General features: G+C 44.5%; 48 protein-coding genes (1 of these 48 running past the window's edge). 12 read left to right on the top strand and 36 right to left on the bottom strand.

What is annotated here, in order from left to right; translation table 11 throughout:
• Positions 1 to 476: 476 nt before the first annotated feature.
• The 3 genes from FE810_RS07995 to FE810_RS08005 all read right to left on the bottom strand — a co-directional run bounded on the left by FE810_RS07995 (position 477) and on the right by FE810_RS08005 (position 3,117).
• The gene (locus FE810_RS07995; protein ID WP_138319532.1) at positions 477 to 1,298 is read right to left on the bottom strand and encodes a PepSY-associated TM helix domain-containing protein; all 822 of its coding nucleotides are present in this window, start codon (positions 1,296 to 1,298) and stop codon (positions 477 to 479) included.
• Positions 1,299 to 1,311: 13 nt separating this feature from the next.
• Positions 1,312 to 1,845: an FMN-binding protein gene (locus FE810_RS08000; protein WP_138319533.1), complete on the bottom strand. Its 534-nt coding sequence runs from the start codon at positions 1,843 to 1,845 to the stop codon at positions 1,312 to 1,314.
• 81 nt (positions 1,846 to 1,926) lie between these two features.
• On the bottom strand, positions 1,927 to 3,117 hold the full coding sequence (locus tag FE810_RS08005; protein WP_138319534.1) for a porin: 1,191 nt from the start codon (positions 3,115 to 3,117) through the stop codon (positions 1,927 to 1,929).
• 204 nt (positions 3,118 to 3,321) lie between these two features.
• Between FE810_RS08005 and FE810_RS08010 the strand changes: the two genes are divergently transcribed.
• The gene (locus tag FE810_RS08010) at positions 3,322 to 3,951 is read left to right on the top strand and encodes a peroxiredoxin-like family protein (RefSeq protein ID WP_246036985.1); all 630 of its coding nucleotides are present in this window, start codon (positions 3,322 to 3,324) and stop codon (positions 3,949 to 3,951) included.
• A gap of 115 nt (positions 3,952 to 4,066) precedes the next feature.
• Here FE810_RS08010 and FE810_RS08015 read toward each other — a convergent pair whose 3' ends face one another.
• The 6 genes from FE810_RS08015 to pulA all read right to left on the bottom strand — a co-directional run bounded on the left by FE810_RS08015 (position 4,067) and on the right by pulA (position 13,531).
• The gene (locus FE810_RS08015; RefSeq protein ID WP_138319535.1) at positions 4,067 to 4,963 is read right to left on the bottom strand and encodes a spermidine synthase; all 897 of its coding nucleotides are present in this window, start codon (positions 4,961 to 4,963) and stop codon (positions 4,067 to 4,069) included.
• The gene (locus tag FE810_RS08020; protein ID WP_138319702.1) at positions 4,956 to 5,528 is read right to left on the bottom strand and encodes a fused MFS/spermidine synthase; all 573 of its coding nucleotides are present in this window, start codon (positions 5,526 to 5,528) and stop codon (positions 4,956 to 4,958) included. Before FE810_RS08020 ends, FE810_RS08015 begins: the two co-directional genes overlap by 8 nt.
• Before the next feature lie 123 nt (positions 5,529 to 5,651).
• Complete coding sequence (locus FE810_RS08025) at positions 5,652 to 6,671, bottom strand: LacI family DNA-binding transcriptional regulator (RefSeq protein ID WP_138319536.1); 1,020 nt, start codon at positions 6,669 to 6,671, stop codon at positions 5,652 to 5,654.
• Positions 6,672 to 7,032: 361 nt separating this feature from the next.
• Positions 7,033 to 8,481, bottom strand: coding sequence for an MFS transporter (locus tag FE810_RS08030; RefSeq protein ID WP_138319537.1), 1,449 nt, complete (start codon positions 8,479 to 8,481; stop codon positions 7,033 to 7,035).
• Between the two features lie 63 nt (positions 8,482 to 8,544).
• Entirely contained in the window at positions 8,545 to 10,602 is a 2,058-nt protein-coding gene (locus FE810_RS08035; protein ID WP_138319538.1) for a glycoside hydrolase family 97 protein, read from the bottom strand.
• Between the two features lie 16 nt (positions 10,603 to 10,618).
• Entirely contained in the window at positions 10,619 to 13,531 is a 2,913-nt protein-coding gene (gene pulA, locus FE810_RS08040; protein ID WP_246036987.1) for a pullulanase-type alpha-1,6-glucosidase, read from the bottom strand.
• Positions 13,532 to 13,937: 406 nt separating this feature from the next.
• Between pulA and FE810_RS08045 the strand changes: the two genes are divergently transcribed.
• From FE810_RS08045 to FE810_RS08075, 7 genes are all read left to right on the top strand, one after another.
• On the top strand, positions 13,938 to 16,700 hold the full coding sequence (locus FE810_RS08045) for a TonB-dependent receptor (RefSeq protein WP_138319540.1): 2,763 nt from the start codon (positions 13,938 to 13,940) through the stop codon (positions 16,698 to 16,700).
• 103 nt (positions 16,701 to 16,803) lie between these two features.
• Positions 16,804 to 18,291, top strand: a complete 1,488-nt coding sequence (locus FE810_RS08050; protein ID WP_138319541.1) for a tryptophan halogenase family protein — start codon at positions 16,804 to 16,806, stop codon at positions 18,289 to 18,291.
• 4 nt (positions 18,292 to 18,295) lie between these two features.
• Entirely contained in the window at positions 18,296 to 19,801 is a 1,506-nt protein-coding gene (locus FE810_RS08055) for a tryptophan halogenase family protein (protein ID WP_138319542.1), read from the top strand.
• Positions 19,802 to 19,862: 61 nt separating this feature from the next.
• The gene (locus tag FE810_RS08060) at positions 19,863 to 20,780 is read left to right on the top strand and encodes an aldo/keto reductase (protein ID WP_138319543.1); all 918 of its coding nucleotides are present in this window, start codon (positions 19,863 to 19,865) and stop codon (positions 20,778 to 20,780) included.
• Between the two features lie 79 nt (positions 20,781 to 20,859).
• Positions 20,860 to 21,315, top strand: coding sequence for a hypothetical protein (locus FE810_RS08065; RefSeq protein WP_138319544.1), 456 nt, complete (start codon positions 20,860 to 20,862; stop codon positions 21,313 to 21,315).
• 31 nt (positions 21,316 to 21,346) lie between these two features.
• The gene (locus tag FE810_RS08070; protein ID WP_138319545.1) at positions 21,347 to 23,656 is read left to right on the top strand and encodes an amylo-alpha-1,6-glucosidase; all 2,310 of its coding nucleotides are present in this window, start codon (positions 21,347 to 21,349) and stop codon (positions 23,654 to 23,656) included.
• A 107-nt stretch (positions 23,657 to 23,763) separates the two neighbouring features.
• Positions 23,764 to 24,480, top strand: a complete 717-nt coding sequence (locus tag FE810_RS08075) for a 2OG-Fe(II) oxygenase (protein WP_171022306.1) — start codon at positions 23,764 to 23,766, stop codon at positions 24,478 to 24,480.
• 7 nt (positions 24,481 to 24,487) lie between these two features.
• Here FE810_RS08075 and FE810_RS08080 read toward each other — a convergent pair whose 3' ends face one another.
• From FE810_RS08080 to trxA, 6 genes are all read right to left on the bottom strand, one after another.
• Positions 24,488 to 28,330, bottom strand: a complete 3,843-nt coding sequence (locus tag FE810_RS08080; RefSeq protein WP_138319547.1) for a translocation/assembly module TamB domain-containing protein — start codon at positions 28,328 to 28,330, stop codon at positions 24,488 to 24,490.
• Complete coding sequence (locus FE810_RS08085) at positions 28,327 to 30,129, bottom strand: autotransporter assembly complex protein TamA (RefSeq protein ID WP_171022307.1); 1,803 nt, start codon at positions 30,127 to 30,129, stop codon at positions 28,327 to 28,329. Before FE810_RS08085 ends, FE810_RS08080 begins: the two co-directional genes overlap by 4 nt.
• A gap of 251 nt (positions 30,130 to 30,380) precedes the next feature.
• Positions 30,381 to 30,752 (bottom strand): VOC family protein, encoded by a 372-nt coding sequence (locus tag FE810_RS08090; protein ID WP_138319549.1) that lies wholly within the window; start codon positions 30,750 to 30,752, stop codon positions 30,381 to 30,383.
• 248 nt (positions 30,753 to 31,000) lie between these two features.
• Entirely contained in the window at positions 31,001 to 31,987 is a 987-nt protein-coding gene (gene rluF, locus FE810_RS08095; RefSeq protein WP_370738926.1) for a 23S rRNA pseudouridine(2604) synthase RluF, read from the bottom strand.
• 251 nt (positions 31,988 to 32,238) lie between these two features.
• Positions 32,239 to 33,495 carry a transcription termination factor Rho gene (rho, locus tag FE810_RS08100; protein ID WP_138319551.1) on the bottom strand — a complete coding sequence of 419 codons (1,257 nt, stop codon included), beginning with the start codon at positions 33,493 to 33,495 and terminating at the stop codon, positions 32,239 to 32,241.
• A 211-nt stretch (positions 33,496 to 33,706) separates the two neighbouring features.
• Positions 33,707 to 34,033 carry a thioredoxin TrxA gene (trxA, locus tag FE810_RS08105; RefSeq protein WP_138319552.1) on the bottom strand — a complete coding sequence of 109 codons (327 nt, stop codon included), beginning with the start codon at positions 34,031 to 34,033 and terminating at the stop codon, positions 33,707 to 33,709.
• A gap of 258 nt (positions 34,034 to 34,291) precedes the next feature.
• On the opposite strand from trxA, the gene rhlB reads away from it, so the two are divergent.
• Positions 34,292 to 35,566, top strand: a complete 1,275-nt coding sequence (rhlB, locus tag FE810_RS08110) for an ATP-dependent RNA helicase RhlB (RefSeq protein ID WP_138319553.1) — start codon at positions 34,292 to 34,294, stop codon at positions 35,564 to 35,566.
• 15 nt (positions 35,567 to 35,581) lie between these two features.
• Entirely contained in the window at positions 35,582 to 37,087 is a 1,506-nt protein-coding gene (locus FE810_RS08115; protein WP_246036989.1) for a Ppx/GppA phosphatase family protein, read from the top strand.
• A gap of 6 nt (positions 37,088 to 37,093) precedes the next feature.
• Here the strand turns inward: FE810_RS08115 and FE810_RS08120 are convergent, their stop codons facing one another.
• From FE810_RS08120 to tatA, 7 genes are all read right to left on the bottom strand, one after another.
• Complete coding sequence (locus tag FE810_RS08120) at positions 37,094 to 37,972, bottom strand: DMT family transporter (RefSeq protein WP_138319554.1); 879 nt, start codon at positions 37,970 to 37,972, stop codon at positions 37,094 to 37,096.
• Between the two features lie 158 nt (positions 37,973 to 38,130).
• Positions 38,131 to 39,144 (bottom strand): porphobilinogen synthase, encoded by a 1,014-nt coding sequence (gene hemB / locus FE810_RS08125; protein ID WP_138319555.1) that lies wholly within the window; start codon positions 39,142 to 39,144, stop codon positions 38,131 to 38,133.
• Positions 39,145 to 39,155: 11 nt separating this feature from the next.
• A complete protein-coding gene (locus FE810_RS08130; RefSeq protein ID WP_171022308.1) occupies positions 39,156 to 39,947 on the bottom strand; it encodes a TatD family hydrolase in 792 nt (263 codons plus the stop codon).
• 1 nt (position 39,948) lies between these two features.
• Positions 39,949 to 40,467 carry a hypothetical protein gene (locus tag FE810_RS08135; RefSeq protein ID WP_138319556.1) on the bottom strand — a complete coding sequence of 173 codons (519 nt, stop codon included), beginning with the start codon at positions 40,465 to 40,467 and terminating at the stop codon, positions 39,949 to 39,951.
• A complete protein-coding gene (gene tatC, locus FE810_RS08140; protein ID WP_138319557.1) occupies positions 40,467 to 41,216 on the bottom strand; it encodes a twin-arginine translocase subunit TatC in 750 nt (249 codons plus the stop codon). Before tatC ends, FE810_RS08135 begins: the two co-directional genes overlap by 1 nt.
• The gene (gene tatB, locus FE810_RS08145) at positions 41,206 to 41,538 is read right to left on the bottom strand and encodes a Sec-independent protein translocase protein TatB (RefSeq protein WP_138319558.1); all 333 of its coding nucleotides are present in this window, start codon (positions 41,536 to 41,538) and stop codon (positions 41,206 to 41,208) included. Before tatB ends, tatC begins: the two co-directional genes overlap by 11 nt.
• Positions 41,539 to 41,551: 13 nt before the next feature.
• Positions 41,552 to 41,785, bottom strand: a complete 234-nt coding sequence (gene tatA, locus FE810_RS08150; RefSeq protein WP_138319559.1) for a twin-arginine translocase TatA/TatE family subunit — start codon at positions 41,783 to 41,785, stop codon at positions 41,552 to 41,554.
• Positions 41,786 to 42,048: 263 nt separating this feature from the next.
• Between tatA and FE810_RS08155 the strand changes: the two genes are divergently transcribed.
• A complete protein-coding gene (locus FE810_RS08155; RefSeq protein WP_138319560.1) occupies positions 42,049 to 43,065 on the top strand; it encodes a hypothetical protein in 1,017 nt (338 codons plus the stop codon).
• A gap of 24 nt (positions 43,066 to 43,089) precedes the next feature.
• Here FE810_RS08155 and ubiB read toward each other — a convergent pair whose 3' ends face one another.
• From ubiB to FE810_RS08220, 13 genes are all read right to left on the bottom strand, one after another.
• Positions 43,090 to 44,718 (bottom strand): ubiquinone biosynthesis regulatory protein kinase UbiB, encoded by a 1,629-nt coding sequence (gene ubiB, locus FE810_RS08160; protein ID WP_138319561.1) that lies wholly within the window; start codon positions 44,716 to 44,718, stop codon positions 43,090 to 43,092.
• A gap of 1 nt (position 44,719) precedes the next feature.
• Positions 44,720 to 45,334, bottom strand: a complete 615-nt coding sequence (locus tag FE810_RS08165) for a ubiquinone biosynthesis accessory factor UbiJ (protein ID WP_171022309.1) — start codon at positions 45,332 to 45,334, stop codon at positions 44,720 to 44,722.
• Between the two features lie 16 nt (positions 45,335 to 45,350).
• Entirely contained in the window at positions 45,351 to 46,106 is a 756-nt protein-coding gene (gene ubiE, locus FE810_RS08170; RefSeq protein ID WP_138319563.1) for a bifunctional demethylmenaquinone methyltransferase/2-methoxy-6-polyprenyl-1,4-benzoquinol methylase UbiE, read from the bottom strand.
• 137 nt (positions 46,107 to 46,243) lie between these two features.
• Positions 46,244 to 48,355: an ATP-dependent DNA helicase RecG gene (recG, locus tag FE810_RS08175; RefSeq protein ID WP_138319564.1), complete on the bottom strand. Its 2,112-nt coding sequence runs from the start codon at positions 48,353 to 48,355 to the stop codon at positions 46,244 to 46,246.
• Positions 48,356 to 48,357: 2 nt separating this feature from the next.
• A complete protein-coding gene (gene trmH / locus FE810_RS08180) occupies positions 48,358 to 49,068 on the bottom strand; it encodes a tRNA (guanosine(18)-2'-O)-methyltransferase TrmH (protein WP_138319565.1) in 711 nt (236 codons plus the stop codon).
• Positions 49,069 to 49,108: 40 nt separating this feature from the next.
• Positions 49,109 to 49,498 carry a deaminase RidA gene (gene ridA, locus FE810_RS08185; RefSeq protein ID WP_138319566.1) on the bottom strand — a complete coding sequence of 130 codons (390 nt, stop codon included), beginning with the start codon at positions 49,496 to 49,498 and terminating at the stop codon, positions 49,109 to 49,111.
• 22 nt (positions 49,499 to 49,520) lie between these two features.
• Complete coding sequence (spoT, locus tag FE810_RS08190; RefSeq protein WP_138319567.1) at positions 49,521 to 51,638, bottom strand: bifunctional GTP diphosphokinase/guanosine-3',5'-bis pyrophosphate 3'-pyrophosphohydrolase; 2,118 nt, start codon at positions 51,636 to 51,638, stop codon at positions 49,521 to 49,523.
• Between the two features lie 113 nt (positions 51,639 to 51,751).
• Positions 51,752 to 52,027: a DNA-directed RNA polymerase subunit omega gene (rpoZ, locus tag FE810_RS08195; RefSeq protein WP_138319568.1), complete on the bottom strand. Its 276-nt coding sequence runs from the start codon at positions 52,025 to 52,027 to the stop codon at positions 51,752 to 51,754.
• Positions 52,028 to 52,162: 135 nt separating this feature from the next.
• The gene (gene gmk, locus FE810_RS08200) at positions 52,163 to 52,789 is read right to left on the bottom strand and encodes a guanylate kinase (RefSeq protein ID WP_138319569.1); all 627 of its coding nucleotides are present in this window, start codon (positions 52,787 to 52,789) and stop codon (positions 52,163 to 52,165) included.
• A gap of 127 nt (positions 52,790 to 52,916) precedes the next feature.
• The gene (locus FE810_RS08205; protein WP_138319570.1) at positions 52,917 to 53,639 is read right to left on the bottom strand and encodes a sulfotransferase-like domain-containing protein; all 723 of its coding nucleotides are present in this window, start codon (positions 53,637 to 53,639) and stop codon (positions 52,917 to 52,919) included.
• A 45-nt stretch (positions 53,640 to 53,684) separates the two neighbouring features.
• Positions 53,685 to 54,626: an aminotransferase class IV gene (locus FE810_RS08210; protein ID WP_138319571.1), complete on the bottom strand. Its 942-nt coding sequence runs from the start codon at positions 54,624 to 54,626 to the stop codon at positions 53,685 to 53,687.
• A 156-nt stretch (positions 54,627 to 54,782) separates the two neighbouring features.
• Positions 54,783 to 55,970: an amino acid aminotransferase gene (locus tag FE810_RS08215; RefSeq protein ID WP_138319572.1), complete on the bottom strand. Its 1,188-nt coding sequence runs from the start codon at positions 55,968 to 55,970 to the stop codon at positions 54,783 to 54,785.
• Between the two features lie 147 nt (positions 55,971 to 56,117).
• Positions 56,118 to 56,834 (bottom strand): DUF445 family protein, encoded by a 717-nt coding sequence (locus tag FE810_RS08220; protein ID WP_138319573.1) that lies wholly within the window; start codon positions 56,832 to 56,834, stop codon positions 56,118 to 56,120.
• 229 nt (positions 56,835 to 57,063) lie between these two features.
• Here FE810_RS08220 and FE810_RS08225 point away from each other — a divergent pair, with 229 nt between their 5' ends.
• Positions 57,064 to 57,258 (top strand): (2Fe-2S)-binding protein, encoded by a 195-nt coding sequence (locus FE810_RS08225; RefSeq protein WP_138319574.1) that lies wholly within the window; start codon positions 57,064 to 57,066, stop codon positions 57,256 to 57,258.
• A 101-nt stretch (positions 57,259 to 57,359) separates the two neighbouring features.
• Here FE810_RS08225 and bfr read toward each other — a convergent pair whose 3' ends face one another.
• Positions 57,360 to 57,671, bottom strand: partial view of a bacterioferritin gene (gene bfr / locus FE810_RS08230; protein WP_138319575.1) — the 3' portion only. 162 nt of this gene lie beyond the right edge of the window; the window shows 312 of its 474 coding nt (coding positions 163-474); its start codon lies off the right edge, out of view; its stop codon occupies positions 57,360 to 57,362.

Consider the following 57,671-nt stretch of genomic DNA (forward strand, 5'->3'; position numbering starts at 1 on the left):
AATGGTAAAATCAATCTTAACGTGAGTGCCCACACAAATTGCTTGATAACTAATTGTTAAAGACATTGTCTCTTTCGAGACGAAAACTAAATCACATTCGCTTAGTCTTCAATTCGCTGCAGGCCTTGCCCGAAGCAGGATGCGCATTCTACGCTATCCGATTTTGATGTCAACCGCTTTTTGATAATTAATTCGAAAAAGTTGTTTTCGATTATTTCTCAGTTTCGGTTGTGATAACCGGGTTAAACCCGTGTGGTTATCGTATCAAAACACTTCGTTGGTTTACTTAGCGGCTTAAGTTGTCGCTAAACCCCGTTGAAGTGGATGCGCATTTTAGGGATTTTCAGCGCTGCGTCAACACCTAATTCAATAAAAATCGCAAAACAATGTTTGTTTGATTGTTTAGTGAGCGATGTGGGTAATATGCGCACAAAACCAGGGACTGTTGTTACGAGAATAGGGCAGTGAGATACGAATTATCGATGTTTGCGTTTTTTATTATTATCTTTTTGCCACAGATAAAGGCCGGTAATCGATAATAATATAAAGAATAGGGCGACTAAATCCATAAACCAAACACCAAACTTAGAAAAAAGTCGACCACTGTGCATATCCAGGAGCACTCTTTCCCATTTCATTATTCGGTGTTTGAAGTTGGTAGTGAAGGTTTGTTTTTGAACCGACGTCAATTTAACCGAGTCAGCCCGCCATACCTTAACGCCAGAATCCATTGAAGCCGATGCGATATGTTCGTCATCAATTGGGGCGAATGACGAAAACCCCATAAATTGTTCATCCATGACATAGATGCCTTGATCCGTTTCAAGAATCAGTTGCGATGAATCGACGCGAATAAACCGAATTGTCCCAGGTAATCCATTCTGACGATTAAAGCTATCGAGTAACTCACCATCTAATGTATAGATAAATAGATCTTGGGAACCGGCAACAATTAAATAGCTTTGATACTGTCCGGCACTGACCAATGGTGATGGATATTGAAAAAGGAATTTGTCACCGAACCAAACTTGTTGATCCATCTGCACAATTGGAGAGTCGGGTATTTGACTATCAAATACAGTGAACTGTTGGGGAGAATTGATACCGTAGAGATCCAGAATCCAGTCAACCGCGACGAACTTCTGATCGAGCTTTAGTGTTTGCGAGTGATTAATCAGGATACCTGACACAGACAAGAAAATGACAAAGACTGCGAGCCAAATGCCCAATGTGCGATGTATCTTACGATAGAGTTTCGATAGTTTACGTTTCGCTGGTTTTCCGCGTTTTTTATTCATATCGGTTGAGACATTATTTTTCGAGTCTGGCCACTGAGCCTATTTGAGAATCGAGCCATAATGCCATACGCGACAATTTGGTTAAAGCCCTAACCGACAAGGTAGCACCGGTAATGCCATCGATATGACGATCGAGTTTGTTGTCGTTTAGTAATTGTGCGTCTATAAACTGCTGAGTAAAGAACTCCTGGGTCACTTCATCGCCGCGACTTTCACGGTAGATTAATACTTTCACTTGCTGCAATCGTTGGTCTTTTATGTGTAAGCCAACCGTAATTGGTGCTTCTTTACCTATTTCTTCCAGGATCCAAACGCTTTGTTGTTGCTGCTGCCAGTAACGAACACGTAATCGCGAGTAGCGGTGTTGCAATATATCTTCAACGGTTTGCTTTTGTGCTTTCGTTAACCATAACGTATTTGGCTTAGGGGTATCCCCTAAAAACGCTTGCGCGATAAAATCCTCAGGTTGCTGGTACACGGTCTCAGCCAGTACCTGATTTGGTAGCAGAATAAGACCAATCAAAAAAGTGAAGACGATTTTTACCATTATTTTCACCGTAGCGTTATACGACAAAAAGCGAGCAGAAAACCTGCTCACTTTCATTACCGTTAAATTTAGCGTTAATTATTAGAAATAATAACCAAATCCTAAATTAAATCCGTCAACATCATTTGCGCCGGACTGTGTTTCATAGTCAGCCTTTAACACGACATTCTCATGTAAGTAGTAGCTAACACCAACATTCGTTTGTTTAACTTCGGTATCATTGTTATCACCGGCGTTGTTATCCCAAACGTTATAACGGGCAAATACACCAAATGCATCATTGATGCGATACGAAGGCTCGATGTAAAAACCGTCTTGTTTATCACGACCTAGCGCTTGTGCTTCGGCACCATCGATATTCCACTGCGCATATAATGCTTTCAGAGTAAACTGGTTCAGTTGATAAACCGCGTGTGCCGATAACATATTTGCAGACGCTGTATCGACGACAGAACCGTCAGCCAGCATACCGCCTTGGGTAATATCTTGTTGGTACTGATATGTCGCAGCCAGTTCAAGGCCGTTAATACCGGTATATTTCACTCGACCAGTAAATGCCAAATCTTCAGCGGCCGCTTCAGAGACCTTTTGACGACCATCGCGAGGTTTATAAGAACCTTTACTTGAAATGTCCAGGCCACTGTGGATTGCTGTATCGATTGCCCAACCGCCAGCTGGTGCATATGACAGTCCTGCGCCTGCTTCCCACCAAGTTGTAGGTAAAATATTCTTTTCAACCGGATTACGCTCAACACCATAAAATGTTGGTGGCTCGTGGGTTTCATTTAACAAACCCACTGGGATCAAAAATAGACCCACTTTACCGCTAACTGTGTCACTAATATCGTGTTCAACATAAGCTTGTTCTAATTCAACCTCACCATTTTTACCGTCACCCGCTAACGAATGCTCTAATTCAAACTCAGAAAAGAAACGAGTTTTAGAGGTAAATTCTGTGCCAAAGAACAAAACAAAACGGTGAAAATCGATTTCTTTCTTCGAACTACCAGAGTCATTATCTTTCAGGTTGTTGTAATGTAACTCACCGTAACCGCCAATGGTTACCGCACTGTTATCTGCATCGCTTTCTTCTACCGCATCAGCTGTTGCTTCTAAACGTTGCTCCGTTTCATCCAAACGGCGCTCTAATTCTGTTAGGGTTTGCTGCTGCTCAGCAATGATGTTTCTAAGCTCTTCTGTTTGTTCGTTTGCGAATGACTGCTGGCTGAACAAGGCCGCTAACAACGCGCTAGCAACTACGGTGCGTTTCATTTTGTCCCCTGGAAAACTTGATTTCGTGTGGTTTAGTTTTATTGGGGCTAATTCTAATCGAAGACTAATGGTAATGCAAACCATTCTCATTAAGATTTTAAATAAAATTATTTGTAATCTTTCCTGTATACGCTCGGTCAATGGTTTTGCTATGTTCATGTACTCAAACGTACTCAAGCTTCATCACATAATAAGGAAACAACGTTGAAAAATTTTAAATTGCTAATTCTCACCAGCGCCTTTTTTGCATTTATGGTCTCAGCTAAACCAATTGCTGAATCGGCAGAATTGGTGGCTCCCCTGTTGGTAGGGCAAACAGTGCCAGCGGTTGATACCGTAACACTTGCAGGTGAAAAGGTTAGTTTACAGAAAGTGCTCAATAACAAACCGACCGTACTTTTCTTCTACCGTGGTGGATGGTGTCCATTCTGTAATGTGCAAATGGGGCAATTACAAGAGATTGAAAAAGACCTGGTGGATTTAGGCTATCAGTTAATCGGGGTATCTACCGATTCTCCTGCCGACTTACAGAAAAGTATGACTAAGGAAGAGCTAAGCTATCTGTTATTGTCAGATTTTGATTCACAAATGAGCCAAGCGTTTGGTCTTGCGTTTTTTACGTCGCAGAAAGTCACGGATCGCTACCTTGCCAAAATGGATCTACAAAACCCATTGCAAAAGAATGCCGCAGGCGATGAACGCTTGGTTCTGCCAGCACCTGCAGTATATGTCATTGATAACGAAGGCTTAGTGCACTTTCAGTATGTCAATCCAAATTATAAAGTGCGTTTAGACCCACAATTGTTATTAATGGCTGCAAAGTTAGCGAAATAGACATCCAAACGACCAACCCGCGCTTATGTTGGCTAGGTGTGAGTTAAGTTGACGTAAATAAAAAAGGGGCTGCTCGTTTATACACGACAGCCCCTTTTGTTAACCCGTCCGGCAATTACCTCAGTAAGTTTGCCGGAGAATATTGATCGGTCAGTACTCGATAGGAATCGTCTTGCTTTGTCTGGCGTTTAATCAAAGAGGCGGTGTATTTAATATCCACATCTAATCGCGCTAACGGTGCCTGCCAATCTTTGACTCGATTTAACAAGGTTCCTTCATCGGGAAGTTGCTTGCCAGCAAGAATGATACGGTTTCCGGCATTATTCGATTTTGATACAGTATAAAAATCACCGAATACATCATGATAGGTTGCTGTTTCATGATGAAACAATAGCGAACTCGAAAACGTATTGGCAACGACAACGCCATGATCACTTAGCAGGGATTTGGTTTCCTGTAAGAACTCTCTGGTTAGTAGATGTTCCGGGATATATTCACCATTAAACGCATCGAGAATAATCAAATCGTATTGCAACTTTTTCAATGCAGCACGTTTAATAAATATTCTCCCGTCCTGATTAAATGTCTGAATATTTTCAGACTCCTTGAAGTCAAAGTATTCTTTAGCAACGGTGACAACCGCAGGATCAATTTCAACATTGTCTATTTTGATATCTGGGAATAATAGCTGCAAACTATTCGACAAAGTGCCGCCACCTAAGCCAATGATCAATACTTTTTCCGGATTAGGGTTGGCCAGCAGCCCGGTAAACACAAACTTGGTGTAGTCGAACACCAATCGGTTAGGTTCGTCTTTATCAATGCAGGATTGACTCGAGACTTTGCGTTTTACCGAAAACTTTAAGCAACGGATGTTTTGTTTATCTTCGACAAAAATATTCCGGTACATAGAACGCTGTTCTTTGATCACTTCTGCTGAACTTATGGTTGGCGTTAGTACCACTATACCGGTTAGAGCAGTCAAACAAAGTCGTTTTATCCGATTAACCATGGGCCAGAACCTCCGCAGATTTTTCACTAAAGAAATGTTGATATGCCCAGGCGAGCGCGCCAAGAACCACCAACAGACCACACAAGGAAAACAGTATTTGATTAACTTCAAACCAAAGGACCAGATAAAAGGACGTCAATAGCGTGCCAAGGGCGCTACCCATAGTAGAGACAAAATACAACAAACCGGCGATTTGGCCGCTTTCATCCTGGTGAGTTACAAGCAGACGAATAGAATAGGGCGAAATCATCCCGAGTATTATCGTTGGGATTAAGAATAAAATGGTCGATGCCGCTAACGATCCATAGCGGCTGTCTTCAATATTAATGAATACCCAATCGAGGATGTCGGTCGTAAAATAGATTAATGGCAGTAATGTAACGCCCGCGAGGATAAAGATACTACCAAACCGTTTCAGGGATGGGTTATTTAACGACAACCGTCCTCCAGATAAATAACCTATCGAAAGGGCAAGCATAAATACGGTAATGATACTGCCCCAGACATGAACACTGGAACCAAAATAGGGGGCGAGAATACGACCACCGAGCAATTGAATGCCCATGATTGAAAAACCACCGGAGAAGGCAAGAAGGAAAATTAAAGGATTTTGCACGGTACAACCTGACGACAAGCAATTAATAATGGCTTAACTTACCAGTGAAAGGCTTCTTCAGGCAATATTTATTTAGAGACGATTCGAAGACTCTCGAGTGATCAACTGTGTTGGCATTAATACAGTTTTTGGTTTCGAACCTGCAATCATGCTTAATAAATTATCCACCAATAATTGCCCCGCCAATACCGTATCCTGTTTCGCTGTTGTCAACGCCGGTTTCGCAAAAGTAGCCATTGGAATGTCATCAAACCCAACAACCAGAACATCGTCAGGAATCGTTAAACCGGATTCTTGCAACGCCCGCATCGCCCCAATCGCGATCAAATCGCTGGCACCAAATAAACCATCAAAGGTCACGCCTTTGGCCAATAACGACTTGGTCGCCTGATAGCCGGCTTCTTCGGTAGAGATAGCATTGACCTGTAACTTGGGTTCAACGTTTAAACCCGCCTCTTCCAACGCCTGCTGGTGCCCTTTGTAACGTCCTGAAAATTCAGGTGCGGCTTCGGAAATAGTGCCGATAAACGCCATATTTCGACAACCTTGTGTCAGCAGGTGTTCCGTCAATTGTTTGCCACCACCGACATTATCACCGCCAATACTGGTTACCGGCATATCGGTAACTTCTGCCCCGAATCGCACAAAGTGGGTGCCTTGTTGGTGAAGGTGCACGAGCTTGTCCCGATAATCGGTATAATCCCCGTACCCTAACAAAATAATGCCATCGGCTTTATTGCTGTCTGCGTATTCTGCGTGCCAGTCATTTTCCATTTCCTGAAAAGAAACCAACAAGTCATAACCTGAATTAGAACAGGCTCGTGTGATTGAACCCAGCATGGATAAAAAGAAAGGATTGATTTGCGATTCATCGACACCAGGGTCTTCAAACAGAAGCAGGGCGAGAGTATTACTCTGCTGCGAGCGCAGATTACGAGCGTTCTTATCGACTTTGTAATTTAATTCTTTGGCAATCGCTTGAATCTTTTTTCGAGTCTCTTCATTGACTAAAGGACTATTACGTAAAGCCCGAGAAACCGTGGATTGAGACACACCGGCTCGGTAGGCAATATCAAATGAGGTCGCTTTCACATTAAACCGTCTGGCTACAAATCAATAACGAAAATGTTACCCCAACTTCATCAGCTTGTATAGAAGAGAAGTATTCAGTGCGCAGAACGTGAATATCTTAATCACTCGCAGATTGCAGAAACCCCTTCTGAAACCTGACGCCTGCGCACTAAACGCCAGTCTCGGTTATGTTATGGAATTTAACCGCAAGTTGTAATACCAATCACATTAAATTAAAACTCACCCGTAGGGCGTTTATCAGAGGCTCATTTACGGCCCTATATTTCATTAATATAGAATGACTGCACCAATGAAATCTATGTTGCAACTAAACCTCTGCCCTAACTCTGAGTTGTGCACAAACTTAGTGTGATTGGTATAACTATTCGTTGTCTTTGACAAAGCCAACGGACATTGCCGCAAAGAGCATAGAGACCCCGGCAAGGATAATGATGTAGATCGCCTGATTGTCGAATACGGCACTCAATATCCAGCCCGAAAATATGCCTGACACGATTTGTGGCGCTGCGATGGTGAAGTTAAATATTCCCATGTACACGCCGGTTTTACTCACCGGAAGTGAGCCTGCAAGTATTGCATAAGGCATGGCGAGAATTGCCGCCCAGGAAATACCGATGCCTAACATAGGTAGTAACAGATAAACCGCATCTTGTGGCACTTCGACTTGAGTAATCAGTAGGTTTACTTCTACCGGATTCGATGGCCCTAATAGGGTAAACGAAAAATACCCAAGCGCCCCCGCCAGTAGCGACAGAGAATATACTAATTTGCGACCAAACTTATCCGCAAATTTTGCTAAAAATACCGAAAATATTGCCGCAAATAATGAGTAAGCCGCGAAAATAATACCTACCCAATCACCCGCCGCACCTTTGGCATCAAGCACAGATTGCGGCACTGATCCGACGGAATCGATATACGCGGGATCAAACCAATGAGCTTCGACTCCCCATATATGCTGGGTAATCGCAGGCATGGAATATACCCACATAATAAATAAAGCAAACCATGAGAAAAACTGCACGATGGCAAGCTGGCGCATGGTATCTGGCATTGTTTTCATCAAGCCAAAGAAGTTACGAAGACTTTGCGCAATAGTCGTTTTCTTCTGATGTTCCGCAGTAATTGCTGCCGCATCTTCGCCACGGTGGGCGTAATATTCCTCAGGAGGATATTCTTTGGTGCGAATAAACGTCCACAGGACGGAACCAAGCAATACTGTCGCGCCAATATAAAATGCCCAGGTAACAGATGGCGCAACTTCGCCGGCAGCTGCGGTGTTTTCCAGGCCCACGACATTCGTTAGCACGAACGGTAAAATAGAGCCGACAACTGCGCCAATATTGATCAATAAAGATTGCACCGAATAACCAATGTTGCGTTGTGAGGCTGGCACCATATCTGAGACCAGCGAGCGAAACGGTTGAAAGCTGACATTAAACGATGCGTCCATAAATGCCAAAATCATCGCACCAAATAGCATAGGTGCCATAAATGCCACAAATAACGGGGCATTGGGCATTAAGATCATACCAAGTGCCGCCAGTATAGCGCCAGCCAGAATGTATGGCTTACGACGACCAAAGCGACCCCAGCTACGGTCAGAGGCAGAGCCCACGATAGGTTGGACAATTAAGCCCATAATTGGCGCAACCAACCAAAACAGCGAAAGAGAATGTAAATCGGCACCTAAGTCCGAAAGGATGCGACTTACATTGGCATTTTGTAGGGCAAAACCAAATTGCACCCCTAAAAATCCGAAACTTACGTTCCAGATTTGCCAAAACGATAATTGTGGCTTTTGTTTCATTGTCATACTTCTTTAATACGGCGCAAGCGCCATCCCCAAATTTTAAACCCTGACCAGCAGGCTCTATTGAGCCTGCAAACGAATCGCGAAACCGCCACTGTTTGCCATAGTAAGTTTTAATGTATCTTTAGCAGTAACCAATTTTTCTTCGATGGTGATCTCTGCCGGATTATCGACCCAGTTGGTATCTTCTGAATCGCGGTAAATCTGTGCTCGGTATTTTACGCCAGGCTGCAAGAAGGTCAAAGCGACACTAACATCACGGGCATCTTCATCGGTAAGTCCACCGATAAACCAGTCATTACTATCTCGCTGCTGACGGGCAAAAATAACAAAATCACCAACTTCGCCATCCAAGGCAATGCTTTTTTCCCAATCGGTTGGTACATCCTGAATAAATTGAAATGCCGGTAAATTAGCTTGGTAATTACGAGGTAAATCCGCGGCCATTTGAATGGGACTGTAAAGCACTACATATAACGCTAACTGCTTCGCTAATGTGGTTTGTGGTCGGTTGGTATCTGCACCCAGACCATTAAAGCTCATGTCAAAAATGCCCGGCGTAAAATCCATAGGCCCAGATAACATCCGCGTATAAGGTAAAATTGCCGCATGCTCAGGCGGATTCGGTGGATTACCCCAGGCATTAAATTCCTGGCCACGAGCACCTTCGCGGGAGATCCAATTCGGATAGGTGCGGCGTAATCCGGTATCTTTTACCGGTTCATGGGTATTAATAGAAATTTTATATTTCGCCGCCATTTTGATGTTGTAAAGGTACTCGTTAACCATAAACTGGCCATCATGCCATTCTTTTCTGGCAACACCATTTTCATCAATGCGCTTAATATTGCCACCGTCGGCAACATAACCAGTTTTCACCTGCGCCACATTATGTTTTTGGTATAACGCAAAAGCAGCTTCCATCTGATTACGATAGTTGGTGACATTACCGGAAGTTTCATGGTGGCCAATCAGACGCACACCTTTGTCTTTAGCATATTTGTAGATTGCATCCATATCAAAATCCGGATAGCTTTCGGTAAAACTAAACACATCGCCATTAAAAAACCAGTTACCGTCCCAGCCGATATTCCAACCTTCAACTAACACCCCATCGAATCCATATTGCGCTGCAAAATCCATGTAGCGTTTGACTTCATCGGTTGTGGCGCCATGTTTATCGCCACTGCCCCAGGTATTTTCATTGATATGCATGCCCCACCAAATACCGACGTATTTACCCGGTTCTACCCAGGCAACATCGCCAAGCTTATTCGGTTCATTCAAATTCAAAATAAGATGAGAATTTAACAAACCCGTCGCATCGTCACTGATTTGTACGGTGCGCCATGGCGTATTAAATGCGCCCTGCTTCTTTACCAACACACCATCAGACCAGGGCGCTAAATCCGCTTTTAGAAACCCATGACGACGTTGATCCAGGCTCATTGCGGCATAATCGACAAGTGCGGCTTCATGAATGCTGACATGAACACCATTGGTTAATTTCATCGTAAATGGTGTATGGGCTCTGTCAACTTCACGTAATGTCGTGGTGTTATAAACATATTCATAGCGATTCCAACCTCGGGTTGGGATCCACCATGCGGTCGCATCGGCATTTTTTTCCATCACAAATTCGGTTAACTCGTTAGTGATGTTTACTTGATTTAGACCTTTTTGCTCCGGCACTTCATAGCGAAAGCCGACACCATCGTTAAATACCCGAATCCGCAGACCATAGGTGTTTACCTTGTCGCGATCCGCCGAGAATGTAACGTTTAATTCATTATGGTGATCGACGATATTCTTACTTTCACCCCAAGGCTGCTCCCAGGTCGCATTGACCTGGTTGCGTGTGGTTGATTGAATCTCAAAGCCAGCTTCGAAATAGTCGCTATCGCGAAATACCAACCCTAACGCGGATGGTTCGATAACTTCCTGGTCGTTAAAATCAATGCGGTATTTAGGGGTTTTATCATCGTCGCTGACCGTAAACGTAATGCGCCCATCCGGGGAGGTCACCTTAACTTCTTTAGCAACAACTGCAGCGCTAAGTGCACTTAAAATGGTCAGTAGATAACAAAAAGTCTTATTTAAACGAGTTAGCTTATTCATTCGCTATCCTTATTTGTTAACGCACGAAAACCGCAACGGTTAACTTGCCAATCTCAAAGCCAGAATCTGTTACCCGGCTTGCGTTAATGATTTGATCATCACTTTGTTGTTGAATTGGATGAAGTTGCCAGCCTTGCACATCCCCATACGTAAAGTGCGTCGCTGCGGCATTATTGTTAAATACCACGAATATTTCATTGAACTGAGCATCAAGTTCAGGCGCATCCACAATTGTATCGCTTAGCTTCATGGCAATGATACCACCTTGCTGCTGCGGTCCGGTATTTTCAAAAGACACCCGCGCATTAATGTCTTTAGCGCTGGTTAGTCGAAACAGCGGTGACGACATGCGAATGCTTAAGTATTCGATAAACCTTTGTTTCGTCCAGCGAATATGCTCAACAGAAACCGAGTCACGGCCTTCATTGTTATTTAACAATTTGCCGATCAGCTGCCAGTTCTGCTGATCTTTTTCAGCCGGTGGTAAGCCAACATTGTAGTTGTTACTTTGCATGGCAAAATCTACCTGATTGAACCAATCACCATAATCATAACTGTCGCGTAAAAAGGCTTTTGAACGCAATAATTCCGACCCCATATGAATAAATGGGATCCCCTGGGCCAGCAATGGATAGGTAAGTGACAACATCTGAACTCTTGCCCTGTCTTCAGTAGCCATATCATAGGGGAGGCGGTATTGATTATTGTCCCACAATGTTTGGTTATCGTGCTTGGATACATAATTAATGGTATCTGCCGGATCTAAAGCATACCCGGTTGGCTGATCGCCATACGGGATGTCTCTACCCCGCACCTTTTCCCCGGCGCTATTGATGAGCTCAAATGTCGCCAGGTTACCAGCAAGACCTACGCGTATTTGGTCCATGGCAATTCGGTATTGCTGTAACTTTTCTGATGCCATTTCACTGGCGTGGGTAGCTAGTTCATTGTCATAGCTACCTAAGCCATTGCCAACGCCCTGGGCTTTACGAATATCATCGCCAACCGCATTAAAGGCACCACCGCGCACCGCATCCCTTAAACGATCACTAAAGGTGCCAATCTCAGAGCCGGCAAGCTCAAGCTGGCTCGCCTGAATAAAACGCTGATTATTGGCCACCTCGCCAAAATTCCAACCTTCGCCGTAAAAATAGGTATCCGGATCCACGTCCTGAACCGCTTTTCTTGCTTCGAGCATTAAATCTTTCGGTTGATGCGCCATCAAATCAAAGCGGAAGCCATCGATTTTGTAATCCCGCGCCCAAACAATAAGCGAGTCCACCATCAATTTGGCCATCATCTCGCGTTCAGTTGCAGTGTTGTCACAACACGTGGATTGTTCAATGGCACCGCTAATGGGGTTCAATCGCTGATAGTAATTAGGAACAATTTTATCGAGAACCGATGTCGCAGCTAATCCGGCTTTATGGGTATGGTTATAAACCACATCCATAATCACCCGAAATCCCATATTGTGCAGGCTTTGCACCATTTCTCTAAATTCGATAATGCGAGCGACACCCATTGGGTCAGTTGCATAACTGCCTTCGGGTACGGTGTAATGAAACGGGTCATAGCCCCAGTTATAATCATCGATATCACGCCATTGACTCACCGCATGCTGTGCTTGCCCGGTTTTGGGGTCGAACGATTGCAGTACTGAGACCAGGCTATCCTGCATTTGCGCTGGATCAAGTTTGTTTTCACCGGCACACCAGCCGTGCTGGGGTTTTAATCCACATAATTTTGCCACCGTATCGGATAAAGACACTCTTTTCTCGGGATCTTCATTGACCGTACCGATATCAAATGCCGGCAGTAGATGAATGTTATTCAAACCCGCTTGCCTTAGCTGCTTAAGATGACGAATACCATCACTGTCTGTTTCACTAAAGGCTTTATATTTACCGGCAAATTCGGGGCTACTCAACCGTGCATCATGGGCAGAGAAATCTCGAATATGGGTTTCATAAAAGACATTATCTTCCACTTGCGCAACGGCTGGGATTTGGTGGCCCTGCCATTCAGGTGGTTGAGTTTTGGCGCTATCAAGATTGACGAGTTGAGAGTACTCACTATTGGTAGATAGCGACAGCGAATATGGATCCGTTGTGGTAATCGTAACGGACGTACTTGCATCCGGATGATAAATATTTAATTCATACTGGTAATAATATTCTTCATAATCGCCGGCAATTCGCCCTGACCAGATACCAGTATTGGGATCTTCACGAAGCGTTAATTTTTCTGAATTTTTCTCGACACCAGGTTCTTGATAAAGCGCTACCGTGACAGATTGCGCGGTCGGCGCCCATAAAGAAAACTGACTAAAACGCTTGCCATTTTCCTCGAGCGTAACCCCACCAAATTGTTGATATTCATCGGCATCATTGTGGCCTTGGGTATACAAAACGTCTAAGAGGTTGCCGTACTGCACTGCAGTGGCAAAGGTAATCTGTTGCTTTTGGTCCACGCTTATCAGGTAAAGAGGGCCTTTAAGCAGAGCTTTGATATCCGCCAATGACATATCCAATGCAAACGATAATTGATTATCAAACTGGGCAAGATGAGGATAGACTTTTGGCCAGTCCGCTGTGCTGTCTTGGTCTGCTAAGTGGATCATATGGGTATCCGCGACAACCACTTTTTCATCACGGCTAATTGTTACTAAATACAGATTGAGTGGTAACGATTGTGCTTTGTCATCGACCACTAAAATATGATCTTGTGATAACCAATGCGCTTGGGCCGATTGGCTCGCCTGGCGTATCTGATCTGCGGAAACATTATCGATGATAACACTCGCGCTGTTATTGTTGTTCGGCGGTTCCGATTGGCAGCCAACAAGCATCGCTACTGAAAGTGAAGTAATCAGGGCAACATAGGTTCTCAGGTTTTTTATAAGCCATAATGCAGGGGCGTTAATCATAAATTTTCCGTACCAATATCGGGTTATAAGCATGTCGATAAAATACTGTTTAAATCCAAAGTTATGGACCTAGCTTTGAGTTTCGCTAGGATGCTCCAAGCAATTTGAATTAGCAAATGCATACGTATTCAGGCAATGGTAAAGGCATCCATACCTTGCAATATTCAACCAATAACCTATTGTTTCAAATGGCTTTTGATGGCTATTTGTTAACCGTCAGTAAAAGTTGTTAAACCTGCACGCTGCTTTTATGAATACGTATGCAAGGAATTCTTTTATTCGACCAGTGCCATTACCATAGTCAGAATACGCGAAAATCGGGTGATTTTTGCACAGAAAACACAGATAACTTAATCAGGATGATTAAGACAATAATGATGCATGGATGTATACGGGGAGAAACAACATGTTAAATTTTAAGCCGAACAAGGTGGCGTTGGCGCTGGTATCTACCGGCCTGATGGCAATGAGTTCAGTGTCTTCTGCTGCTGAAGAAGCGGTAGCGGAACAAGAAGTTGAAGTTATTGAAGTCACGGGTATCCGTGGTAGTCTTCAAAAAGCACAAGCTATCAAAATGAGCACCAACTCAATCGTTGAAGTGCTCTCTGCTGAAGATATCGGTAAGTTACCAGATACCTCAGTTGCCGAATCTCTTTCTCGTTTACCAGGCCTTTCTGGTGAGCGCCGTAACGGTCGTACCAGTGGTTTGTCAGTACGTGGTTTTAACGAAAACTACGTTGGAACATCATTGAACGGTCGTGAATTATTAGGTATGGGTGACAACCGTGGTGTTGAATATGACTTATACCCTACCGAAATCGTTTCAAACATTATTGTTTACAAAACACCTGAAGCTGGTCTGGTAAGTCAAGGTATCGGTGGTACTATCGATTTACAAACCGTTAGTCCATTAAATGCTGACTCTACATTCACTATCAATGCTGACTACGAGCAAAATGCTGAAGATGCAGCCAACCCAGACTATGACAACAATGGTCATCGTTTATCTTTCAACTGGGTTGATCAATTCGCTGACGACACTTTAGGTCTTGCCCTAACCGTAGCGACCCAGGAAACTCCGCGTCAGGAGCAACAATTCCGCGCATGGGGTTATGCAGATTCCGACGATGGAAAAATTCTTGGTGGTCACGATTCATTTGTACGCTCAGCAATGCTTGAGCGTGATTCTATAGCTGCAATCGTTGAATGGGCACCTACAGACAACTTAATCCTACAACTTGATGCACTTTATATTGATTTTAAAGAAAGTGATGTCCGACGTGGTCTTGAAGAAGGCGGCCCGGAATGGGGCGGTGCAAATTATACCGTAACTGAAGTTGAAGACGGACTTGTTACTTCCGGTTACTGGGATGGTTTCCATTCGGTTATTCGAAATGATGCCCGCAGCCAAGAAGCGGATTTAACTACGTTCGGTTTAAACGTTGAATATTCTTTAACTGATAATTGGACGTTGGAAGCTGACGTTTCAACTGGTGATGTTGAAAAATCTCTTTTTGACGTAGAAAGTTACTCAGGTGTTGGCCGTGCAGGCATGCCTGATCGTCCAACTGCAGCACGTTCATGGGAAATGACGTCTACTGGCGTAATGTATTCAGATCACCCAACTCTTCCAGGTGTTGATTACACTGACGAAAGTCTAATCCGCCTTGCAGGCCCTCAGGCTTGGGGTGCTCCAATCATCGGTGGTGATGCCCAGGACGGTTTCGTTAACCGCCCAGAATTTGAAGAAAGTCTAGACAGTATCCGTTTGTCTGTAAACGGTGTGGTTGAATGGGGTCCTATCTCAGCTGTTGAAGCGGGTATCATGTACTCAGATCGCAGCAAATCAAAACTTAATGAAGGTGATTACCTAACGGCACCATCTTATCCTAATGACGCACCAATTCCTGAAGTTTTAGGTGTTGCAGATTTAAGCTTCATCGGTATCAATGGCGTTCTGGCTTATGACTCTTTAGGTCTATTCAAATCAGGTTATTACACAGCAACTGAAGCTTCATTGGTTCAAAACGACCGTTTAGGTGATACTTACACAGTCGATGAAGAAATCACGACTCTTTACGGTAAGCTTGATATTGAAACTGAATTTGCAGGCATCTATGTAAACGGTAACTTTGGTGTTCAGGTTATCGACGTAGATCAGTCATCTACCGGTTTCTCAACCACAACGGAAGAAGGTACTGGTAATACTCTGGCAACTGCAGTTTCTGGCAATGACAGCTACACAGACGTTCTTCCAACGTTAAACTTAAGCTTCGAAATTGCTGAGAATCAGTTTATCCGTACTGCTATCGGTAAAGTACAATCTCGTCCACGTATGGATCAGATGAAGCCTAACAACCAGTTTGGTTTTTCGTTCAACCAAAACCAAGTAGAAAGCACAGACCCAGAAAATGGTCCGTGGAGCGGAAGTGCTGGTAACCCAACACTTAAACCTTTGGAAGCAAACCAGTTTGATCTTTCTTATGAAAACTACTTTGCCGATGATGGTTACTTTGCTGCAGCCTTCTTCTATAAAGATCTGACCAACTGGCACCGTTCAGGTAACGTGTTAACGGACTTCTCAGAAGAATATATCCCTGGTTACCATCAGGTAACGGATCCGGATACTGGCGAAATCATTACACCACAAACGTTTGAAGGTTTTGTAAGCACAACGACTGACGGTTTCGAAGGGTTCGTACGTGGTTACGAACTCCAGGCTAGCTTGCCATTCCACCTTTTCGCAGACGCCCTAGATGGTTTCGGTGTTGTAGGTAGCGCAACTTTCCTAGACGGAGCATTGGATGACGGTGGTCGTATTCCTGGTCTTTCAGAAGAAAGCTATTCATTTACTGCTTACTATGAAAATAGCGGTTTTGAAATTCGTCTCTCTGGAACAAAGCGTGATGAATTCTTAACGGAAGCTCGCGGTTTGAGCTTAATGCTACAAGAATTTGAAAGCCTAGGCGGTGAGCTTTGGGATGCACAAATTGGTTATGACTTCAGCGAATCAGGCATCGATTCTCTTGATGGCCTTCGTGTCACCTTCAAGGTTCAGAACCTTACTGAAGAAGACGACATTCAGGCGGATGCAGCAGATTCTCGTTTCGTTACCTTGTATCAGTACTACGGTGCTAACTACTTACTTGGTATCAACTACGAGTTCTAAGATACTCTGAACAACTCGAAAAACCTGTTAGGATAAGTTCTAACAGGTTTTTTTTTACCCAACCTTTTATTTCCAATAAAGAGGTTTGTGAAGGTTTCTGGCTATGCAACAACCTATTAAAAAATTAGTGATACTCGGCGGCGGCACTGCTGGCTGGATTTCAGCGGCGCTGACAAAAAAATTGTTGGGCGCAGCTATTGACGTCGAACTGGTGGAGTCAAACGAAATTGGCACCGTCGGTGTTGGCGAAGCTACGATCCCGGGGATAAAAATACTCAATGATGTTCTGGGTTTAAATGAAGCGGAGTTTCTGCGAGAAACTCAGGGCACGATTAAGCTCGCCATTAAGTTTGAAAACTGGAAAAACAAAAAACATAGCTATTATCATTCGTTTGGCACCGCTGGAAAAAGTATGGCGTTCTGTCATTTTCATCACTTCTTAAAACGCGCTGGTGAACTCGAAGACGATACTAAGCTTTGGAATTATGATTTAAACGCTCTGGCTGCCGAAGAAGGCAAATATGCCCATATTCGACACAAAGATCCAATTCTAGAAATGCCTTACGCCTACCACTTTGATGCCGGACTGTATGCTCAGTATTTGCGGAAATTTTCAGAAAAAATGGGCGTTAAACGAACTGAAGGCACTGTAGCTAGCGTGCACCAAGATCAACAAAACGGTTATATAAAGTCTTTGGAGTTAAAAGACGGAAGGCTCATAGAAGGCGATTTATTCTTAGACTGCTCCGGCTTTCGAGGTTTACTCATTCAGCAGACCTTACAAACTGGTTATGAAGACTGGAGTCATTGGTTACGCTGTGATCGTGCCGTAGCCGTTGCCTCTGAGCGTTTTGAGAAGACTCTTCCTTATACTCGGTCCATTGCTCACAAAGGCGGCTGGCAGTGGCGCATTCCTCTTCAACATCGCAATGGGAACGGCCTGGTTTATAACAGCGCTTATTACAGTGATGATGAAGCCACAAATTTATTATTGGGGAATCTTGATAGCAAAGCGATTACCGATCCTAAAGTGATCAAATTTCAAACCGGTCGTCGCTACCAACAATGGCATAAAAATGTGATTGCTGTTGGGTTGTCCAGCGGCTTTCTTGAACCTTTGGAGTCTACCTCGATTCATCTGATTCAATCCGCCGTAGTGCGCCTAGTCCATCTGTTTCCACATCATGGTATCAATGCCTCAACAGTTGCCGAGTATAACAAGCAATCGAAGCTAGAATTCGAACAAGTCCGAGACTTTATTATTCTCCATTACCATGTAAACCAGCGCACTGATAGTCTATTCTGGCAAGAAATGCGGGATATGGCGATACCAGATACACTAGCTCATAAGATAGAACTATTTAAGCAAGATGGTAGGCTTTTCAGAGATCAAAATGATTTGTTTACAGAGAGTTCTTGGTTACAAGTTATGTTAGGGCAAGGGATAGTACCAGCAAGTTACCACCCGATGGCCAATACCATGTCTGCAGAGCAACTGCAGGCAATGCTGAAAAAAATTAAAGCAATCAAACGTGAACCCTTATCCGCGATTCCTTCGCATGATGAGTTTTTAAAGCGATACTGTGGATAGTAATATGCCTGAACAACAGCCTTTTCACATTATGATCTTAGGTGGTGGCACCGCAGGTTGGATGGCTGCTAACTTGTTTGCCAAGCGGTGGCATGATAATCCCTCGGTGAAAATTAGTTTAATCGAGTCCAAAGACGTGGGCATAATCGGTGTCGGGGAAGGCTCGACACCAACATTGAAACGCTTTTTTGAAGAGCTGGAAATTCCAGAATCTGAGTGGATGCCAAAATGTGACGCAACCTATAAAGTCAATATTCGTTTTAAAGGCTGGAGTCCACAGTCGGGTATTAAAGATTATTCGCATCCTTTCACCACACAAGTCGACACTTTCACTAAACGCGCTTTTTTGGTTAACGCAAGAACCCGGAGAATGGGGCTAGACACCCATACGCGCCCTGATGACTTTTTGCTAAACGGTGTCCTTGCAACTCAGGGAAAAGGCCCGATAACCCCCGAAAACTTTCCGTTTATTATGGAATATGGCTACCATTTTGACTCAGGTAAGCTTGGCCAGTTTTTAAAAGATAAGGCGATTGCTGCAGGGGTCGAGCATAAGCAGGCCCACATCACTCAGGCGAAGCGCTCTCCTCAAGGGTTACTGGAGACAATTTTTGATGATAAGGGAGAAGCCTATGGCGCGGATTTTTTTATCGACTGTACTGGTTTTTCATCACTATTAATGCAAAAAGCGCTTCAAGTGCCTTTTAAAAGCTTCAAAAGCAATCTATTCAACGACTCCGCAGTGGTAATGCCAACCTCGATGGATTCAATGATTCCAGTTGAAACAGAGGCAACGGCATTAAGTGCCGGTTGGTGCTGGAAAATTCCTCTTACCAGCCGCTGTGGTAATGGTTATGTTTTTAGTAGCGACTTTATTAACAAAGATCAGGCGGAAACTGAGTTCCGTCGCCATATCGGTGCGTTGGATTCAGAGCAGGAATGTCGATTCTTAAAGATGCAGGTCGGGCAATTGTCCCAGCATTGGTCACATAACTGTCTTGCATTAGGCTTATCTCAAGGGTTTATTGAACCATTAGAAGCAACAGCATTGCATCTGGTGCAAGTGAGTATTGAATTATTTGCCAGCCTATTGGAAAAGGGCAACTTTTCCAGCCACTATGCGTCTGAATACAACCAAAAAATTACCGAACGCTTTGAGCGGGTACGAGATTATATTGTTGCCCACTACAAACTTAATACTCGCGATGACAGTGATTACTGGCGGGCTAATCGCGATAATATACACTTGTCACAATCTCTGGTGAGTATTCTCGATTGCTGGTATCAACGTGGCGATTTAAGCGCCGAAATAGAGCGCCAGAACCTTGATACCCATTTCGATGCGGTTTCCTGGAATTGCTTGCTTGCTGGTTATGGTACCTTCCCACCGATTGCACCCAATCAACCAAGTCAGGGAGATTTGTATCAAGAGAAAAACATCCGCCGATTCTTACAAGGCTGCAGCCTTAATTTTAAGGATCACCAAGTGATTTTGAATGAGCTTTTATAACTCGTTGCACAAACCGTTGATTTAGCTTAATCAGACAACCAACTTTTGATGAACTAACACTATGAAAAAATTACATATCCCACAACTGCCGATAGAATCATCGCGCCTGATTTATGGCTGCATGCGCATTAATGGCGATAATTCTGCAGAGGCGCATGCAAAGGGCAAACGTGCCATCGAAACGGCTATCGATGAAGGCTATAACCACTTTGACCATGCCGATATCTATGGCAATGGTGCTTGCGAAAGCTTGTTTGGTGAGGTGCTCAAGTCGCAACCGCACTTAAGAGACAAACTGTTAATTACCTCAAAGGCAGGTATACGCTTTGCCAATACGCCGGTACAAGGAGAAGTGGGTCGTTATGACTTTTCCCATGATTACCTGATAGGCCAAGTAGAGGGCTCGTTACAGCGCTTAAATATCGATGCACTGGATATGTTCTTATTGCATCGTCCTGATTATCTATTTAATGCCGAAGAAGTGGCACACACGCTAAGTGAGCTAAACCGACAAGGTAAAGTGAAACACTTTGGGGTGAGTAATTTCAGCCCATCGCAAGTGGAATTATTGCAGTCAAAAATGGAAGAACCTTTACTGGTGAATCAAATTGAAATCAATATTCACAATATCGGTGCCTTTGAAAATGGTACGTTAGATCAGTGTCAGCAATATCACATTACGCCAATGGCCTGGTGTCCGATTGCCACCGTCGCCTATGAAGCCTGGGGGAATACATTCAGTGCCGCAGATGTCGAACGAATTCATCTTGAATACCAGCGTCAGGCCGAGTTCTATGGTTGTGAAAAATGGGTCATTGCGCTGGCCTGGCTGTTAATTCATCCCGCCAATATTTGTCCAATCGTAGGTTCTACCAACCCAGAGCGCATAGCGATGGCAAAACAAGCACTTGATTTAAACTACCGTCACCAAGACTGGTACCGCTTGCTCGAGGCGCGCAATGGTCAGCCAGTGCCATAAGCGATTGCAGTGCGGTTGATGCAAGGTTGCAAGTACTGCTATGGTATTTGCAATTAGGGGAAGGAACCACAATACGTTCATGAGTTTTTGGAAAGAGCTGTTTGATATATATCAGCATCAACTGCAATCGAAACGGTTGGCGCAGGGCGCCAGCAGGGCATTATCACAAGAAATCAAAACCAATATCTGTTTATTGGCAGAGGCGCTCGAGAATCCGCAATCCAGTTCGGCATTAATTGCCAGCCTTGAAGATTCGGCATTTCGTCATTATTGCCAGCAAGGGTATGATTTTATAGAGTTTAATCAACAGCCATTAAGCCTGTCGACAACCGCAAATATCCGCGAGTTTAATCAATATCTGCAACAGTCGACTGGCGATTTGATTTTCAGGGCCTATCAAAGAGTTCGTGTTCTCAAGGCTTTCGCTGATGCCAATTCGGCGCAACGTTGCCAGCGCCGAATTCAATCTTTGCTACGCTACCATGTGATGTTATTCGCCCATATGCAGGCGCAACCTTTGCGTGTTCGCCAATAGAGCCGTACCAATCTCAACAGGAGTTCCCCGGATGTTTTATCGATTCTCCCTATACTTAACCGTTATAGCCCTGATCATTGGTTGCCAGCCAACATCCACGATGAAGCCACATCAAACCGCATCGAGCGAGAAACCTCAGGTTGCGCCACAAATCAGTCTCGATTCGTTAGCCATTCATGTCAGCGCAAGTGAGAATCGACCGGTTTCGTTTACCAATAAACGTTCTGGCTATTATTACACTCAAACCCATAATAATGATCACCCAGAACATCGCTGGTTTGCGGGCTTCAATTTAGCCCAAAAACGATTATTTAATGACTACCAAATCACTCTGGATTCTGATTCTGTTAACCGCCAACAGGCAAACGTTACTGTATACCCTGACAAATTAGTTCGCCAGTACCCCAATGGAACCGTGGAACAGCTTTCGTTATTTGACGATCAAGACATTGTTCGCATCAGCATATCCACTGATGCCCAGCAAGTAGCGTTGACCTTAACCGGAGCACAGATAACCCAGACTCGTCAGCATGCTGAGATGACTCTATATCGTTCCGACGAAGCACCACAAAAGCTAATAGCCGTTGCACCGATTGTGCTGCCAAAAGATGCAAAAAGCCGCGAAAAAGGTTTCTATGTGTTAATTGGAGATAATATTGAAACCCTCTCGGCAACGCTTAAAAGCGCTCGTGAAAATGACGAACGCTGGCAACAACAACGCCAACAACGGATGCTTACCTTACTTACTGGCAATGCCTATTTACAGAGTCGCGATGTGGACTTGGTAAAAGCGATTCAGTGGCAAATTTTAAATCTTGATTCATTGATGACCAACCAGCACGGCAAGGGCATTTACGCAGGATTACCCTGGTTTAATGAGTATTGGGGTCGAGATAGCTTTATTGCATTGCCAGGTGCGACATTAGTAACCGGTCAGTTTGAATTTGCGCGGGATATGATCACCGCATTTGCTAAGTTTCAAGACCGGGACCCGGAATCTAAATTTTTTGGTCGGGTGCCAAACCGGGTAAGAATCGAAGATATTGATTATCACACCACCGACGGTACTCCGCGTTTTGTGATTGAAATGCTTCATTATGTTCAATACAGCGGCGATACCACCTTAATTAAACGACTGTATCCGAATGTCAAAGATTCGATTGATGGCGCATTGCGAAACTGGGTGGATAGTAAAGGTTACTTATTGCATGCCGATAACGAAACCTGGATGGATGCCAGGCGTGAGCCTGACAAGGTTCCCTATTCACCCCGCGGAACACGCGCCAACGACATTCAGGCGCTATGGTTTGAACAACTCAATGCCGGTATTTATTTTGCCGAAGTAATGAATGACAAAGCCTCACGGCTTCGCTGGCAACAGGCGCGGGATAAACTGCAGAGCAATTTTACCCAGGATTTTATTCTCGATGATTTAGGCTACCTTGTCGATCATCTCAACCAAGATGGCTCAGCGGATACGCAGTTGCGCCCTAACCAGCTTTATGCTTTTGATATGATAGAAGACAGCCGTTTTGTCAGTAATGCGACAAAAACCTCATGGCAACAATTAGTGTACCCCTGGGGTGTGGCATCATTGGATAATCGCGATATCGATTTTCACCCATTTCATTTAACCGAGAAATACCACAAGGATGCTGCCTATCACAATGGCACTGTCTGGTTATGGAATAATGGCATTGCCATGCAACGGATGATTGAAGTCGGCGGCCCGGACATCGCCTATCAATTATTTTCGAATATGAATGAGCAGGCACTGCACCGTGGAGTGGTCGGGGGATTGGCCGAAAATGCCGATGCTTATCCGCACCAACTGCAAACCTTACCGACAATCACCGGGACGTATTTACAAGCCTGGTCCAATGCAGAACACCTCAGAGTCTGGTATCAATATTTCTTAGGCGTTCGCCCAGATTTAATTAAGCAAGAAATCACCTTTGCACCAAGAATTCCTTCGTTATTAAGCGACATCGATTTTCAGGTTCGCGTTGGCGACACTCAGCTAAATGGCAGTTTTCAACGGTCTGGGGCAACGGCTTCCTATCGTATCGAAATCGAGTCTTTTCGCGGTGCTTTGTTACTAGATCTGCCTTCGTTTCCGGTCACCAAAATTGATTTGCAAGATTGCCGATACATCACCATTGAACAAACAACCGATTCGATACAAATCATTAAAGTTGATGACAATGAAAGTAAGCTTCAGGAGATACGCTTAACAACGGATAATGAGCGCTTAAAGACAATACAGCGACAACAACAAACCTTATTCGAAACACGGTTCTCAAGCCCGTTATCATTAGAGAATCATCGAGTGTTAAACTGATGATTCTGCATTACTGATACCTTTAAATTGGTACAAATAAACCGTAGCGTTAGCCTCGTTGTCATGCGAGAATGAACGACATTAATTGCTTTAACCCTTGCTTTTGTATGAGTACCCAGATAAAAATTAACCCCGATCTCGATTGGGACGCATTGAAACTTGAATATCAAACAACGTCTCGATTACAGATCCAAAACTTTTTTACCAACGATACTGCAGAGTATTTATTACAATTACTGCAAGCTCATCAGGAATGGTACCTTGCCTATAACCATGGCAATCAATTCTACGAAAGTACGTTAGAAGATTTGCAGCGACTGAGTCCTGAGCAACGCCATCAATTTAAATCCAATATTGAAAAGCGCGCTCAAAACCATTTTCAGTATGTGTTTTTCCAGTACTACATCAGTCAGGCGATTGAGCTTGGAGAGAACCCAAACCACCCATTGCATGCTTTTGAAGATTTTGTAAACAGTGATGTTTATTTGGATAAAATGCGGTTTTTGACCGCTGAAGAAAAAATTAACAAAGCAGATAGCTATGCATCATATTATGCGCCAGGGCACTTTTTAAGTGAGCACGACGATATTCACCCTAAACACGATCGCGTTGCAGCCTGTACATTTTCTTTGACCAAAAACTGGCAGCTTAACTGGGGTGGACATCTGGCGTTTTACGACAAGCAAGGGAATATCGATAAAGCATTGATCCCGGCATTCAATACCATGAATGTTTTTAAGATCCCACAGAGCCATGCAGTACAGCCAGTCGCGCCCTGGGCTGGTGCCAAGCGTTTAAGCTTACTCAGTTGGTTACACCGTTAATTGCTCTTCAATCGATTTCAAAGGAATAGTAGATATCCGCAGAGTTTTCCAGGCCAGAAACCGTTTCAAGCCAAAGCCTGGACATCAGATATAAACGCACTGTGAGCTCATTAATGGGCTCATAAACACCCACACCATATTTGAGAAAAATTCGCTCTCCCAGGTAACCACTAATCGTGGCCTGGGTTATATCCCCCTCGACTTCAGCATCTAAACTCACATCGGTTAACAGTGGTAGCTTTTGCACGACATTTTGCAAAGGTGTTGTCTTGGTAAGGGCACTGGCTAACGCCACCCCGACTGCCGCCCCACCGCCGGAATTCGAATCAAGCCCCCGACCGCGGGTTATATAAGATAAAATTTCCGGTTGTGGCATACTTGGGTTAGAAAAAAACGTCAGGCTCAACGCATCTGTGGGGCCGATAATTGAAAGTCCTGCCGTCACACTTTCATCCTTAATTTCTCTTACCGCTTTGACATTAATGGTTGGGTTTGATGGCGAGCCGACAAAAGTGATTTCACCACTTTTCACATCCAGATCCTGGCCATAAGCTTTATAATTGCCATTGGCAATTTTCAAGACACCAAATAATTGCACCGGTTGGAATTTTTCCTGACGAATTTTTAGTTTCCCGCCAAGGTTGCCCTTAAAACCCTGGCCTTTGAGGCGGAATTTTGGATTAATCGCAAGGTCAACGTCACTGGTTACCGCAAACGTTTTTTCTTTTTTAACCTGTTTTCCAGAAGCGTCAACAATAACCGCATCATCACTCAATTCAACACTACCCTCGGGTAAATCCTCAAGCTTGAGTAAGCCGTCCAGTACCGAAATCTCTCCACTGATTTTGGCCAGCTGACCTTCAAGATCCAAATGAATATCTGTGGATACTAAGGCATCTAAACTTGGCGGAAATAAAATCGGGAGTTTTTCAGCAAATAGACGGGCATTGGCATTGAACCCATCTCGCCAATCGAGATTGGCAGTGATCTCCCCGGGATGGTCTTTAATCAGAAAGCCGCCTTCAACATCGGCACTTTGCCCTTTAAACACCATATCGACATCAATGTGGTCTATGGTATTCGGGCTTTGGTAAGTCGCCAATTCACCATCGTGTAATGACATGGTGCCAGACAAAATAGGAGCCGTAACAGACCCGGAAAAATCAATGGCTGCGGAGAAATCTCCGCGAGCGCGACTCATCCCCGGCACAAGCTCTTCGATTAAATGGATCTGAAACCGTTCGATGTCCAGATTCCCTTGCATTGGTAACGTATCCTGGCCCAGATCAATACGGGCATCGCCAGCAATCAATTGCGTATCATCATCTCGATTCAGAAATAAATCCAAGGTCGCCTGAGATTCATCCGCCTGGGCGTTGATGTGACCCTGGGTCCAGGTCAACAATGTGGACTGTTGCTCATCGCCGATAAGTGTTAATGAGCCTTTTTCGATGGTATTTTCAAGTTGAAGCTGGTTCATTTTGAGCGCCTGCCAACTGACATTCGCTTTACCCGAGATACGGCTATCGACTTTCACTTTTTTCCCTAATAGAAAGTGGTCATAGTCTCCCAACTGTAAGTGCCAGCCTAGCGCTATGTCGCCATCGTTTGCCAGTTTCCCTGGCTGGGTGACACAAATTTCATTGTCACCTTGTTGCCAGCAATGGGGCGACAAGGTGACTAACTGTTGATTAATATCAACCGTTGATGAGAACCCTTTTTCCAAAGCCCACAAATGCTCTAAATATCGTAAATGCGCTTCTTGAATATCAAGTTGACTGGTTAACTGCTCTAAGTCGAGTTGATTTTCTACGACCAGATGCACAGGGAAATCGCCTTGAGAATCGAGCGTTAATTGCTGACGACTTAAATCCCCTTGCAACAACGCCGCAATGCCAGACGCCTGATATTTGCCAATATTGACACTTTCGCTGCCGATTGACACCTGTGCCTTATGACTCCGACTTGGCCAGTAACTGATATCAATATCCGCGTCAGGCACACGAATATTTTGATACTGAACATTCTGGACGCTAGCATCCACCACAAGATTTGGTACCATCAGTTCACCACGGATACGAATGTCGCCATTGAGCTGACCTTGCAACATTGGATGCCATCGATGAAACTCTGCACCTTGCAAAGTACCATTGACATGCCAGTTTTCATCGGAGTAACCCTCTAAATTCAAAAGAGAATCCTGAAAGCGCACCTGTAACATTGCATCTTTTACTGCTAAATCCTGATCGATGGAAAAGTTCGCCGCTACCGCCGCCGGTTGTTCATTGACGATCCCTTCAAGATTGGTGTTATAGGACGACAATTGCCATTTGCCCGGTTGCTCCAGGCTTTTGGGTAATTGATTGGTATCCAGCTTTGTGAAAAGGTGTACTTGCCCTTTAACCCTTCCTTGGATTGGAACGGTCCCGACCGTAACTTCTGGTAACTGGAAACCTGGCAAATTGGCATCAAGTTTTACGATAAGCTCAGCACCGTAATCAAGATCTAACTGACCGCTGATCACTGAATCCGATGGCGTATCATGAAAGCGGAACGAACTCAGATTGAGTGCTTGCTTGCGATGAATTCCAGTAAGGGTTAAGGCACCTTGTTGATAACCAAAGCCTTGCAATACCAATTGCGCATTCACTTGCTGGCTTTGCAGGTCACCAGAAATCTGAGACTGGACTTTTTTGACTACCAATGGCTGTGCAACTAACGGCTGCAAATCGAGCTTAGGACTTTGCACATTCGCCACAAACGGCAGCTTGCTATCCACCAGATCCGTTTGCACATCCGCGGTCAGTTTAATTGGCCCATCACTGGTCAGTTGCACCGACAATTGAGAAAAGTCTCCAGACACATTCACCCGTTGCTTGCTTCCCTGAAGCGGCTCATACCATGGAAATTTATCGATTTCGGTATTTAGGATAAATTCCGTTCCCCAGGGGTATTGCCAATCCATATGGCCGTTAATATCTGCGCGACCATAGTCCTTAGACGCCAGCTCAAAACGTTCCACATCAAGAAGAAACCCTGACCAACGAGCCGCAAGCGTTAACTTGCTGGTATGAATCGGGGCAATTTTTTCGGGATCAGGCGCAAGCTTTAATGCAAAATTTTCGAGATTAAATTCTAAAAGCTGTAAATCTATCGGTATAAATACATCCGGCAGCTGCGCCAGCGCCCAGGTTGATTCGTTAGCCGATTTTGAGACCTTATCGTTAACCTTAGGTTTAGTGTTAGTTTCCGTATTAGGTTCGGTGTTACCGGGCTTCGAATCTTTATCTTCGCTAGCTTTTGAGTGAGCGTCATCCAACAAGGTGACGTCAAGATGTGCTAATTGACCATCACTAACCGTTACATGACTGTCACTCGCATGTAAATTAGCACTGAACTCAGACGCCTGTATCGCTATCGCCGATTGTTTAAAAATAAACTGTGTAACCTCAACATTTTCGATTCGCAGGTCGATGGGCAATACAATGAGTTGATTATCCGCATCTTGCTTTTCTTGCTCGTCGTCATCAATGTCAGGCATATCGATGTAAACTCCGCTTGCCTGCATAGCGGTTATGCATAATTTAGAGTTGGCCAAACATCTGGCCTGCAACGAATAATTGAGATCGTCAATTCGGATAATAATGACAGTAAAGTCCAACTCTATCCGTTTAAAACTGGCATCACTGAGAATATGCCCCTGTTCAAAGTCCATTTTCAAAAAAGGCAATAAGTTCAGACCCGCAATAATTAAGCGGTTGCCCATTTGGGTGAAAATTAACAGCGGAAGCAGTACCAGCATTGTCAATACGAATGACAATAACCATTTACCTATAGACTTAAGCTTCACAGCTCAGCCCCCAAGCTAAAATGCAATTTCCAGCTGGGATCGTCTTCACTGATACCATAACCAAAGTCCACCCGTATCGCACCAACTGGAGAAATGTAATGAAGACCAAGACCGACAGAATATACGGGATCAATACGAATATTATCGGTGGCGTTACCCGCGTCACTAAAAACTACTCCACGAATTTTTTCGGTAAAGTAATATTGGTACTCAACGCTGGCTAATGCCAATCGTTTTCCGCCCACAACCACTTCTTCACCGGCTAATTCTCCTTCATTTATGATTTCAGTCGGTCCCTGAGATTGATAATCAAAACCTCGAATGCTTTGATCTCCACCTGCGAAAAAACGTAACGAAGGCGGCAGGTTTGACTTAGATTCATCAAAAATATCTGAGATCCCCACTTCCGCCCTTAACACAATACGGTGACGACGCATTGGCGTGGTAATAAATCGCCAACGGCCAATGGCTCTTAAAATATTGGTATCAGAGCCAACGCTTTGCGCACCACCTTCGAAGATATAGAACTGACTAAAGCCCCAGGAGGGATCGAGCTGTGGCCCGCTGCGCATAGTACGGCTAAATATAGCGCCGGGCATCAGATAACTGCCGTTGTCCACTTCATCGTCGGCATAATCTTGAATACGCCACCCTTCGGTTAAATAGCGTAAGTAATATTGGGCGCTCCATTTATCATAGATTCGAACATTGGCGACCCGACCTTCAAGATATTTACTCACTAAACCGCCATATTCATCGTCTTCCAGAGTTACCTGAAATTGCAGTAGATCGCGTATTGGGTGTGATAAGGGGATACGGTAGGTGAATCTGCCGGTAGGGTTGATTTGCGAATACTCGATTCTGGTTTCCTGACTATGACCATAGCGATTAATTTTCGGCGTGCGCCAGCTCGTTGAAATACGAAACAGGGTATCGGTAGCATAACCAATACCGACATCCACAAAGTGTGAATTGGTCTCTCCGAGCGTGACTTTTAGTGGGATCAATTGATTTACCGCGTCCTTGCGGTCCGGTACGACTAGGGTATTTCCGAAATACTGGGTTTGCTGTAGCTGGTTTTGAAACTGAATGACTCGCTGACTGGTATAAGGCTCACCAATGTCAAAAGGCACCAGCACGTCGAGAATTTCTGGATCAAGATCAAATTCAGAATACTGTACTTCACCTAAATAATATCGTCGGCCACTGTGATACACCAACTCCACGTCGGCACTTTTGAAGTCCTGCCTGATCGCCAATCGAGATTGAGCGAATTTACCGTCAAAATAACCGCGATCTAACGCCAGTGACGATATTTTTGACTTCACCTCTTCATAAACACCGTGATCCACGACATCACCGGACTTAAGCAATTTGGATTGTATATTGGTGATCAGTTCAAAAAACTTCGGATCGAGCTCGGCCTCTCCTTGAATATCAATCAGAATATCATCGAATCGGGTAGGCTCATTTAATTTCACCCCGATAAATAATCGCCAAACTTGGTGATTATTATGCTGAGCTTCTTTGTTAATTCGGATATTGATATGGCTGCGGTAATAGCCCAGCGCCTGTAACGCGGCTTTGGTTTTGTCATGTGCGGTAAACACAAAACCTTCCCGCTCAGCTTCCGTGGTTGGCAGCTCGCCAAGATGAGCGCGTATGTTTTTCTTAAATTTCCGCGGTAGGTCATCCGCCATTTTAAGCTGCAAATTTGCGGCTTGAACCTGGGTTGTTATCAGCAATAAACACAAGCATGCGGCAATTCCTGACCTTAACAGTTTGATCAGTGCAGGCATGGATAATTTATTGTGCAGATTCCTTTGCAAAAAGAGCAAGTACAACCTCATGAACAAACGCTGAATTCTTTATGTCGGGAGAAATAAAAGTACCGTCGGCCTAAATCGCGCAGACCTTACAATCAGTATGGCAATTGTTACCAAAATTACGACAACAATTTTAATATTATTAATAAGTTAATTGTACCCTATGGGTTGGTATTTATTAGGGTTTCTCATTGTTATAAAAACCGAATAAACAACACCGCTGTTTAGCGATGCTGGTCGATTAGGATCGGGTTGCCATCTGGATCTTCTAACATAAAGCTTCCAGGTCCCGACGTATCCGCGGCGACTTCATTAAGTAGCGTTAATCCCTGCTGTTGACAATGAGCCTGAATATCTCGAACATCCTGAAACTCATCAAGATTAGATGCTTTTTGATCCCAGCCAGGGTTAAATGTCAGCATATTTTTTTCAAACATGCCCTGAAACAAGCCGATAATGTGCTCGCCATTTTGCAAAATGCACCAGTTTTGCTCCAGCTCACCGCCGATTTGCGAAAAGCCTAGTTTTTCATAAAACTGCTTTGAAACACCAATATTTTTTACCGTTAAAGAAACTGAAAAAGCACCTAATTTCATTAAGTTAATCTCCATTTTTGTAAATCACCGGCTAACTGCCTCTGGCAATAAAGATAACTTTAGACAAAAACACTAACGAAAGCGACTTACACGTTTTGCGCTGCAAGGATAAACTGGAAAATGGTTAGAAATGTCAGGGGAATCGGCTTGAAAAAGAAAGTCGCTTACTGTGTTGGCGATGCGGATAACGGACAATAGAAAAAGCGCCGAAGCGCTTTATTACGTAGTCGTGGCTATTTTTCAGTCCGCTATTCGCGGTTTAGCTTTAACGTGCCCTTTCTCGGCTTGGCGGGCTTTGTAGTTTTTGATTGCTTACGATTTTGAGGAGACTGTGCGCTTTTTTCCTGATCCGATTGCGGATTGCGTGTTGGCGAAGGCGGGGTTTTCTTCTGCTCATAAGGATTAAACTTAGGACTCGGCTTGGCGTTCCTCTGCCTTGGCTCTGCCCAAACGCTGTTGTTGTCCGTGCTGCCCTTATTGTCAGCACCAGGCAAATTGACCGCCGTTTTGCTCGAGTTTGCCACCGCGCTATTGATTTCCCGCATTTCTCTATGGGTTAGATTGCGCCACTCTCCTGGCTTTAACTTATCAACGCTGACCGACATAATGCGGGTGCGTTTTAATTTCGTTACTTCATAACCCAAATATTCGCACATCCGGCGAATTTGTCGGTTTAACCCTTGCGTCAGAATAATCTTAAACACAAATTTATTGAGAATCGTAACCTGACAGGGTTTAGTGACCGTACCGAGAATTGGCACCCCCCGGGCCATACGTTCGGCAAAACGCGGCGACAAGGGCTTATCCACAGTAACAAGATACTCTTTATCGTGGGCATTTTCCGCACGCAATATCTTATTGACGATATCTCCGTCACTGGTAAGAAAAATCAAACCTTCAGACGGTTTATCAAGCCGACCAATCGGAAAGATACGTTGTTTATGGCCTATGGCATCAATGATATTGCCGCGGACCTGACGTTCGGTGGTACAGGTAATACCGATCGGTTTATTGTACGCAATATAGATACGATCAGATTTGTTTTCAGGACTGGCATCAATGGTTTTGCCATCCACCAGCACTTGATCGCCGGGCATGACTTTTGTGCCTAACTCGGGCAATTGACCATTGATTTTAACGCGTTGATCCGCGATTAATTTATCCGCTTCCCGGCGGGAACAAAACCCAGATTCACTGATAAATTTATTCAGGCGTTTACCTGTTACTTCCGTCAACTCACTTCTCTTTATCATTGCTATTTATGGCGGATATTATACCAAGTCTATGCGGTAATTGCTCACCGGCTGCATCACGAAAATGCGCGTCTTGCGACAGCGATTGCAGCGATAAGCTTCGTGGAGAATCACCAACTCAATCGAATTCATATTATCGCTCAAACCACAGAGTTTGCACGATATTGGCATTTAGGAAAGAAGAAAGGGAAGCCGAAGCTTCCCTTTGGGGTTCTCTATGAGCGCGATTTTTACTAGCGCTTCATCGAATTAAAGAATTCATTATTGGTCTTGGTCATTGCCAGCTTATCAATCATGAATTCCATGGCGTCAATCTCACCCATCTCGTGAACGATCTTACGCAGAATCCACATTTTTTGCAGTTCATCTGGCTTAGTCAAAAGTTCTTCACGACGCGTACCACTGCGATTAAAGTGAATCGCTGGGAATACACGTTTCTCCGCAATTTTGCGAGATAAGTGCAATTCCATATTACCGGTACCTTTAAATTCTTCGTAGATAACTTCATCCATTTTCGAACCGGTATCAACTAGCGCCGTGGCAATAATGGTTAAGCTGCCACCTTCTTCAATATTGCGGGCAGCACCAAAGAAACGTTTCGGACGATGCAGAGCATTGGCATCTACACCACCGGTCAGGATTTTACCTGAAGATGGGATCACGGTGTTATATGCACGGGCAAGACGGGTAATCGAATCTAATAAAATCACCACATCTTTTTTGTGTTCGGTCAAACGCTTGGCTTTTTCAATCACCATTTCCGCCACTTGTACGTGACGCGATGCTGGTTCATCAAAGGTCGATGCCACAACTTCACCTTTTACCAGGCGTTGCATCTCAGTAACTTCTTCTGGGCGCTCATCAATCAGCAATACCATAAGTTCACATTCTGGATGATTGTGAGCAATACTTTGGGCAATGTTTTGCAAAAGTAATGTTTTACCGGCTTTTGGTGGTGCCACAATCAAACCACGCTGTCCTTTACCAATTGGTGATGCCAAATCCAATACACGGGCGGTAATATCTTCGGTTGAACCGTTACCACGTTCCATGGTTAAACGTTGATTGGCGTGAATGGGTGTTAAATTTTCGAAAAGGATTTTATTGCGGGAGTTTTCAGGTTTGTCGAAGTTCACTTCATTAACTTTCAACAGGGCAAAATATCGTTCGCCGTCTTTCGGTGGTCTAATTTTACCAAAAATGGTATCACCGGTACGTAAACTGAAGCGACGTATTTGACTAGGCGATACATAAATATCATCCGGACCGGCTAAATAAGACGAATCCGCCGATCGTAAGAATCCAAAACCATCTTGTAATATTTCTAAAACACCACCTCCGAAAATGTCTTCACCACTTTTCGCGTGCGCTTTGAGAATAGCAAAAATGACATCTTGTTTGCGGGTTCTGGCTAAATGTTCAAGCTTCATTTGTTCAGCAAGCTTAATCAGATCGCCAATAGGTTTATCTTTGAGTTCAATTAGATTCATAGGATGGGTCTTGTTATGTAATAAGTGTTTACAATGTTTTAACGTGCCGGGAAGCAGTCAGAACGAAAAGGTTTATGGATTAAATAGATATGTATGTTGTTTAAGTTAGCATTAAATATTGCTTAGGTAAAGCAATCCGCCAATTGAGTGGAAGTTTTCCATAAACGGATTAAAAAAGGCCGGCAAGCCGACCTTTTTTAAACATAAGCAATTACAGGTTTGCTTCTAAAAACTCTTTTAACTGGTTTTTAGATAACGCACCGACTTTCGTATCTGCTACCGCACCGTCTTTAAACAATAAAAGCGTTGGGATACCACGGATACCAAATTTAGGTGGCGTACCTGAATTCTGGTCGATGTTTAATTTGGCAACTGTTACCTTGCCATCGTATTCTTCAGCAATCTCTGACAGGATAGGAGCGATCATTTTACAAGGACCACACCATTCCGCCCAAAAATCCACTAGAACCGGGCCAGAAGCGTTAATAACATCAGCGTCAAAGCTGTCGTCTGTAAGCTGAACAATTTTCTCGCTCATTTTTATCTCCGTTAGAAGGGCAAGCTTCTTACCTGCCAACAATGTTGCATAATCTTATCGATCTAAATCGTGAATGCAAGAATTAACCAATGATTGTTACAATAGAATAACGAATTTCGCTCAATTGAAGAAAGAAATTTACATTATAAGTTACTCTCATCCGGAAATAGCCCCAATCTACTGCGCTATCCGCGAATTTATTCGCCACCAACCAGATATTACTTAATTGATCAGTTAGATAGTGTTATTCTTTGACGTATGAAAAAAACACATTTAACCGAAAGTAAGTTTTCCGACTTTGACCTGGCACCGCAAGTAGTGGCAGGCTTAGAGTCGATGGGCTTTCAATATTGCACGACGATTCAGGCCAAATCGTTACCTATTTTAATGTCAGGCAAGGATATTGCCGGACAAGCTCAAACCGGTGAAGGTAAAACCATCGCCTTTTTGGCGGCGACTTTTCACCATTTACTGCAAAAGCCGAAAGCTGACCATAATCAACCTCGCGCCATTTTAATGGCTCCGACTCGTGAACTTGCAATTCAGATCCATCGAGATGCTCTCGAGATGGCTAAAGCAACCGGTTTGCGTCTTGGTGTTGTATATGGGGGTGAGGGTTATGAAAGTCAACGCCAGGAACTTCAAAACGGTGTAGATATATTGATTGGTACCTGTGGCCGTCTTATCGATTACTACAAGCAAGGTGTGTACAAGCTAAATCACATTGAAGCCGTGGTTCTCGATGAAGCCGATCGCATGTTTGATTTAGGCTTTATTAAAGATATCCGTTATTTGTTCAGAAAAATGCCACCGGCCACTGAACGCATGAATATGCTTTATTCGGCAACTTTATCGTTTCGCGTTAAGGAACTGGCATTCGAGCACATGAACGATCCAGTCAGTGTCGAAGTTGAGCCTGAGCAAAAAACCAACATCCGTATTTCCGAAGAGCTGTTTTACCCGTCTAATGAAGATAAAATGGCATTGCTACAAACGATCATTGAAGAGGAATGGCCGGATAAAGCAATTATTTTTGCAAATACTAAACACAGCTGCGAAAACATTTACGCGCATTTGCACGCCGATAAACTTCGTGTCGGATTGCTCACAGGTGATGTGGTTCAGAAAAAACGTTTGAAAATTCTTGAGCAGTTTACCAGTGGCGAACTGGATTTTCTCGTTGCCACTGACGTTGCTGCCCGTGGTTTGCATATTCCAGCCGTTACCCATGTGTTTAACTATGATTTACCCGACGATTGCGAAGATTATGTACACCGTATAGGCCGTACCGGTCGCGCTGGCGCCACTGGTCATGCAATTAGCTTAGCCTGTGAAGATTACGTATTTAATCTTCCTGCCATCGAAGAGTATATCGAGCACAGCTTACCGGTTAGTAAATATGACCCCGATGCGTTACTGACGGATTTACCAAAACCAAAACCGAAGCAACGTCGTCATCAGCCACGCGGTGGTCGAGGTGGGAAAGGTGGGAAGCCAAGCAACCGCCCACACCAACGACGCCCAAGGCAGTAAATACAGGATCATTGGATGATGGCAGATACACCGTCTCATACCCAGCCACTCTACGCCGTCATTGATCTTGGCTCCAACAGTTTCCATATGATGATCTCCCGCCTGGTCGCCGATAGTGTCCAGGTGGTAGATAGAGTAAAGCGTAAAGTTCGACTCGCGTCTGGACTCGACGAGAATAATCACCTGGATCCCAAATCTATGGCGCGGGGTTGGGAATGTTTAAGTTTTTTTGCTGAACGCCTACAGGATATTCCTCCTGAAAATATTCAGATTGTTGCGACCGCAACGCTGCGTCTCGCCCAAAATGCATCGGATTTTATTAGCCGAGCGCAATCCATTCTTGGCCATGACATTAAAGTCATTAGCGGTGAAGAAGAAGCCAGACTGATTTACCTTGGTGTTGCCCACACCACCATTTCTCAAAATAACCGCCTGGTCATTGATATTGGCGGGGCGAGCACGGAATTGATCGTCGGGCAGGGCTTTGAACCGCAGCTTATGCAATCACTGGCGATGGGGTGTGTTACATTCAATCAAAAGTTCTTTGCCGAGCAAACCTATACAGAGCAAGCATTCGCCGCCGCAGAACACCAAGCCGAACAAATTTTAAGCCCTGTTGCCCAAGCTTTTCGCCAAGCTAGTTGGGAAAGCACTTTGGGGGTTTCCGGAACCTTACAGGCAATCACCGAAGTTTTATCTGCTCAAGGCAGATTACCTATTATCACTATGGCCAAGCTGCAAGAACTCAAACTGCAAGCTATCGACTGCGGTGATCTCAAACACCTTAACATCACCGGTTTAGTCAATGAGCGCAAACCCGTATTTGTCAGTGGACTGGCAATATTAACCGCGTTGTTTCGCATTTTGGGTATTGACGAATTGCAACTGGCAGGCGGCGCGATTCGAGAAGGGTTACTGTACGAGCTGTTGCCAAATATGCGTAATATGAATATTCGCATACGCACGCTGAACGCGTTGGTTGCCCGATTTAATATTGACGAACGACAAGCCTACCGAGTTGCCGACATTGCCGATCAGGCCTGCCAACAGCTCCGGGCATCGTGGCAATTACCACAACATTACCGAAGTATTTTGCAATCCGCCTGTGTGCTCCACGAAATCGGTCTACAACTCGAATATAAAGGCAATAAGCAACATGCAGTTTATATCCTGCAACATGCCGATCTTGCTGGTTTCTCGACACCCGAGCGCTTACTATTGTGCGCGTTGGTCGGAAATTACAAAACCGATTTAAATATGGCGCTAGTTAAGCGCCAAACGTTCGCCGAGTTAGGATCTGCCTATCAATTGCTGGCCATATTACGATTATCGGTAATTTTATCAAAACGTCGTAAAGATGATGTGATGCCAGAGTTTGCATTAGCCGGTATCGATAAAACATTGCAGCTCACCTTGCCTGATGCCTGGTTACAACGCCATCCTTTGATGTCCGCGGAGCTTAAGCAGGAAATCGTCGACATCGCTAAACTAAACATTGATCTGTCTATCGCACGGGTTTAGTGTGCGTTAACCTTTTCTCAAACTCCTACGCTGCGCCATCACTGCCCATATGTTACTTATCAGCACCAAAGCAATACCGACAATCACCGTTACCGTTAATGGCTCAGCAAATAAAACGGCTGCCGCAACAATACCATAAGCAGGTTCCAGACATACGGTGATACTGACGAGAAAGGCAGGAATACTGCGCATCGAATTAAGTAACAGGTTGTGTGCAAATGCGGTAAATAATACGCCCAGCAATAATAGTTTGCCAATGTCAGCAATATCCCCTGAAAATGGCACAAGAAACACCAACGGCAATAGTAATAGTGATGCAAGCAGGTTTTGCCAAAAGGTCAGATTGAGTGAACAACAGGTTTGCATTAATGACTGGTTTAGATACGTTAACCAGGCAAATATAAATGCTGATATCAGACCTGCGACCAATCCTTCGACTTCTCCCTGGACACCCATCTCGGCGTGCACACCACTGACCAGCGCCACACCAATAATAATCAATATTGTCTGTCCGAGCATGGCAAGGGGCTTTAACGCGTCTCCTTGAAAATAACCAATCAGCAATACCCATAAGGGATAGCTAGCAAATGTAATCAAGGCGATAGAAACACTGGCGTGCTGCGCAGAAAAGAAAAATGTCAGCCAATGACAAACCAACAAAAGCGAGGACAATATTAGTTGACGCTTATGGTATGCAGGTAACGCAAGGCCAGTATTGGACGTGAAAACAACATAGAGAGCAATTGCCAATGCGGCGAAGAAGGTGCGACCAAAGACGATAAAAACAGGGCTGGCATTGACCCAATACGCAAACAGCGCACATAAGGAAAATAACAGTACTGCAAGATGCAATTGCAGATAATGGGTATTTACTGGAACGCGCAATGAACTGTTTACCTTAGAGTGAAATTTATACAAATAGCTTTTACGCTCTAAAAACTATCAGTTGTCGAATCATAAAGAAACCATCAGGCATCGAAAAAGGTGCGAAAAGAGAACCAAAAAAAAGATGCCGTTTGGCACCTTTTTATTTACATGTATTGTTACTTATCTTCTTTTAGCCAATAGCCAACTTGCTTGGCGAAATAGGTCAGTATGCCATCGGCACCGGCTCTCTTAAACGCCAACAACCCTTCCATTACACAAGGTTTCTCTGCCAACCAGCCATTATTGATAGCCGCCATATGCATCGCATATTCACCACTGACCTGATACGCATAAGTCGGAACTTTAAAGTTGTCTTTTACACGGCGGACGATATCGAGATATGGCATTCCGGGTTTTACCATAACCATATCTGCGCCTTCGGCAAGATCCTGAGCAATTTCCTGTAACGCTTCGTCTGAATTTGCCGGATCCATCTGATAAGAATACTTGTTGCCACCTTTAATATTACCAGCCGAGCCGACAGCGTCACGGAATGGGCCATAGTAATTAGACGCATATTTGGCGGAATAGGCAAGAATACGGGTATTCACAAAGCCAGCATCTTCTAACGCCGCTCGAATCGCACCGACTCGCCCATCCATCATATCTGATGGGGCGACAACATCGGCACCGGCTTGGGCGTGGGACAAGGCTTGCTTTACCAACACTTCAGTGGTGACATCATTGAGAACATAACCTTGGTCATCAATAATGCCATCCTGACCATGGGTGGTGAAAGGATCCAATGCGACATCGGTAATTACCCCAAGTTCAGGGAATTTAGCCTTCAACGCTTTGACACTGCGTTGCGCCAAACCTTCGGGGTTATATGCTTCTTCAGCGAGTAGCGATTTGCATTCTGAAGGAGTGACCGGGAATATTGCAATGGCGGGAATGCCTAGCTCAACCAATTCTGCGGCTTCTTCCAGGAGTAAATCAATACTCTTACGCTCTACGCCTGGCATTGATGGGATCGCTTCCCTTTGGTTTTCACCCTCAAGCACAAACACAGGGTAAATCAGATCATTCACCGTAAGTTGGCTTTCCGCCATCAAACGTCGCGAAAAATCGTCTTTGCGCATCCGACGCATGCGTCGTGCAGGAAATTGGCCAAATTGTTCAATACTCATAATGTCTCCAGCTAAACCCACTGAAACAATTGTCTGGCATTGTTTGTGGTTTGAGTAATTAATTGTTTTTTATCGATACCCATAGCAATCGCCAGCGTGTCGGCAACAAACGGTAAATATGACGGTTCATTACGACTGCTCTTCGGACGAGGACGGATATTTTTAGGCGTTAAATACGGTGCGTCAGTTTCAATCAACAACCGATCCAGCGGAATATATCGCACAATATCATAAAGTTCCTGACCTCGTTTGGGATCACATATCCAACCGGTAATACCGATGTAAAACCCCATATCCAAAACCTGCTTTAGCTCGGCTAAGGTTCCGGTAAAGCAATGGGACACGCCACCATGAAGTTTTGCTAAGTGTTCATCGATAATGCCCTTCCACGTGGGAAACGCATCTCGCTGATGTAAAAACACCGGCTTTTGCAATTCGCTCGCCAACACTAATTGTTCTTGGAATACCCGTTGCTGATTTTCCGGCGTCGAAAAGTTACGATTAAAGTCCAGGCCACACTCGCCAACTGCGCTCACGTTTTCGTCCAGGCAAATCTGTTTTAACTGCTCAAGATAATCATCACTGACGCCATCGGCATCATGGGGATGCACCCCAGCGGTGCTGTACAGAGCTTGATGTTGTTGTGCCAGAGCGAGAGCCTGACGACTCTCGAGCACATTGGTACCGGTTATCAGCAGTTCTTTTACACCGGCAGCCCGAGCACGTAAAATCACATCCTCGCGGTCTTTATCGAATCGACTGTTGGTTAGATTAACGCCAATATCAACCAAGCTGTCTGCCATATTAATTGACGCGTTTTACTTTGACTGTGCGATTCGAGCCGGCTTTCTTTAATGAAAATGAATTAAACATGCCGCGTTTAATAACCACGTCCTGGCCAACTTTAAATAAGGTTGACGTTGATTCGATGGTGCGCCATTTCTGGCCATTTTCGAACGTGAATACCCAGTTGCTATGGCTTTGTTTACTGGCCTTGATTATGGTCGTTGATATTTCAGACACGTCCGCCGATTTTTTTTGTTTGTGTTCCAAACCAAAATTCTGAGCTTGGTCTGGATTGTCTGTGGCTTTCTCATCGGCCTGAGGCTCGTCACCATTAGAGTTTAAAACCAAGGGTTTAGGTGCACTAACAGGTTGCGCATTGAGCGAGGATTTTTGCTTTATGTAAGCATCAAAACACGCGAGTCGTTTATCATCATCGCTAATTTCGCTACAACCCCAAAGCAATGGGTCCATCGCAGTGTTGGCTAACGCTAGGGTTGGAGTTAACGCCAAGATTGCTAATATCATCAAGTTTTTCATTATTCTATACCTTCCTCGTCAGTCTCACGCTTACGATAAAACGACGACAAAATAATACCTAATTCAAATAATAACCACATAGGCACGGCTAACAATGTTTGCGAAATCACATCCGGTGGTGTCAGCAACATGCCAATTATAAACACAGCCACAATGACATATGGCCGTTTTTCACGCAACTTCGCCGGCGTTGTAAAACCGGTCCAGCACATCAAAATAATGGCGACTGGGATCTCAAAGGCGGCGCCAAAGGCAAAAAATATTTTCAGGACAAAGTCGAGGTAACTGCTAATGTCTGTGGCGATCACCACCCCGTCAGGGGTTACTGAGTTGAAAAAAGCGAATGCCAGCGGAAACACCACAAAGTACGCAAAAGCAATTCCCGCATAAAATAATAAGCTACTGCCGAAAAGTAGTGGTGCGACCAAGCGTTTCTCGTTTTGATATAAACCCGGCGCCACAAATTTCCACAGCTGATACAGCATATATGGCATCGCAATGAAAATGGACACGACCAGAGTCAATTTAAACGGCGCAATAAAGGGGGAGGCAACGTGAGTCGCGATCATGTTGGTGCCTTCCGGCATAACATCAACCAAGGGTTTGGCCAGTGTTCTGTATATATCCTTGGCAAAATAGGCAAGGCTGGCAAAGATGACCAAAATAGAACCCACCATGGCCAGCAGGCGATTTCGTAATTCTAACAAATGGTCAAATAAGGAAGAGCCCTGACTTTGTTCATCCGTCATTATTTTTTTTACTCTCGTCTTTTACCGTATCTTCATAGGGGCGGGTTGCTTCTTCAGCCGCTTTTTTTAAGCTATCAACCGAATCTTTGACATCAGTAGTCAAATTTTCAAAACCCTGCTTTTCCGCTTCTTTTAAATTGTTATGCAATTCGTGTATACGCAGTTCTTCTTTTAATTCCGTCTGCACATTTTGACTGAAACGCTGCACATTGCGCACCCAGTTTCGTACCGTACGAATCGCCGTAGGTAGTCGCTCAGGTCCGAGGATCAACAGACCCATAACCGCAATGACTAAAAGCTCCCAAAAACCAATATCAAACATAGATAATCCGGGCCTAAACCTGATCTTTTTTCTTTACGCTTTCTTCAGTTGATTCAGCGTTAGTCTTCTCTGCAAGCTGCTCGTTTTCTGGCTCATCTTTCTTGGCTTCATCTTCGCCAACCGCTTTTTTAAAGCCTTTAAACGCAGAGCCAAGATCGCCACCTAAATTACGTAAACGCTTTGTACCGAATAATAAAATCACGATTACCAATACAATTAATAATTGCCATGGACTAATACCCATAATCAGTTTCCTTTTTTAAATATTGTTTTCATTATAAGTCGAGTAGGCTGGTAATTATACCTATAATAGCGTTGCTATTTGAAATGGAATAAATTATTGGTAAGTTACACTTTATTTTAGTTCCTTGGCTGACATTCATCGCTGGCCAGTTTTCGATAGCAATGGCCATTAAATCCACCTCTATTTGCCCCCTCAAAATTTCGGTTTTATTGCTATAGTTAAATTCAGAAGATGGATTTTTCTAATCTTATTGAACAACGAGTGTCGTGAAAAATAACAATAACCTGTATTGGTGCTTACTGATTCCATACCTGTTTTTGACCCTTACTGCCCATGCTCAGCAGCAGTCGGACATCGAAATGGAAATCATTGAAATAACCGCCATCGATCAAGAAAAAGAGCAGGAGAATACCAGCTATGATAAGGATTGGCTGGGGAATTTTCATGGCGCGGTGAGTGATAGTTTCTTTAATACAGCCCTGTGGTTTGACAGTTTTTTTGCCAATGACAATGAAGAGCAGGCCAACCCTAAATCCCTGGCCAGAATTCGCCTTGGCTGGGAGCCAAGAGCCGCTGACTGGGGTGAATTCACCCAAAGATTTCGCATCCGTTTACGCTTACCCCACTTCGAAAACAAAGTTGATGTGATTTTTTCTGACGATGATGATCAGTCAACCGGCATTGAAAATTATGGCAATGACTTACCGTTAAACAGAGATTTAGAAGACGATAGATTCACCGCAGCCCTGCGAGTGGTTAACAAAGAAGATGACAATAGCTTTATTGATACTCGGATTGGTATCTCCGGTGGCGATCTATTTACTAAGGCCCGTTTGAAGCTACAAACCGATTACACCAAACCCCATGCATTTAAGATGGAACCGTCAATTTATTATTTCCTCGGTGATGGATTTGGTTCTCGCTTGTTTTTGCAATATGCCTACACCCCTTCGTTTGACCGTCAATTACAGATTAATTATTCAATCAGTGGCTCAGAGGCATACTCTGGCGCCAGGTGGCGCCACGGGGCCTATTACTTTAAACAATTAGATCATCGCAGTGCGACCGTGACCAGCCTGACGGTTGAAGGGGAACGTAATGGGGATCGGGGCTTTTTAATCGAAGAATATCGATTGGGTTACCGATATCGTATCAATGCGATACGCGAGTGGCTGTTTTTTGAAATTGAGCCCTTCTTACTTTGGGAAGAAGAGCGTAATTACGATACAACACCGGGGATCGCTTTGCGCGTCGAAGGCTATTTTACCAAGCAAGGCAAGTGATGGTAATTTTGTACGATAACGTCCCTAATCTTTTAGTGAACGTAACATCAGTACCAAGCCTATGATCCCACCAATACCCGCTAATTGATAAAATTCCTGAGTTGCCACAACACTCGCGGCAATTAACAAACCAACGGATACCACGGTCAGCTGCAGACGTTTACTTTGTTGGTGTTGCTGCTGCATCTGCCTCACCAAAGTCAGCTGACTTATCTTGGTTTGCTGACTGGTTTTTAGATAGTCATAAAATAAATCTGGGATCTCAGGAAGTTTCTCTCCCCAAAACGGCAACTTTTCTTTCACCTGATTAAATAACGCTTTCGGCCCCATCTGCTCTTTTACCCAGTCTTCCAAAAACGGTTTTGCGGTTTTCCATAAATCCAGTTCGGGATAAAGCTGACGCCCCAGGCCCTCGATATACAACAATGTTTTTTGCAGCAGCACAAGTTGTGGCTGCACTTCCATATCAAAGCGGCGCGCGGTATTAAATAGGTTGATCAGTACCTGACCGAAAGAGATTTCCGATAAAGGTTTTTCAAAAATAGGTTCGCAGACGGTACGGATAGCAAACTCAAACTCTTCGACATTGGTATCCGCCGGGACCCAGCCAGAATCGACATGGAGTTGTGCGACCTGATAGTAATCTCGATTGAAAAACGCCACAAAATTTTCCGCCAGATACCGTTTATCTTCCTTGTTCAAGGTACCGACGATACCGCAATCGATTGCAATCCAGGTGGGATCACTTGGATTCGTCACGTCAACAAAGACGTTACCAGGGTGCATATCTGCATGGAAAAAGCTGTCACGAAATACCTGAGTAAAGAATACCTCCACACCCCGTTCTGCGAGCAGTTGCATATTAACGTTTGCCGCTTTTAGTTGCTCGACTTCACCAACCCCGATGCCATAAATACGCTCCATCACCATAACGTCCCGTGTGCAGTAATCACTATACACTTCCGGAACATACAGCACCTTGTCGTCGGCAAAATTGCGTTTTAACTGAATCGAGTTAGCCGCTTCCCGAAGCAAATCCAGCTCATCGATAATGGTTTTTCGATATTCATCAACCACTTCCTCGGGCCGTAGGCGCTTGCCCTGGTGATAATATTTGCTGACTAGGTTCGCAAACAATTGCATCACTTCAATATCCGCCAGGATCACCGACTCGATACCGGGGCGAATCACCTTGATGACTACGTTTATGGCTTCGTTGTCTTCTGTGCGCAGCATTTTTGCTGCATGCACCTGGGCAATTGATGCCGAGGCTAATGGCTGTTGATCAAACTCAATAAAAGCCTGCTCAAACTTTTTTGGACCTATCGCTTCAATGATCCGTTTGCGCGCCAGTGCGCCGTCAAAAGGTTCGACATTATCCTGCAGTCTCGCCAGCTCTTCCGCGAAAGCCGGGGTCAATAAATCCCGGCGGGTAGACAACATCTGTCCAAACTTAATATACACCGGCCCTAAAGATTCAATCGCTAAGCGAAACCGTTGTTCTATGGATTTATCTTTGTGCTGATTGCGCAACCAGAAAAAGCTCAGGCGCAGTAATTTTCCATACCAAGGGACTTTCTCTCCCGGCAAGAGTTCATCCAGGCCATACTGCAAAAAGGTCTTTATGATTTGATAGAGTCGCTGGCTACGCACGTTATTCCTTCGCTGTCAGAGTAGTGATTAAATGACTGATACGTTGCTCGATAGCCTTGGTATCACTGGCAAGTTGTGTAACCTGCCCGTTAAAATGTTCCACAACGGCCTGATTTACCAAAACCGGTTGCTCGTATAACAGGTATTCGCTGCTATCCTGTTCAATTTGTCGTTGTGCGAATCGCGCTTTGTTTCTCACACGGCTAAACAAACGAGTCAGGTAGTGGGTTGGGATATCACCCAGGTGCTTGGCCAATTGTTGCTGCCAATCAATATCGAGAGATTGCCCTAAATTCGCGAAGCTCTGCGCCTGCTGGATATCACCTTCAATTTCAATAAGTCCTTGTTTGATTAACTCTGGCAGCAATTGCGGCTTCGTAAGCTTGGGCAAGGTTGAAAGTTCTGTCGCCAGATAACAGCTGTGTTCAATACGGCAAGACATCACCATGACCTGCCCCTGACTTACCAAAAACGACAAAACAAAAGGAAGTTCCTGCAATTGCAAGGTCAGCGCCTGTTGCTCCATTTTCCCTAACGCTGTTGCCTGCTTAGGGTCCAGCGACAAGGCCGTATTGATGACTTTTTCCAACGCACTGCACAGCATTTGTGGCAGCATGCCCATAAGCACCATATTAAAATTTAAACCCTTTATGTAACGCGACAATACCACCAGTCAGATTATGATAGCTGGTTTGATCAAAACCGGCATTTTCCATCATCGCTTTTAATGTGTCTTGATCGGGGTGCATACGAATTGATTCCGCCAAATATTCATAGCTGTCACCATCTTTAGCAACAATATCACCCATTTTGGGTAAAATATTGAAAGAATAAAAATCATAAATTTTATTGAGTAATTCATGTTCTGGCGTCGAAAACTCTAGCACGAGTAGGCGTCCACCGGGTTTGAGTACCCGATAAATTGACCGTAAGGCTTCGTCTTTATCGGTCACATTACGAAGGCCAAATGCAATGGTAACAATATCAAAGGTATTCTCTTCAAATGGCAGAGCCTGAGCATTGGCCTGAACGTAGTCGACATTGCCGACGACGCCCAAATCGCGCAATTTATCGCGGCCAACATTGAGCATTGAACTGTTGATATCGGCCAAAACAACTTGCCCTTGTGAACCAACAATTTTTGAAAACTTGGCGGTTAAATCACCGGTGCCACCGGCTAAATCAAGGATTTTATTACCGGGACGTGCACCACTGGCATCAATGGTAAAACGTTTCCAAAGCCGATGAATACCGAACGACATTAAGTCATTCATAATGTCATATTGCTGGGCGACTGAGTGAAATACGCCAGCAACCATTTGCTCTTTCTCTTCGGTCTTAACCTGTTTGTAGCCAAAATCCGTGGTGGAGTTTTTATCGATAGTCATCAAATTGAATCCGAGTTATTAAATTCTGGGCGTTCATCCCGGTAAATCGCAATATTGATTCCGGACGCCAACGTTTAGTAGTTTACTGCAAAGGACATTGGCGGAGCAAACCAAGACAACACAAAGGTTGTCGCGCCCTATGCATTTGAATATTTTTCTTTATTTCCTAGCCAACGCTGAATTAACGCCTGGGCAATGTCGGGAGATTGCCGCCAAAGCTGACTCGCCTTGGGTAAAATGTCTGGGATTAAATCGCCATCACGCACCAAATCGGCAATTTTCAACTCTGCCAGGCCGGTTTGCCGAGTTCCTAGCAACTCACCAGGCCCTCGAATTTCCAAATCACGCTGGGCAATTAAAAAGCCATCATTGGATTCACGCAGTACCGATAACCGTTTCGTTGCGGTCTTTGATAGTGGACTTTTGTACATTAATACGCAGTGCGATGCGACACCACCTCGCCCTACCCGGCCTCGCAGCTGATGCAATTGCGCCAGTCCCAAACGCTCCGGATTTTCAATAATCATTAGACTGGCATTGGGCACATCAACCCCGACTTCGATCACGGTTGTCGCCACCAGCAAATGCATCTCACCGGCTTTAAAAGCGTCCATGATCGCTTGTTTTTCCGCTGGCTTCATCCGGCCATGCACCAGACCGACTTTAAGCCCTGGCAACTGCTCTTGCAGGTAGCTTGCGGTATCTTCGGCCGCCTGACATTCCAGTACCTCGGATTCTTCAATCAAGGTACACACCCAATATGCCTGACGATTCTCTTCGCTACAGGATAAGCGCACTCGGTCAATGACTTCATCACGGCGCACATCGGCAATCGCCACGGTTTTAATCGGTGTCCTGCCCGGTGGCAATTCATCAATGACTGACGTGTCTAAATCGGCATAGGCGGTCATAGCCAGAGTTCTGGGAATGGGTGTCGCGGTCATGATTAGTTGATGCGGATAACAGTCATCAATTTTACCTTTTTCGCGAAGTTCCAGACGTTGATGAACACCGAATCGGTGTTGTTCGTCGATAATAATCAGCGACATTTTGGCAAATTGCACTTGTTCCTGAAACAACGCATGGGTGCCGACAACCATCTGCATACTGCCATCTTTGATGGCCTGCAATGCATGTTGTTTGACTTTGGCTTTACTTTTTGAGGCTAACCAACCGACATTGATCCCTAATGGTCCAAACCAATTAGCGAAATTAATTGCATGTTGCTCTGCCAATATTTCCGTTGGTGCCATCAATGCAACCTGATACCCCTGGCCAATTGCGGTTAACGCTGCCAACGCTGCGACTAAGGTTTTACCGGATCCGACATCCCCTTGCACCAAACGCATCATCGGCACATTTTTTTGCAGGTCGACGCGCAGTTCATTGACCACACGTTGCTGGGCATTGGTCGGCGAGAATGGCAAAGATTCGAGGAATTTGTGCTCTAATGTTTTATCGATGGTTAATGGGATCGCGGCATGTTTGTCACAGGACTCGCGCAGCTTTAACATACTGAGATTGTGGGCCAATAACTCTTCTTTGATTAAACGCAATTGTGCGGGATGGCGTCCTTCTTCAATTGCGGTGATGGCAACGTCGGCAGGTGGACGGTGTATAATTAATATGGCGTCGGCCAGAGAGATTGACTCTTCAAAAGTGCCGGCGGGCAATAAATCTTCAACACTGCCTCGCTGCAAACGGGTCAACGCTTGATCACAAATATTACGCAAACTGATTTGCCGCAAACCTTCGGTTGTTGGGTACACCGGAGTCAGATTTTCCTCTACCGCGATATGAGGGTTATCCTGATCAAGTTGCTTATATTCCGGGTGGATAATCTCAAAACCACGGGCGCCACGATGAATTTCACCAAAACAACGTAATGTCGTACCGACATTTAGATTATTTTTTTGGGCCGCGGAAAAATGAAAGAATCTTAGGGTGATCTCGCCGGTGCCATCATTCACCCGACACAACAGCATGCGCTTGCGACCAAAACTAATCTGACAGTCGACGATTTCGCCAACGATTGAGGTATGTAACCCAGGCAAAAGATCGCGAATAGCGTACACCCGGGTTCTGTCTTCGTAACGCAGTGGCAAATGAAAAACCACATCCTGGAGCGTGTATAAACCAAGTTTTTCCAGTTTACTCGCAACACCAGGGCCCACTCCTTTCAACACCGTAACCGGTGTTTGAGCAAGTTTTGTCAGACCTTCCTGAACCTGTCCCTGGCGATTACTCATAGCTACGAATCTATATCTTCCCAGGCTTCCTGGTTCATTTGCATTTTTTTCCACCAATCGTCACTGGCAACGATATGGCCGTCTTCGTCAATATCTGGATAAGGCAAGCCTTTACGCAGGCATGCCTTGGCAAAAATTGGATGACCCCCTTCAAACAATACCCGATTACGTTCTTCAGCGGATACATCGCTTGGAGTGTCGTACATGCCAGCTAACTGGCGCTGACGTTGTGCTTCATACAAGGTCACCGCACAGGCAACCGAAACGTTTAGGGATTGCACCATGCCAACCATGGGAATAATAATATCCTGATCGGCTAATGCCAGTGCTTCTTCACTGGCACCGAATTTTTCTTGCCCGAGGATAATGGCGGTAGGCTTGGTATAGTCGATTTCCCGATAATCTACCGAGGTTTCTGAAAGATTCGTGACTAATACCTGCATGCCCTTATCTTTTAAACGTAAAATCGCATCTTTGGTATTGTCGTAATGATGAACATTTACCCAGTTCTGGGAGCCAACCGCACTGCCGCCACCGACGCGCATACGCTCGTTTTTCCATACCGCATGTACATCGTGAATGCCGATGGCATCACAGGTACGAACCACTGCGGCAAGGTTATGAGGCTTGTGAACGCCTTCCATACAAACCGTTAAGTCGACTTGACGTTTATTAAGCATGTCAAGAATGCGTTGATGTCTTTGCGGGGTCATAACTTCAGTCTTAATTAAATTACGCCAGGGTCTAATGACCCTAGTTTACACTGGGTACTTCCATAATGCCGTCGATTTCAATCGCCACACCTTTGGGTAGCTCATTGACACCGATGGCAGCACGTGCCGGGAATGGCTTTGAGAAATAACGAGCCATCGCCTCATTAACCTTAGCAAAATGGCTTAAATCCGTTAAAAAGATATTCACTTTTACCATATCATTGATATTGCCACCGGCGGCTTCACAAACTGCACACAAATTTTTGAATACCTGCTCGGCCTGCTCATCGAAATCATCGGAAATGACTTCCATCGTTTCCGGAACTAAAGGGATCTGGCCAGAAAGATAGACAGTATTACCGACTTTCACAGCTTGTGAATAGGTGCCAATTGCACTGGGTGCGTCATCTGTAGATATGATGGTTTTCATGTGTAATTCCTAGTTATTCTCGTTATTTTCTCGGCCGGATAACTTTTTGCACATCCGGCATAATTTTGATTTTACGAATAATGCTGGCGATATGAACCCGGTTGCGACAGGTTAACTCAATCGAAATCAGATAGAGATTGGAGTCTTTTTCTTCGGTATTCAAGGTTCGGATATTGGACTCACATTGCGAGATAACCGACGTAAGTTTTGCCAATACCCCCTGATGATTTATGATTTCGACCCGCAGTAATGCGATAAATTCATTGTCGACATCCTGATCCCATTTCACCGGGAAGAACTTGCCCAGTTCTTTTTCGCGACCGCTAATGTTTCGACAACCATCCTGATGCACCATCAACCCTTTGCCGGAAGAGATATACGCGACAATGTCATCGCCAGGAATCGGGTGGCAACACTTACCATAGGTAACCAGCATGCCTTCAGAGCCTTTGATTGGCATCTTCGCCTTACCGTAAACCGGTTCATCGCTGTCAGAGGTAAAATCGCCGGTTAAACGTCGGGCCACACCAATACTTAAGGCATTACCTAAACCAATATTGACCAATAACTCGTCCATGGAATGATAACCGGTATCATTTACTACCTGCTCAATTTTATCCTCTGGAATATCATCGAGATCCATTTGCCCTAGGGCGTGGGTCAGGAGTCGCTTACCTAACGCTAATGATTGGCTCTCTTCCTGGGAACGCAGATAATGACGAATTTGTAATCGCGCTTTGGCCGTCACCACAAAGTTTAACCAGGTGGCATTCGGATGCGCACCACTGGCCGTAATCACCTCAATGGTTTGCCCTGATAACAATGGTTGTCTTAACGGGTATGGTTTGCGCTCTACTTTCGCGCCAACACAACTATTACCAACGTCAGTGTGAACCGCATAGGCAAAATCTACCGCCGTGGCGCCCATCGGCAACTCAATAATTTTCCCCTCTGGGGTAAACACGTAAATTTCTTCTGGGAACAAATCGGTTTTGACGTTTTCAATAAATTCAAACGAGCTACCCGCACTTTGTTGTAGCTCCATTAAGCTTTGCATCCATTTACGGGCGCGCACCTGAGCTGTGGTGCCACTATCGTCCTCACCATCTTGCTTATACAACCAATGGGCCGCAACACCACGGTCTGCCATTTGGTCCATATCCGTGGTGCGGATTTGAATTTCTACCGGGATCCCATGGGGACCAATCAATGAGGTGTGTAATGACTGATATCCGTTACTTTTTGGGATCGCTATGTAGTCTTTAAAACGGGTTTCGATTGGCTTGAACAGGTTATGAACGGCACCAAGCGCGCGGTAACAAGTATCGATTTTATTATCGACAATAATCCGAAACGCATAGATATCCATCACTTCATTGAACATTAATTCTTTGTTCAGCATTTTCCGGTAGATGGAATAAAGGTGTTTTTCACGGCCAATGACCTGAGCGGCGATACCCGAATCTTCCAGACGAGTTTCAATCTCACTCTGTATATTGGCAATAATTTCTTTACGATTACCACGAGCTTGTTTTACCGCTTGCTTTAATGCGCGTGAACGCATCGGATACAGAGCTTCAAAGCCGAGTACTTCCAATTCATTTTTAATGCCATGGATACCCAAACGGTTGGCGATCGGCGCGTAAATTTCCAGCGTTTCCCGGGCAATGCGACGTCGTTTTTCCGGACGCAAAGAACCTAGGGTGCGCATATTGTGGGTGCGGTCGGCAAGCTTAATCAAAATCACCCGAATATCCTGCACCATGGCGAGGATCATTTTTCGGAAGTTTTCCGCCTGAGCTTCTTGCTTAGAACTAAAGCTAAGTTTGTCCAGCTTACTCACGCCTTCCACTAACTCAGCCACGGTTGAGCCAAATAGCTCTGCCAATTCATCTTTGGTGGTTTCAGTATCTTCAATCACATCATGCAGCAGTGCTGCCATCAATGTTTCGTGATCAAGGTGCATGTCCGCCAAATTGCGAGCCACAGCCACAGGGTGAGTAATGTAGGGGTCGCCGCTCGAGCGCATTTGTCCATCGTGGGCATCAAAGGCCACGAGGTACGCCTGCTTTAGCAATTCAACTTGCTCGGCAGGTAAATAGCTTTCGGCTTGTTTTTTTAATGGTTCAAATAAGTACACCCATATCTCCCAGGGAATACAGTCAGAAAGAAATCAGAAGGGGCTGATCTAAGAATACGTGGAAAAAGTAAGAAAGCCAATGGTTAAGAGCTTAACCATTGGCTGGGGATCCATTAAATCTGGTTGCCAACAATCGCAGCAACTGCAGCTAACTCTGCAGAGTCTTGTTGTACTTGTTCCTGGCGATCAGCATTGTCCATAATTTCAGTGTTGATCAATTCTGCTTCGATTTCACGAAGGGCCAGTACAGTCGGCTTGTCATTTTCAATTTCAACCAGGGCATCTTTACCACCAGTTGCGATTTGACGAGCACGACGTGACGCGATCAAAACCAAATCAAAACGATTACCAACTTTATCAACTGCATCTTCAACAGTAACGCGAGCCATTTATTCACTCCAAGTGCAAGGGGTTTTATACAAGATTGTGTAGTTTACTAAATGCTTAAAGTTTATGCTAGGGATCTTTTTAGACGAATTGCGATCCTGTCGCACCATATTCGGCAGTTTGGGCCGAAATGCAATTTAATCTTCCAGCAATTGTGCAAACATTTGTTGATGCTTAATTGCCTGCTGTGAACGTTTTAAACGCTGATTATTTACAATCGTCGTTAAATCCGCCAACGCCGTTTCAAAATCGTCATTAACCACAATATAGTCAAACTCTTGAAAATGTGAACTTTCGGATTTTGCCTGGGCCATGCGCTCTGCAATCACTTCGTCACTATCCTGACCGCGAGACTGCAAACGACTGAGCAATTCTTCTTTACTGGGTGGAGAAATAAAAATAGTCGTAACCTGCGGATGACGTAAGCGAACCTGCTGTGCACCTTGCCAGTCAATATCAAGAAATACATCACTACCTTGTTGAATCTGCGCATCAATGGCGGCTTCCGAAGTGCCGTAATAATTTCCAAAGACTTCTGCCCACTCGTAGAATGCATTGTCATCAATCAGCGCTTTAAATTCATCGACACTAACAAAGTGATAATGCTCGCCGTCAACCTCGCCGGGGCGGGCATCGCGGGTAGTGTGGGAAACCGATACCTGCATCGCGCGATCAGATTTTTGCGCCAGCAAGGCTTTAATGAGACTGGATTTACCTGCACCGCTCGGGGCAGACAAAATAAACAAATTACCGGGAACCGACACGCGAACTCCAAAATGATTCTGATAAAAATGGCTATTCTAAACCAAAATCGGAGTTTTCTCTAAGAAAACTAAATATCAAGGGGTCAGAGTTGTTGAAAGATCAACAACTCTGACCCCTTGATAAAAGCTAGAGAATTATCCGCTTTGCATACATCTGCTGATAAGCTTCCATATTGTCATCAGCAACAGCTTGCAGTTCTGCACACAGTTCTGTCGCTTCAGGCCGATAAGGTTCAAAGCCAGTAGAGGCTTCCACTCGCTGATACCAGTGCGGAGCCCAGACACCGTCTGAATCTCTCTTACCGGCAGGCCAGGATAACATCGCCTCGTCAAAATCCAGCCCTAACTGTTCGCACACAGACGATAACGCCGCTCGGGGATTTTTCAAAACATCCTGGCCATCAATCACCGGAATATTCTGGCCGCTGATTTCACTAATTTGCTGATAAAGCTGCCACTGGCGTTTAATGCCAATATCTTCATCATTCACTTCGCTGATTTTTTTCACATAGGAATTGATTACATTGGCGGGATTACGGATCAAGAAGCAGTGCTTCAACTCACCACAAAAGCTTAAATCGATTTCATCAAGCATATGATGAGTCATCATTTTTTGATAAAACAACGGCCTATCAACATCTTGCAATAATTGCTCGACCACTTGCTGCCATTGCTGTGGCTGACTTTCCAAAACAGCATCCTGCATTGGGTGAACCTTACCGCTTGCCCGCAAATAATACGCATAAAAAGGCTCATCAATCACCATTGCATCAGGACGATTTTCCCAGGCGCGCATCATTGCCGTTGAAATATTACGTGGGCCAGACCACATAGCCAGTCTTAGTGTCATATCAAACCTCAGTTCAACTCATTAAGATATATACGTTAAGCGCCTCTAAGCTTCAAACAGGCTCGAGTGGCATTCATTGGCAATCATTTGCAAATACAGTTGTTGTAAACGATGCACCATTGGGCCTTTGCTTTGGCGATTTGGGTAATCCCCAATATCACGACCATCGACCACTTTTACCGGCGTCACACCCGCAAACGTACCGGTGACAAACGCTTCATCGGCACCATAGACTTCCGCCAATGAAAAGTTTTTCTCATACACCGGAATATGGGCAAGTTTACAGAGTTTGATAATGTTAGAGCGGGTGATACCAGCCAGGCAATAATCACCGGTTGAAGTCCACACTTCGCCATCACGAACAATAAAGAAATGGGTGGAGTTACAGGTAGACACAAAGCCATGGGGATCTAACATTAACGCTTCATCGGCGCCGGCTTTGGTGGCCTGAATGCAGCCAAAAATACAATTTAATTTAGAGTGACTGTTGAGTTTCGGGTCCTGCACATCGGGGTAGCCACGACGCACATAAACCGTATACAAATCCAGGCCTCGATTGGCAGAATCCGGTGCTGGGATTTTGTATTCCGGGATAATCACAATCGTCGCCGGAGAAATCGTCACCCGAGGATCTTGATAGGGCGTAGATTTAACCCCTCGGCTGACCATCAAACGAATATGGACATGATCTTCCATGCCATTCGCAAGGCAGGTATCTAACACGCGTTGCTGCAATTGCTGCGGCGAGATGCCGATATCTAAATCCAGTGCTTTGGCGCCCTCATATAAGCGCTTCAGATGCTGATCAATAAAAGGCAGTTTGCCATGGTGCAGGCGCAATCCTTCCCAGACACCATCACCAAGGATAAAACCGGAATCAAAAACTGAAATTTTCGCTTCGTGGCGAGCAAAGAGTTCGCCATTGATATTGATTTGAATATGCTCATTACGAGCATCATCATTGGAGTGATGACTACCAGTGCTCATGACAGGACTCTTTATTGTTATTTTTTTGTTAATTTCTAAGTGAATAAATTAGCGAGTTAATGCTGAGCAGGCAACAGATATTTTAGGGAATTTTTGATTGAGGCGAGGGTAATTGAATCAACCGGCAGAGCAGCCGGCTGATTCGCAAGATTTTACTTATAAAACTTTGGCAATGGATTGCGCTAAATATTCCACATTGTTTGTGGAAATACCGGCAATGCTCATCCGCGATGAACCCACCATATAAATGCTGAACTCATCTTGTAAGCGTTGCACTTGCTGTGGGGTAATGCCCAAGAACGAGAACATACCTTTCTGGCTAGTGATAAACGAAAAATCACGTTCAACACCCTGTGCCTTGATATTATCGACAAGCAACTGACGATTTTCGTTAATGCGATTACGCATTACCGCCAATTCCGTATGCCATTGCTGGGTCAACTCATTGGAAGACAAAATCGTTTCTACCAATGCCGCACCGTGTGCCGGTGGCATTGAATAAATACAACGTACCACGGATAGCAATACTGATTGCGCAATATCTGTGGTCACAACGTCTTTACCAATAATGCTACACGCACCGATACGTTCGCGATATAAACCAAAGTTCTTAGAGCAAGAACTACATAGGATCATCTCGGCTACATGGGCGGCCATTAGGCGTACGCCGTAGGCATCTTCGTCCAGACCTTCGCCAAAACCCTGATAAGCCATATCAATCAATGGTGTGAAACCCACTTCTTTGGTCAGCTCAACAATTTCCTGCCACTGCTGCTGATTCAAATCCATACCACTTGGGTTATGACAACAAGCGTGTAGAAGTACCACGTCATCCGCACTGACTTGTGCAAGTGCGCCTTTCATTTCATCAAACTTCAACGATTTATTTTCGTAATCGTAGTAAGGATAGGTTTTCACAATCAGACCTGAAGCCTGGAACAAGCCCGTATGGTTTGCCCACGTCGGATCGCTTACCCAAATCGTTGCGCCTGGCTTGCAGGAGCGAATAAATTCTGCTGCAACACGCAATGCACCGGTACCACCTGGGGTAGATACCGTACGGACACGGTTTTGCGCAATCACTTCGTGATCAGCAAAAATCAAATCGGTCATTTTTTCATTGAACACTGGGCTGCCGGCAGGACCGATGTAAACCTTGGTTTGCTCATAATCATGACGATGCTTTTCAGCGGTCTTTACGCAATCCAAAATGGTGGTATCACCATATTCATTTTTATAGACACCGACGCCTAAGTCGATTTTATTAGGATTTTCGTCAAGACGATATTTTGCCAGTAGCCCAAGAATAGGATCAGCTGGCAATGCTGATAAATTACCAAACATGGTTTTTGCTACCTTATTAAAAGTGAAAAAGTAAGAGGGGTTAAGCGGCAAGCATACATTAGTTGCCTTTGAAAATTAAGGTTAAAAATGGGGAAATTGGTTAAATTTTGCCAAATTTTCCCCACGCTGGTTTTTTAACCACAGTGTTTAAGACATGAAGTCACTAATCAGTGCCACTATCAGGCCGATAAGTCCGCCAAACACTCCTCCCCAGACAACAAGCCAACCAAGGTGTTTACGGATCATCTGCTGAATAATATCCTTAACCATGTCAGGCGTTAATTCGTCCAGTCGTTGTTCAATAATGGCTTCGACTTTTTGGCGCATCCCTTCCAATACATTCGGTTGTTCAAGTTGCTCACGCACCAACGCATTAAACTCATCCTGCTCACTAATGTTTAACAAAGATGCTTTCATTTTTTCAATAAATGGCTGTTGCAGCGGTTGCAGGGCTTCATTACCACCAAACATCGCAAGCATGCTGCCAAAAGAAGATTCTTCAATGGTCTGCACCAGGGAATGAAATGCTGGTTCCAAATCTACCTTGTGAATGACACTGGAAAAATCAAAATGCACCGCTTCGCCACTTCCCTGAGACAAGAATTTATCAATATTATGATCGGTGAAAAATTGCGTCATCATCATATTGGCAATGGCCCGCTTAAAGGCGTCAAATTGCGATGGGATCACGCCAGAACCATAAAGAAAAGGGACTTTCTCAAACAGCATATGAATCGCAAGAACATTGGTAATTGCACCAGACAAGGCAAAAACACCAACCGAAAATAAAATATTTTGCGATAAGAAATAACCAACTAGTGCCAGCACCAGGGCAATAGTATTTGTAATGTAGCTTTTATTCACAACGGCTCCATAAGTTATAAAACTGGCATTTTATCAATGAGTTCAGTGTTGCCTCAAGATGTAATCCGATTTTTGCTGTCAGTGTAGAATATCTTTTGTACTGTGAATATATCGATAAACCGGGGCCGGGGGCACAAAAAAGTTACATTTTTATAACGCAAACACAGTTGATAATCATTATCATTTAGATTAATCTTAGCTCCAGTGTAATTATTAAACAGAATTTTTGATGTACGTTTGCATTTGTCACGGTATTACCGAACAACAAATTAAAGAATCAACGCTTGAGGGTGCTAGCTCCATGCGGTGTCTTCGAACCCAGCTTGCTGTGGCATCATCCTGCGGCAAATGCTCGCCCGTGGCGAAAATGGTATTAGACGAAAGTTTATTGGCGTTGGCTGAAGAAGCTCAGGCAGTCGCATAAAGATTATTCTGCACCAAAAAAAGCCGGCTTTTGCCGACATTTTTGTCTTCCGTACAATCCGTGATCTGAAACCTGAAACCTGAAACCTGAAACTCAGGAATTTACTCATCATCCATCATTTTTTGTAGATAATTTTTTAATCCGGCGTTTTCAATCAGGTATTGCTGGGCTTCAAGCCAATCAATTTGTTCTTCCTGATGTTCAAGGATTTCTTCTAGCATATCGCGACTGACATAATCCTGATGTTGCTCACAGAACAATATCGTAGCCTTCAGGGTATCGAGAGAATCCATTTCAAATGCCAGATTTGCAGCAATCATCTCCTCGCAATGCTCGCCGATTCGAAGTCGACCAAGATGTTGCAGGTTGGGTAACCCCTCTAGAAATAGTATCCGTTCAATAATCTCATCGGC

Origin of the sequence: Thalassotalea litorea (assembly GCF_005843925.1) — a bacterium.
In the GTDB taxonomy this organism is placed as follows: domain Bacteria; phylum Pseudomonadota; class Gammaproteobacteria; order Enterobacterales; family Alteromonadaceae; genus Thalassotalea_A; species Thalassotalea_A litorea_A.

Excerpts from the sequence above, each read along its gene's own strand:
- FE810_RS07995 (WP_138319532.1), bottom strand. The coding sequence starts at position 1,298 with ATGAATAAAAAACGCGGAAAACCAGCGAAACGTAAACTATCGAAACTC.
- FE810_RS08000 (WP_138319533.1), bottom strand. The coding sequence starts at position 1,845 with ATGGTAAAAATCGTCTTCACTTTTTTGATTGGTCTTATTCTGCTACCA.
- FE810_RS08005 (WP_138319534.1), bottom strand. The coding sequence starts at position 3,117 with ATGAAACGCACCGTAGTTGCTAGCGCGTTGTTAGCGGCCTTGTTCAGC.
- FE810_RS08015 (WP_138319535.1), bottom strand. The coding sequence starts at position 4,963 with ATGGTTAATCGGATAAAACGACTTTGTTTGACTGCTCTAACCGGTATA.
- FE810_RS08020 (WP_138319702.1), bottom strand. The coding sequence starts at position 5,528 with ATGGGCATTCAATTGCTCGGTGGTCGTATTCTCGCCCCCTATTTTGGT.
- FE810_RS08030 (WP_138319537.1), bottom strand. The coding sequence starts at position 8,481 with ATGAAACAAAAGCCACAATTATCGTTTTGGCAAATCTGGAACGTAAGT.
- FE810_RS08035 (WP_138319538.1), bottom strand. The coding sequence starts at position 10,602 with ATGAATAAGCTAACTCGTTTAAATAAGACTTTTTGTTATCTACTGACC.
- pulA (WP_246036987.1), bottom strand. The coding sequence starts at position 13,531 with ATGATTAACGCCCCTGCATTATGGCTTATAAAAAACCTGAGAACCTAT.
- FE810_RS08045 (WP_138319540.1), top strand. The coding sequence starts at position 13,938 with ATGTTAAATTTTAAGCCGAACAAGGTGGCGTTGGCGCTGGTATCTACC.
- FE810_RS08050 (WP_138319541.1), top strand. The coding sequence starts at position 16,804 with ATGCAACAACCTATTAAAAAATTAGTGATACTCGGCGGCGGCACTGCT.
- FE810_RS08055 (WP_138319542.1), top strand. The coding sequence starts at position 18,296 with ATGCCTGAACAACAGCCTTTTCACATTATGATCTTAGGTGGTGGCACC.
- FE810_RS08060 (WP_138319543.1), top strand. The coding sequence starts at position 19,863 with ATGAAAAAATTACATATCCCACAACTGCCGATAGAATCATCGCGCCTG.
- FE810_RS08065 (WP_138319544.1), top strand. The coding sequence starts at position 20,860 with ATGAGTTTTTGGAAAGAGCTGTTTGATATATATCAGCATCAACTGCAA.
- FE810_RS08070 (WP_138319545.1), top strand. The coding sequence starts at position 21,347 with ATGTTTTATCGATTCTCCCTATACTTAACCGTTATAGCCCTGATCATT.
- FE810_RS08075 (WP_171022306.1), top strand. The coding sequence starts at position 23,764 with ATGAGTACCCAGATAAAAATTAACCCCGATCTCGATTGGGACGCATTG.
- FE810_RS08085 (WP_171022307.1), bottom strand. The coding sequence starts at position 30,129 with ATGCCTGCACTGATCAAACTGTTAAGGTCAGGAATTGCCGCATGCTTG.
- FE810_RS08090 (WP_138319549.1), bottom strand. The coding sequence starts at position 30,752 with ATGAAATTAGGTGCTTTTTCAGTTTCTTTAACGGTAAAAAATATTGGT.
- rho (WP_138319551.1), bottom strand. The coding sequence starts at position 33,495 with ATGAATCTAATTGAACTCAAAGATAAACCTATTGGCGATCTGATTAAG.
- trxA (WP_138319552.1), bottom strand. The coding sequence starts at position 34,033 with ATGAGCGAGAAAATTGTTCAGCTTACAGACGACAGCTTTGACGCTGAT.
- rhlB (WP_138319553.1), top strand. The coding sequence starts at position 34,292 with ATGAAAAAAACACATTTAACCGAAAGTAAGTTTTCCGACTTTGACCTG.
- FE810_RS08115 (WP_246036989.1), top strand. The coding sequence starts at position 35,582 with ATGATGGCAGATACACCGTCTCATACCCAGCCACTCTACGCCGTCATT.
- hemB (WP_138319555.1), bottom strand. The coding sequence starts at position 39,144 with ATGAGTATTGAACAATTTGGCCAATTTCCTGCACGACGCATGCGTCGG.
- FE810_RS08130 (WP_171022308.1), bottom strand. The coding sequence starts at position 39,947 with ATGGCAGACAGCTTGGTTGATATTGGCGTTAATCTAACCAACAGTCGA.
- FE810_RS08135 (WP_138319556.1), bottom strand. The coding sequence starts at position 40,467 with ATGAAAAACTTGATGATATTAGCAATCTTGGCGTTAACTCCAACCCTA.
- tatC (WP_138319557.1), bottom strand. The coding sequence starts at position 41,216 with ATGACGGATGAACAAAGTCAGGGCTCTTCCTTATTTGACCATTTGTTA.
- tatB (WP_138319558.1), bottom strand. The coding sequence starts at position 41,538 with ATGTTTGATATTGGTTTTTGGGAGCTTTTAGTCATTGCGGTTATGGGT.
- FE810_RS08165 (WP_171022309.1), bottom strand. The coding sequence starts at position 45,334 with ATGCTGCCACAAATGCTGTGCAGTGCGTTGGAAAAAGTCATCAATACG.
- ubiE (WP_138319563.1), bottom strand. The coding sequence starts at position 46,106 with ATGACTATCGATAAAAACTCCACCACGGATTTTGGCTACAAACAGGTT.
- recG (WP_138319564.1), bottom strand. The coding sequence starts at position 48,355 with ATGAGTAATCGCCAGGGACAGGTTCAGGAAGGTCTGACAAAACTTGCT.
- trmH (WP_138319565.1), bottom strand. The coding sequence starts at position 49,068 with ATGACCCCGCAAAGACATCAACGCATTCTTGACATGCTTAATAAACGT.
- ridA (WP_138319566.1), bottom strand. The coding sequence starts at position 49,498 with ATGAAAACCATCATATCTACAGATGACGCACCCAGTGCAATTGGCACC.
- rpoZ (WP_138319568.1), bottom strand. The coding sequence starts at position 52,027 with ATGGCTCGCGTTACTGTTGAAGATGCAGTTGATAAAGTTGGTAATCGT.
- FE810_RS08205 (WP_138319570.1), bottom strand. The coding sequence starts at position 53,639 with ATGACACTAAGACTGGCTATGTGGTCTGGCCCACGTAATATTTCAACG.
- FE810_RS08210 (WP_138319571.1), bottom strand. The coding sequence starts at position 54,626 with ATGAGCACTGGTAGTCATCACTCCAATGATGATGCTCGTAATGAGCAT.
- FE810_RS08215 (WP_138319572.1), bottom strand. The coding sequence starts at position 55,970 with ATGTTTGGTAATTTATCAGCATTGCCAGCTGATCCTATTCTTGGGCTA.
- FE810_RS08225 (WP_138319574.1), top strand. The coding sequence starts at position 57,064 with ATGTACGTTTGCATTTGTCACGGTATTACCGAACAACAAATTAAAGAA.